The sequence below is a fragment of the Chryseobacterium paridis genome, assembly GCF_016595215.1.
Classification (GTDB): Bacteria; Bacteroidota; Bacteroidia; order Flavobacteriales; family Weeksellaceae; genus Chryseobacterium; species Chryseobacterium paridis.
The window spans coordinates 2,543,056-2,588,358 of the sequence record NZ_JAENHK010000010.1 but is presented as its reverse complement, the minus strand read 5'-3'; the positions used below and the strand labels follow the sequence as shown (position 1 = coordinate 2,588,358).

The 45,303-nt window shown below is 35.0% G+C and carries 36 protein-coding genes (1 of these 36 only partly in view); 16 read left to right on the top strand and 20 right to left on the bottom strand.

Going from position 1 to position 45,303, the window contains the following annotated elements; genetic code table 11:
• Window positions 1-586 precede the first annotated feature (586 nt).
• Together JHL15_RS21115 and JHL15_RS21110 are read left to right on the top strand one after the other, a co-directional pair.
• On the top strand, window positions 587-3,487 hold the full coding sequence (locus JHL15_RS21115; protein WP_200249121.1) for a SusC/RagA family TonB-linked outer membrane protein: 2,901 nt from the start codon (window positions 587-589) through the stop codon (window positions 3,485-3,487).
• Between the two features lie 12 nt (window positions 3,488-3,499).
• Window positions 3,500-5,401 (top strand): SusD/RagB family nutrient-binding outer membrane lipoprotein, encoded by a 1,902-nt coding sequence (locus tag JHL15_RS21110; RefSeq protein ID WP_200249119.1) that lies wholly within the window; start codon window positions 3,500-3,502, stop codon window positions 5,399-5,401.
• Window positions 5,402-5,460: 59 nt separating this feature from the next.
• On the opposite strand, the gene JHL15_RS21105 is transcribed toward JHL15_RS21110, so the two are convergent.
• From JHL15_RS21105 to JHL15_RS21060, 10 genes are all read right to left on the bottom strand, one after another.
• A complete protein-coding gene (locus JHL15_RS21105; protein ID WP_200249116.1) occupies window positions 5,461-5,988 on the bottom strand; it encodes a hypothetical protein in 528 nt (175 codons plus the stop codon).
• Between the two features lie 11 nt (window positions 5,989-5,999).
• On the bottom strand, window positions 6,000-6,524 hold the full coding sequence (locus JHL15_RS21100) for a hypothetical protein (protein WP_200249113.1): 525 nt from the start codon (window positions 6,522-6,524) through the stop codon (window positions 6,000-6,002).
• On the bottom strand, window positions 6,521-9,277 hold the full coding sequence (locus tag JHL15_RS21095) for a COG1470 family protein (protein ID WP_200249110.1): 2,757 nt from the start codon (window positions 9,275-9,277) through the stop codon (window positions 6,521-6,523). Before JHL15_RS21095 ends, JHL15_RS21100 begins: the two co-directional genes overlap by 4 nt.
• Window positions 9,270-10,076 (bottom strand): WxL protein host-binding domain-containing protein, encoded by an 807-nt coding sequence (locus JHL15_RS21090; RefSeq protein ID WP_234047823.1) that lies wholly within the window; start codon window positions 10,074-10,076, stop codon window positions 9,270-9,272. The genes JHL15_RS21095 and JHL15_RS21090 overlap by 8 nt, the downstream gene beginning before the upstream one ends.
• A 94-nt stretch (window positions 10,077-10,170) precedes the next feature.
• Window positions 10,171-10,749: a hypothetical protein gene (locus JHL15_RS21085; protein ID WP_200249107.1), complete on the bottom strand. Its 579-nt coding sequence runs from the start codon at window positions 10,747-10,749 to the stop codon at window positions 10,171-10,173.
• A 284-nt stretch (window positions 10,750-11,033) separates the two neighbouring features.
• Window positions 11,034-13,382, bottom strand: a complete 2,349-nt coding sequence (locus JHL15_RS21080; RefSeq protein WP_200249105.1) for a phosphocholine-specific phospholipase C — start codon at window positions 13,380-13,382, stop codon at window positions 11,034-11,036.
• A 79-nt stretch (window positions 13,383-13,461) separates the two neighbouring features.
• Window positions 13,462-14,940, bottom strand: a complete 1,479-nt coding sequence (locus JHL15_RS21075) for a SusD/RagB family nutrient-binding outer membrane lipoprotein (protein WP_200249103.1) — start codon at window positions 14,938-14,940, stop codon at window positions 13,462-13,464.
• Window positions 14,941-14,961: 21 nt separating this feature from the next.
• The gene (locus tag JHL15_RS21070; protein ID WP_200249100.1) at window positions 14,962-18,138 is read right to left on the bottom strand and encodes a SusC/RagA family TonB-linked outer membrane protein; all 3,177 of its coding nucleotides are present in this window, start codon (window positions 18,136-18,138) and stop codon (window positions 14,962-14,964) included.
• A 187-nt stretch (window positions 18,139-18,325) separates the two neighbouring features.
• On the bottom strand, window positions 18,326-19,867 hold the full coding sequence (locus JHL15_RS21065; protein WP_234047822.1) for a BamA/TamA family outer membrane protein: 1,542 nt from the start codon (window positions 19,865-19,867) through the stop codon (window positions 18,326-18,328).
• Between the two features lie 237 nt (window positions 19,868-20,104).
• Window positions 20,105-20,893, bottom strand: a complete 789-nt coding sequence (locus JHL15_RS21060; protein WP_200249097.1) for an SDR family oxidoreductase — start codon at window positions 20,891-20,893, stop codon at window positions 20,105-20,107.
• A 420-nt stretch (window positions 20,894-21,313) separates the two neighbouring features.
• On the opposite strand from JHL15_RS21060, the gene JHL15_RS21055 reads away from it, so the two are divergent.
• The 3 genes from JHL15_RS21055 to JHL15_RS21045 all read left to right on the top strand — a co-directional run bounded on the left by JHL15_RS21055 (window position 21,314) and on the right by JHL15_RS21045 (window position 27,719).
• A complete protein-coding gene (locus JHL15_RS21055; protein ID WP_200249096.1) occupies window positions 21,314-24,202 on the top strand; it encodes a SusC/RagA family TonB-linked outer membrane protein in 2,889 nt (962 codons plus the stop codon).
• Window positions 24,203-24,227: 25 nt separating this feature from the next.
• The gene (locus JHL15_RS21050; protein WP_200249093.1) at window positions 24,228-25,736 is read left to right on the top strand and encodes a RagB/SusD family nutrient uptake outer membrane protein; all 1,509 of its coding nucleotides are present in this window, start codon (window positions 24,228-24,230) and stop codon (window positions 25,734-25,736) included.
• Between the two features lie 156 nt (window positions 25,737-25,892).
• Window positions 25,893-27,719 carry an alkaline phosphatase gene (locus tag JHL15_RS21045; RefSeq protein ID WP_200249090.1) on the top strand — a complete coding sequence of 609 codons (1,827 nt, stop codon included), beginning with the start codon at window positions 25,893-25,895 and terminating at the stop codon, window positions 27,717-27,719.
• Between the two features lie 109 nt (window positions 27,720-27,828).
• Here the strand turns inward: JHL15_RS21045 and JHL15_RS21040 are convergent, their stop codons facing one another.
• A complete protein-coding gene (locus JHL15_RS21040) occupies window positions 27,829-28,830 on the bottom strand; it encodes a phosphatidylinositol-specific phospholipase C (RefSeq protein ID WP_234047821.1) in 1,002 nt (333 codons plus the stop codon).
• 192 nt (window positions 28,831-29,022) lie between these two features.
• Here JHL15_RS21040 and JHL15_RS21035 point away from each other — a divergent pair, with 192 nt between their 5' ends.
• On the top strand, window positions 29,023-29,610 hold the full coding sequence (locus tag JHL15_RS21035) for a Crp/Fnr family transcriptional regulator (protein ID WP_200249088.1): 588 nt from the start codon (window positions 29,023-29,025) through the stop codon (window positions 29,608-29,610).
• Between the two features lie 95 nt (window positions 29,611-29,705).
• Window positions 29,706-30,446 (top strand): SDR family oxidoreductase, encoded by a 741-nt coding sequence (locus JHL15_RS21030; RefSeq protein WP_200249086.1) that lies wholly within the window; start codon window positions 29,706-29,708, stop codon window positions 30,444-30,446.
• Window positions 30,447-30,575: 129 nt separating this feature from the next.
• On the opposite strand, the gene JHL15_RS21025 is transcribed toward JHL15_RS21030, so the two are convergent.
• The 3 genes from JHL15_RS21025 to JHL15_RS21015 all read right to left on the bottom strand — a co-directional run bounded on the left by JHL15_RS21025 (window position 30,576) and on the right by JHL15_RS21015 (window position 33,717).
• Complete coding sequence (locus tag JHL15_RS21025) at window positions 30,576-31,793, bottom strand: 3-phosphoshikimate 1-carboxyvinyltransferase (RefSeq protein WP_200249084.1); 1,218 nt, start codon at window positions 31,791-31,793, stop codon at window positions 30,576-30,578.
• Between the two features lie 185 nt (window positions 31,794-31,978).
• Complete coding sequence (locus JHL15_RS21020) at window positions 31,979-32,305, bottom strand: nucleotide pyrophosphohydrolase (RefSeq protein ID WP_034678907.1); 327 nt, start codon at window positions 32,303-32,305, stop codon at window positions 31,979-31,981.
• Entirely contained in the window at window positions 32,305-33,717 is a 1,413-nt protein-coding gene (locus JHL15_RS21015; protein WP_200249082.1) for a hypothetical protein, read from the bottom strand. The genes JHL15_RS21020 and JHL15_RS21015 overlap by 1 nt, the downstream gene beginning before the upstream one ends.
• Window positions 33,718-33,903: 186 nt before the next feature.
• Here JHL15_RS21015 and JHL15_RS21010 point away from each other — a divergent pair, with 186 nt between their 5' ends.
• The 8 genes from JHL15_RS21010 (at window position 33,904) to guaB (ending at window position 41,426) form a co-directional block, all read left to right on the top strand.
• A complete protein-coding gene (locus tag JHL15_RS21010) occupies window positions 33,904-34,155 on the top strand; it encodes a type B 50S ribosomal protein L31 (RefSeq protein WP_062702555.1) in 252 nt (83 codons plus the stop codon).
• A 637-nt stretch (window positions 34,156-34,792) separates the two neighbouring features.
• Entirely contained in the window at window positions 34,793-35,953 is a 1,161-nt protein-coding gene (locus tag JHL15_RS21005) for a GlmU family protein (protein WP_200249079.1), read from the top strand.
• A 98-nt stretch (window positions 35,954-36,051) separates the two neighbouring features.
• Window positions 36,052-36,561, top strand: a complete 510-nt coding sequence (locus JHL15_RS21000) for an RNA polymerase sigma factor (protein WP_200249077.1) — start codon at window positions 36,052-36,054, stop codon at window positions 36,559-36,561.
• A complete protein-coding gene (locus JHL15_RS20995) occupies window positions 36,536-37,204 on the top strand; it encodes a hypothetical protein (protein ID WP_200249075.1) in 669 nt (222 codons plus the stop codon). The genes JHL15_RS21000 and JHL15_RS20995 overlap by 26 nt, the downstream gene beginning before the upstream one ends.
• Window positions 37,205-37,266: 62 nt before the next feature.
• Complete coding sequence (locus JHL15_RS20990; RefSeq protein WP_200249073.1) at window positions 37,267-38,550, top strand: DUF4252 domain-containing protein; 1,284 nt, start codon at window positions 37,267-37,269, stop codon at window positions 38,548-38,550.
• Window positions 38,551-38,561: 11 nt separating this feature from the next.
• Window positions 38,562-39,062 (top strand): DUF4252 domain-containing protein, encoded by a 501-nt coding sequence (locus tag JHL15_RS20985; RefSeq protein ID WP_200249071.1) that lies wholly within the window; start codon window positions 38,562-38,564, stop codon window positions 39,060-39,062.
• A gap of 27 nt (window positions 39,063-39,089) precedes the next feature.
• Window positions 39,090-39,797 (top strand): hypothetical protein, encoded by a 708-nt coding sequence (locus JHL15_RS20980; RefSeq protein ID WP_200249069.1) that lies wholly within the window; start codon window positions 39,090-39,092, stop codon window positions 39,795-39,797.
• Between the two features lie 168 nt (window positions 39,798-39,965).
• The gene (gene guaB, locus JHL15_RS20975; RefSeq protein WP_200249066.1) at window positions 39,966-41,426 is read left to right on the top strand and encodes an IMP dehydrogenase; all 1,461 of its coding nucleotides are present in this window, start codon (window positions 39,966-39,968) and stop codon (window positions 41,424-41,426) included.
• An 87-nt stretch (window positions 41,427-41,513) separates the two neighbouring features.
• On the opposite strand, the gene JHL15_RS20970 is transcribed toward guaB, so the two are convergent.
• The 5 genes from JHL15_RS20970 to JHL15_RS20950 all read right to left on the bottom strand — a co-directional run bounded on the left by JHL15_RS20970 (window position 41,514) and on the right by JHL15_RS20950 (window position 43,846).
• Entirely contained in the window at window positions 41,514-41,690 is a 177-nt protein-coding gene (locus tag JHL15_RS20970) for a bacteriocin-like protein (protein ID WP_200249065.1), read from the bottom strand.
• A gap of 307 nt (window positions 41,691-41,997) precedes the next feature.
• Complete coding sequence (locus JHL15_RS20965; protein WP_200249063.1) at window positions 41,998-42,516, bottom strand: DsbA family protein; 519 nt, start codon at window positions 42,514-42,516, stop codon at window positions 41,998-42,000.
• Window positions 42,517-42,521: 5 nt separating this feature from the next.
• Window positions 42,522-42,986 (bottom strand): redoxin domain-containing protein, encoded by a 465-nt coding sequence (locus JHL15_RS20960; RefSeq protein ID WP_200249061.1) that lies wholly within the window; start codon window positions 42,984-42,986, stop codon window positions 42,522-42,524.
• 108 nt (window positions 42,987-43,094) lie between these two features.
• Complete coding sequence (locus JHL15_RS20955; protein ID WP_200249058.1) at window positions 43,095-43,292, bottom strand: KTSC domain-containing protein; 198 nt, start codon at window positions 43,290-43,292, stop codon at window positions 43,095-43,097.
• A 203-nt stretch (window positions 43,293-43,495) separates the two neighbouring features.
• Window positions 43,496-43,846: a hypothetical protein gene (locus JHL15_RS20950; protein ID WP_200249057.1), complete on the bottom strand. Its 351-nt coding sequence runs from the start codon at window positions 43,844-43,846 to the stop codon at window positions 43,496-43,498.
• Window positions 43,847-44,225: 379 nt separating this feature from the next.
• Here JHL15_RS20950 and JHL15_RS20945 point away from each other — a divergent pair, with 379 nt between their 5' ends.
• Window positions 44,226-45,053, top strand: a complete 828-nt coding sequence (locus JHL15_RS20945) for a helix-turn-helix domain-containing protein (protein WP_200249055.1) — start codon at window positions 44,226-44,228, stop codon at window positions 45,051-45,053.
• A 168-nt stretch (window positions 45,054-45,221) separates the two neighbouring features.
• Here JHL15_RS20945 and JHL15_RS20940 read toward each other — a convergent pair whose 3' ends face one another.
• A protein-coding gene (locus JHL15_RS20940; RefSeq protein ID WP_200249054.1) for a hypothetical protein crosses the window boundary here: on the bottom strand, window positions 45,222-45,303 show its 3' end. 740 nt of this gene lie beyond the right edge of the window; 82 of the gene's 822 nt are visible here — the last part of the coding sequence; the start codon falls outside the window, past its right edge — the gene reads right to left on this strand; it ends in the stop codon at window positions 45,222-45,224.

Below are 45,303 nucleotides of genomic sequence, written 5' to 3'. Positions count from 1 at the left end.
TATAAATGATAAATGATGAGTCATAATTGATCATTGATGAAGGATAGATCATAGGTAGCAGGATTTAGGTAATAGGGCTTAGTTATTAGTTATTAGTTATTAGTTATTAGTTATTAGTTATTAGTTATTAGTTATTAGTTATTAGTTGCGTTACTATTATCATCAATAAGGGGTGGGCTTTACCGCCGTCCTTAATAAGATTCCAATCCAAGCTGCTTTAGCCAAAACATAGAACTCTGCCTATACATTTTCAATTTTAAACTTTCAATTTTCAATTGTTTTCATCTGCGTTATCTGCTTAATCCGCGAGAGAGAATAAAACCATCAATAGAGGTAGGCTTTAGCCCGCCTTAAAAGAAATCCCAAATCCAAAACGGCTTTAGCCAAAACCTAAAGCTCTCCCTATAAACTTTCAACTTTCCATTCTCAACTACAATTGATTGCCTATCATTTTGTCTTAATTTCTAAATAGACAAACTATTTATTTTTCACTTTGATTCTCAACGTATATCACTTTATATTGTTGATGTTATTTTGTTAAATAGTATTAAAATGTTATGTTTGTGTTAAATGACATGTATATAATATGAGAAAAACACTATTTAGGATTGGTTTACTCCAGTCGGTATTCTTTTGTTTTGGAGAGTTGTATGCTCAAAATAAAGATTCTATCAAAACTGCAAAAATTGACGAAGTAGTAGTAACTGCTTACGGAGTAAAAAAAGAAAAAAAATCTCTGGGATATTCTTTTCAAGATGTTAAAGGGCAAACACTGGTTGATGCCAGAGAAACGAATGTTACAAATGCCCTAACAGGTAAAGTAGCAGGTCTACAGGTTGTAAAAGGGGGATTTGGACCAGCTTCCTCATCCAGGATAAATATAAGAGGTTTTAACTCTTTTGAAGGTGATAGTCAGCCTCTAATTGTTGTAGATGGTATTCCTATTAATAACTCTGCAGGGGTAAAAGGAAGAAGCCAGGATGGAGCCAAGAACAATGATTTATGGAATCCAGATACGGATATGGGAAATGGCCTAAGTGATATCAATCCGGATGATATTGAAACGATATCCGTTCTTAAGGGAGGTGCTGCATCTGCATTGTATGGTGCCAGGGCCGGAAACGGGGTCATCCTCATTACAACTAAATCTGGAAAAAAGAAAGGAGGTATTGGGATTAACTACTCTACAAGTTTGGGTTTTGAAAAAATATTTTTGAAACCTGATTTACAAAGTAGTTTTGCCAGAGGTAGTAATGGTCTTCCTAATCTTCCAAGTAATCTTGATAATACGACAAGCTGGGGACCATCAATTGATGGATCAGATATGAAGGTTTATGATAATCTTAAAGGATTTTTTAAGACCGGTACAAATACCCAACATACTATTAGTTTTCAAGAAAGTTTAGGTGAAGGGACAAGTTTATATACCTCAGGGAATTATTTGTATGATAATAGCCAGATACCCAATTCAAAGTATGAAAGATGGAATTTTATGGCTAAAATGAATTCCATTTTTGGTACACAGAAAAGATGGACGACTGATGTAAAAGTTCAATACATAAGTGCTAAAGCGAATAATCGTCCTAATGGAGGCCTAGATGGAAATACGTATGGAAGTGTTCTGCTAATGCCCAGAAATATTGATATAAGAGAGTATCGGGAAGGAATGACTCAGAATAATGTTACACAAAGGTGGATAACAAATAATGGTATTAATCCTTACTGGGCTGCTTATAATAAGCTTAATGAAGATAAAAAGGATCGATTTTTAATTAGTGGTTATTTAAAATATCAATTCAATGATTGGTTAAGTGCAGATGTTCGATTGGGAAGTGACTTTTATTCTTTAACAGCAAACTCCAAGACCTGGACGGGATCAAGGTTAAATAATTCCTATAATACCAGTCAGGAAAAGTTTTATGAAAATAACTATATCACTAGTTTAAATGCAAGGAAAAACGATCTCATAGGTAAGTGGGGTGCTTCCCTTTCCATATATGGGCAAATGATGGAAACTAAAACAAATGCTATCTATCTTTCAGCTCCAAATCTTACTTCACCAAATTTCTTTAATATTAATAATTCTGTAGGTAACCCCGAAATTAGAGAGGTTATTTTAAATAAAAAGATCAATTCAGTTTTTGCATCAGCAGAAATTAATTATGATGGATATTGGTTCATTAATGCTACAGCAAGAAACGATTGGTCATCGACACTGACGGTAGAGAACAGATCATACTTTTATCCTTCCATCAGCACCTCCCTGGTTATAACGGATATGCTTGCCAAATTAAATGGTACCAAATCTAATTTTTTATCTTTTGCTAAGGTCAGAGCATCTTACGCTATTACGGGAAATTCATTAGAGCCCTATGAGCTGTACAATACTTTTGAAGTAAAAAAAGATCCGAATGGAAATGTGACCTCAGATCGTAAAAAGATTCTTTATGATCCCAACCTGAGAAATGAAAAACTTAAAACATTCGAGGTGGGATTGGATCTTCGTTTATTCAGCCGTTTTTCATTTGACATTAGCTATTATAATACAAAAGCAACTGATCAGCTGATCAATTTGCCTATGAATCCTCTTTCAGGGTATGAAAAGAAAAAGATTAATGCTGGAGGATTGCAAAATCAGGGAGTTGAAATAGTATTCAATACTGATATTATAAAGAATAGCAACTTCACCTGGAATACCAATGTTAACTTTTCTCAAATGACTAGTAGAATAGACAGAATAGATGGAGAAGTGACTAAATACTCTCTTGGAGGCTTTGATGACGTAAGTGTATTTGCTGATGTTGGGAGGAGATATGGGGCTATATATGGGTCAAAATTTAAACGCGTTGAGGATGTTAATAATCCATATTACGGTAAACTTATAGTAGATGGTAATGGAGCACTTCAAAAAGAAACGGGTTTGTTTTATTTGGGAAATCAATCACCAGACGCTTTGTTCGGTTTTACAAATAGTTTTGTTTATAAAAACTTTGGACTTTCATTCCAGATTGATGGACGGATAGGTGGTGAATTCTTTTCAGGAAGTCAATTAGCATTGCAAAAAGCTGGATTAGCCAAAGACACTGCACCTGGAGGGAAGCGGGATAATTTTGTAGTAGATGGCGTAGTTGCTGGAACCAATGGTAATTATACTCCGAATACCAAAGAGATAACACAACAAAATTATTGGGAAGTTATTACGGCTGGAAACCTTGGAATTACAGAACAAAATATTTACGATGCAACTAATATTAGGTTAAGAAATATTCAGCTTTCTTATAACTTTCCAAAAGCAATGTTTGAAAAATTTGTGATTAAAAGTGCTAAAGTTGCATTTACAGCAAATAATGTTTGGATGATTTACAGTAAAGCAAATGGGATAGACCCTGAATCGGTCTTTGCTATAAGTTCTAATGCAGTTGGTTTCGAAAACTTTGCATTTCCAACGACAAGATCATATTTATTTACCATTACTTTAGGATTTTAAAAATTTACAACAATGAAAAAATATATAATTCCTGCTTTAGCAGCTACGCTTCTTACTTTTTCGGGGTGCAAAGATTTTGAGGAAATTAATACAGATCCTCTTTCCGCAAATATAGATCAGGTTCAACCTGAGTATTTTCTGAACAGTTCAATTCTGGGTGCCCAACAGGATCCCAATATTGCAGAGCGATTGTTTGTCCTTTATTGGAAAACAGCAGCGAGGCAACATTTAACTACAGGTATTGCCGGTGGAACTGATAATGATGAATGGACTGTGGAATATTGGAAGTACATTTCACAATGGCTAAATAGTGCTAATGCTACCATTCAAATTGCCAATGAAAAGAAGGCAAAGGGGCAAGGATTGCCTCATTATGAAAACTTAATTCAAGTTGCTCGTATTTGGAGAGCCTATTTAATGAGTGAATTTTCGGATAATTTTGGTCCCCAACCAATCCAGGCTTTTCAGGCAGTTAACCCTAATTTTAATTCTGAAAAGGAAGTGTATTATTTTATTTTGGACGAATTAAAAGATGCTACTGTAAAAATGGATGTCAATCAGCCTGTTCCGGCAGATAATATTTCAAAGTATGATATGGCTTATAAACTTAAGTGGAGTCAGTGGATAAAATATGCAAACTCTTTACGTATGAGAATTGCAATGAGAATTTCTGAAGTAGATCCTGCTAAAGCAAAGACTGAATTTGAATCAGCGGTTGCATCTAATAATTTTATCAGTGTGAGCACGGATAATTTTTCTATTGCTGAAAAACCAGGCTGGGATGCTTTAACAGGGGTGATGTCTCGTGAATGGAATTCACAGTTATTATCAACCACCCTTAATAATTTATATGTGGGATTAGGAGGCATCAATTCAACAGATCAGCTTAGCCAGGATAAACATAGTGCTATAAAAGATGAAGATTACATTGGAGTAAAGTATGACGAACAATTTACCAAGCTTACTAATGATCCTTCTGCAGGATACTGGTTGGATGGCATTCCCAACAAAATAGATCCAAGGGCTTATAAAACATTTTATATACCGGGCGATTTTACCAATCCTATTTATTCTCTTTATCCTACTTATACTAATGACGCTAAAACAAATTATGGAGAGTTACAGTTTTCAAATAATACTACGGTTACGATAAATGCTGTAAATACATGGAATGCATTTGCCATTGGAAACTGGGCAGAAAAAGGACAAAGAAATGGATTGAGAGGATTGGTTGGCCGGGCGCCTGCTTTAGGAAAACAATATAGGGAAAGTAGTAATTCAAGAATATTTTTTGCAAGCTGGGAATCTTATTTCTTAATTGCTGAAGCAGCATTAAAAGGATGGGCAACCCCAATGAATGATGAAGCTGCATATAATAAAGGAATTCAGGATAGCTTTATGTATAATGGAGTTTCCCAGTTCTATGGCCAGTATATTGCTTCTACTGATTATAACAGAGATGGAACATCTGTAGCATATGGTCACATTACGGAACCCGGATCTAACCATACAATGAAGTACAAAGATCCATCTAATAATAATCTGGTATCGGTTTCCATTAATTATCCAATCAATACGATTTATAAGAATGGAGCATTTAAAAATGACAAATTAACCAAAATTATTACCCAGAAATACCTGGCTAATATGCCTTGGCTTCCTTTGGAATCATGGAATGATCACAGAAGATTAGGTTTACCATTCTTTGAAAATCCAGCCATTGAAACCCCACTGATCAATTTACCAGCTATAACGACAGGAAATTATATGACCAATTCTATTAAAAATTTCCCTCAGAGGTTGAGATACCCAAGCAGTTTCAGAAATTCAGATCCTAATGGCTATCTAAAAGCCGTGCAGCTATTGGGAGCCGAAGATGCTGTGCTTACTCCACTATGGTGGGCAAAACATTAAAATAGAATATCAATTATATAAAGCCTTATTCAATTAGAATGAGGCTTTCTTTTTTAATATCAAATCCCACTTATAGTGAAAACAATCCTACTGCCATAAGAAGCTGCGGGAATTGTAACTGATACACCAGTTAATTGTAATTGTAGTGGAATGTTATTGTAAGATGCAAGCGCTAATACTGCTGCAATCCTAAATATTTCTATATCAGTTTGCGTAATAGTTTGATAAGTAGTCCCACCTGTTATCGTACATAGTAGGCATACTGTGGTTCCATTTCCCGTTCTTTTAATATTTAAAACTAAGGAATTATTCCAGATTGGATCTGGTATATAACGGGCAGAAACCTTAGCATTACCTAATAACAAAGGAACACTTGCTGTTAAAAGAATTTGATTGGTTGCACTTTCATAGCTTCCGGCATAGTTGTTTCCTGCTTCCGTTATAGTCGGAATACTGACAGTCCAGTTGCTGCCTCCTACAGTTAATGATTGTGAATGAGCAGGACATGCAAATAATATCAATAAAAAAAGACATATACTATTGATAGAGTAGTTTCCTTTTTTTAAAAAATCAATATTGTATTTCATTGCATTCATTTTTATTCAGTGATCGTATAAGTGATAACGACTGGAGTATTCGTACGTGTAGATAAGTTAGCATACGTATTTGGAACTAAGCTGATGGTCAGCATATGGCCATTATTAGCTCCATTTCCAGTAAAGGCTCCACCTATTCCGCTAATTATAGTAACGGCTGTGGTTGTTAGTGTAACCTGACCTGCCGAAGTGCCCAAAGTACCTCCTCCAGCGCCTGATGCAGCTGCGGCTTGTAATCTTATATTGACTCCAGGGATGACCTGATTTACTGCTGCTGTAACTTTTCTTGTAGCACCTCCGGATGCTATAGCTGATGTATAATTGATCCATTTGGTGGTATTAACTGCAGGATTTACTATTGCTAACCCAGCTTCCGTAGGCGCCACAAAATTCAATGCAATATTTCCAGTTGGTTCTATGTCTAATAAAGTTACAATGGGTAAAGTTGCAGCAACATTGATCTGCGAGTATATTTTACCGGAAAGAAAAACAAATAGTATACATAATATGGTTGGAAATGATCTCATTTTTGTCTTTTTATTGTATTATATCCTACTTTTATACTTTCCTGTTGGAACTTAACTTCTGTTTGCTGTTTAACAATATCAACAATGAGCGTTTTAGTTTCAGATGGATGTAATGTAAAATGAAATGTATCTACTGATATCTTGTAGCGCTTGTCTAATCCATTTCTATAGATTTTTACATCCCAATCTCCCGGACGCAGATAGGTAAAGTCAAAACTATCACCTATCAATATGACCTTTCTATAAGTTTGCTCATTATTAGTGGCTTCGATAATGATGCTTTCTCTTTTCTTTTTCTCTTTTTTGAATTGAAATTGTGCAAAACTTGCCTGGCCTTCGTCGGCAGTTTCATTAATACGCGTTATTCCTTTAATCGTTGTAGCAGTCGTTAAGTTAAAATTAAATATGTTCTCTTTATTAGTCAGTAAAACGGATGCTGGTAAATTGATATCAGCTATATCATTGATCTCTGTGGTTGACCGGTCAACTTCAAGTATATAATCTCCTGGGATTACGTTTTTAAACATAAAATTTCCATTTTTATCCGTTACCGAAAGATAATTTCCCATGATCAGTCTGATACCTTCTGTCTTTTTCACACCAAGGTTACCAATATTTCCTGATAAAGTGGTGTACTCCGCTATTTTTTTAACCGGAACATTAAGACGCCAGGTATAACGGACAGAAAAGATGAAATCTTTATTACCTAATTCACCTCTCTGGAGCGCATACCGACCGGATAGATCGAATTCATGGCCCGGGAAAATTCTTTGATGAAAAATCACTTCAAAAAGATTCCTGTCATTAAAATATTCTTCGGGAATGTAATTATTCTGATAAAAAATACTCAGATCAGTCTTAGGAGAAAACCTACTGATTACACGGGCTCCATAATATACCTGCTTTTGATTTTCCAGTTGGTAACGAGATGTTATTGCATAATTTCCAAATACATTAAACGAGGTTTTGAATTTTTCAAAAGCTACATTAATGGTATAAAAACTGGAATTGCCCGTAAACCCACTGAGATAATTGTCTGTTTTTCCAAATTGTCCCTGTAAGTTCACCTGAAAAATTCCAAATTGCTGATCAATACTTAATCTGAAGAACCTTTCATAATAATCAAATTGTCTCGGTTCCAATCGATCCTGGTATTTTTGATATCCGTTATAAAGCATAATAGTACCATTTTTAAGGTACTTATAACTGATTCCATATTGAAGGTAATTTCTGTAAGGAGCAGCTAAAAATAGCGTATCTCTTTGGAAGTTTCTGGCATCCCGAACATAATTGGCAAATAGATTAAGTCTTGAAGATATTTTATATTGTACATTTCCATTTAATGTGCTGGTATTACTGAAATATCCTGCAAACGTCGGACTAGATCTCATGTACATTATATTTCCATTGATTCTCGGATAGTTTCCTAAAAGCTGAACCATATATGCATTTCCTTCCGTTTGATCAGTTTTACTATATGCCAATTCGCCGGACACATCCAGGTTTTTGTTTAGTTTAAACTTTCCTGTGGCATAGGGGAGGTGTGCATTTGAGTCTAACTTCAGACCACTGAAACTAATGGTTTCTTCATTAAGGCGGGGTATTTTGTATAAATAACCGGCTGTGATTTCCGATTCTTTATTAAGCTTATAAGTGGAATATACATTGAATTCATCTTTAATATCTCGGAAAAATCTTGGATGATTATAAAACCCACCAATGCTTACTTTTTTAAAATTATAGCGCATTTCGGCACCACGACCATATCGTGCATATTCTGTAAGATAAGATGAAGAATAATTCTTATCACCTAAATGAATAAAGTAGCTATCCCGTCTGTAATTAATGAAATACTCTTCATATTGTGTAAAAGAATTAAATTCAACAGGATTAGCAGTGATGGCATGAAATTCAAGAATTCCTTTATTTTCTTTATCTAAACTTCCTTTCCCATACAATTCACCCTGAAATCCATCATGATATTCACCTCTGTTTTTCATGCCAATGAAAGCTAATGAAGCTGAAACAGGTAGTCGTAGATAAATATCTTCGTCACTAGGTTTAACGGAGATAATTTTGGTAGTACTGTATGCCGTCTGATTTTCCTTTGGGTTGTCCGTCGAGTAAACTGAAAGATTAAGATTTTGGTATTCGTTTTTGCCTAAATCAGGATTAGTATGTTTAGTAATGTTTATAATTTTGGTTTCACCAGGAGGTAAGATCAGTGAAGCATCATGATCTACTACTGCATTTTTACTTTCCAATATTAGTTTTTCGGTAACGTTTCCGCTATTTTTTAATAAAAAGGAAGAAGTAATGGTTTCTCCTGCCTTTACAAATTCTGGAGAATTGATAGCCGTAAGAGAAAGTTTCCTGATTCCCGAAACATGTATTTCTAAAGTTTTAATGAATTGTTCGCCTTCATTTTTTTCTGCTCCATGCAAAGTTACAGTATACTTTCCCTGTGGAGTCTCGGTAGCTATACGCAAAGGAACGATATATAATGAACTTCCAGAAGGTTCTATTGTAAATTCACCTCTTTTTAAAATGGGTGTGATATAGGGATTTGAAGTTTCAATCCAGGTATCATATACTTTTTTCTGTGAAGTAATATTTTCGAGAGAAAAGGAAATAGACGTAGCCGTTCCCGGCAGTAGACTATCTTTTTTGTTGACAAATTCTTTAGATTGTTTTTGTGAAAAAATAAGTACTGGGAATAGTATGAAAAGATATAAAGCCCAATTTTTAGTCATTTTTTACTTCTAGTTCCACATTGAGAGCAAATGCGTTTTCATCTTCATCGGTTGCAATAATGACTGCATTGTATTTATCGGGAGGCATTTTACTGATATCAATAGGAAAGGATTTGGAGGTTGTGGGTAATAGTCCCATTGCCTGGGTTGAAAAGGTTCCTACTTTCTGTCCGCTCTTTTTATTGTATATTTCAATAGACGCAAATGGTTTACAGTAGATTTCACCTTTATTGGCAATGGCAATTTTTAATATTTGCTTGCCTTCTTCCTTATCAATTTTTACACTCTCAAATTTAAGGTCAGGTTTTACTTTCTCGGAATCATAATCAGTGATAACCTGAATAGCATATCGGACAATAGAAGTAATATTTACCCCTTGTTTACTATCTGTTGGCTTTATATCCTCTACGGGTTCTACGATAATTACACTCCAATAGCTACCTGGGTTGATGGCCTGATTGGGAATGGTAATTTCATAGTAAACTTCCGTTTTTTCTTTGGCTTTTAGAGTAATAAAGTTAGTATTGAGCTTGATCCAGTCTGTATTGGTTCTTTCATTAGTATGTGGAGTTGTATAATTGATAGTACCATCAGCGTGATATGCAAAATCCTGTAAAAACAGCTTAACATTTTGAGGCTTATTAGCTGTATTTTCTATCGCAATTTTACCTTTATACACCTGTCCGTTTTCTACTTTATAGTTATGAGTAAGACCATTGAGAACTACAATACTTGCATGTAGAAATACAAATGGTAAGATAAGGAAAGTGAAAAAGGAAATACGCTTTATCATTCTCATTGAGAGTTTTTTTGAATTTGAAATCTGGCAATAGAGAAGTAAGAAGAAATTGACAAAGCTATTTCTTCTTACTTACATATGTATTCTTCAGATGTTAGTTGTCTGAAATAGTGTACGTAACTGTAGCAACTGTAGTAGCAGTTGCCTGAAGGTCTGCGTAAGCAGCAACTCCCCCAGGACCACTTCCTGCAGCTAATGCATAGGTTAGGTTGTGACCATTATTGGCACCATTTCCTGTGTAAGCACTACCAATTCCTGAAATGATCGTCTGATCAGCTGCACTTAACGTTAATTGAGCCGATGGGGTTCCTAATGTTCCCGCACCTGAGCCTGTTGCTGCAGCAGCGGTTACATGGATGTCAATTCCTGGAATAAGGGCATTTAGCTTTACAGAAACATTACGGGTTGGATCTGCTACTGATTTAATAGAAGAATAATTCAACCAAAGTGTAGTATTAGAGGCGGCAGCAATGATAGGCTGACCAGCTTCTGTTGGAGCAGTAAAGCCTAAAGTAATGTTTTTGGTAGCTGCCGGTTCAATATCTACAAGAGCTACTTCCGGAATGGAAATCGTGATGGTGTGATTGTCTGTGTTTGTATCCTGTGCATTTACGGTAGCTGAAATAGCCAATGCAATTAGAGATAGAGACAATGGTAGTTTGAATTTTTTCATGGTTAGTTAGTTCTGGTTAATTTCGAAGTGAAGTTAATAAAATTAAGGTAAAGTAAGAAGCTTTTTATTTTTTTTATGACTTATTAACTCCCTTTCTCAAAAGTGAATTATATTTTGATTTTTTATCACAACGTATAGATATACTATTTTTGTTGCATCAAGAATGATGCCCAAAGTATAAATAATACCCGAAGAAAACGTTAATATTACCAGATGGTTACACGAAAAAGCCCTGCGTTATTTGTGCAAGGCTTTAAAAATGTATTATAAATAATTTCTTTCTGTTATGTCCAGTGCGGATCTGAAATGGAGGTTTTCCCTGTTTCTATTCTTCCGGAAAAATGCCACATGTGATCATTTTCGCTTATTTTTAAATCATACCATCCTTTATACTTTTTCAGATTGATGGATAGCTTTTCTTCACCTTTATTTAAGGTGATCTTTCTTTGATTTTTCTCATATAGATCTTCTAAAATCACAGAAATATTTTCTTTTGTACTTTTTTTGAAAATCAAATGAACTTCATTGTTCAGAGTATCATTTATTAATTGTACTTCAATTTCGGGTTTTTGATTTCCTTTAAACTTTCTGAAAAAACCATTAGGACCAAAAACCTCATAATCATACTTATCAAAAGTTACAGCATGTGACAACTCCTGCTTTGAGTATAGGGCATAGGAAAAGTAATAGTCTTCATTTTCGAGCCTTGTTCTGTCGTAAATTAATAATGGAACTCCTGCTTCTTTAAGATTGACCATTTTAATATGGGTACCTTCAAGATTCACCAGGTAGTTATAAGGTAATGCATTAGAAGGTTTTAGTCCTCTTTCCTGAATTTCTAACAACTGATCATTAAGTTCATTTTCTGAATACCATTTCAAATTCGGAACAGGTTTGTTTTTTGCAGCATTAATGGTTTTTGCATATTCTTTTTGGTTTAAGTAATCCATTTGAGGAGCCTTACTGGTGGAAGAATTAAACGCAGAAGTCAAATCTCCGCAGATAGCACGTCTCCAATCACTGATGTTGCTAGTAGTTGCATCCTTATTGAATTTTTTCTTAATAAATTTTTCCAGAAATTGTAAAACCGAAGTATGATCAGAAACTTCAGAATTGACAAAGCCTCCTTTCGTCCATGGAGAAGCGATAATCATAGGAACTCTGTAACCAAGACCCACAGTTCCTTCTATGCGCTCATAGTCTTTTAACTTGCTGTCAGAAGACATGTATTCCTGATTTTTGTTGACGTATTCTACGCCTTCTTTTCCATTTATATCAACTGGTTGGCTTGGATTTAATGGCGGAGCAAAAGGCAGAACGTGGTCAAAATATCCATCATTTTCATCATAATTGATAATGAAAATGGTTTTTTTCCAGGTTTCAGGATCTTTTGTGAGAATATTTAAAACCTCAGAAATATACCATGCCCCATACCAGGGTGATCCCGGATGGTCTGAAAAATGTTCAGGAGCCACCAGCCAAGACACCAAAGGAAGCTTTTTTTCATCTACATCTTTACGGAACTGAAAGAGTACATCACCTTTTGGTACTACTAGTTTATCTCCGTGTTCATCATTTCCGATTTCTAAATTCCAATAATCAGGATCTTTAGAGTTCGTAGTAAATGCTTTCTCATGGAGATTCTTTTCTCTTTGGGATAATTTTGAATAATTATCTGGATGATACTTTACCAGGTCTTCCTGAAGTTCAACTATCAAGTTTTCTAATCTTTCTTTGTGATTAGGATTCTTTTCAATTTCCTGTTTCAGGTAAGCAATCACATTTGGGATATTTTGATAATATCCCTTTGAAAATTTGACATTATATGCGGAAAACCATTCTATAGGATTGTCTGTGAAATTGCTTAACCACGCTTCTTGCTCTCCAGACATTCCCTTCGGAAGGCTGATTTCATTTTGGTATATTTTCCATGAAACGTTTTGATCTTCTAATATTTCCGGAAAGCTTTTCCATCTTGCCTGATGGCTTTTATCATAATCAATATTTTCATTGTAGACATTGGCTTTTACTTTACCATTTTGTTGTTCTCTCAGAGTTCCGGACCAATGGAAAAGTCTGTTTGGTGTGGTACCTGTCAGAGAAGAGCAAAAGTATTGATCGAATATAGTAAAAGCATCCGCTAGTTGATAATAAAAAGGTAAATCTTCACGATTATAATATCCTAAAGTAAGAGGGATATTTTTATAATCCTTATTTCCCGATGCCTTTGATTGCAGCCACTGGTCATACTTTCCTTTATTAAAAGCCTTTTGTTGATCAGACCAAGAGTGGGGCAATGAACTCATCCAGGTAGATTTCGTATTTCTTAAATCTAACCGGGCAGGAGAAGCATATTTTCCATCATTGCCTTTCTGAAAGAATACAGAATGTCCATCCTGCTTTACGAAAGCTCTTTTATCGAGAAAACCTCTCACTCCCTTCATAGAACCAAAAGCGTGATCAAATGAACGGTTTTCCTGCATCAAAATTACCACATGTTCTGCATCATAAAATGTAGACAACGCTGCTGGTTCAATAGTCAGCGCTTTTAAGATTGAAGGATGCAAAACACTTGAAGTTCCCAAACCTGCCAATAGCAAGCTTGATTTCTGTAAAAATTCTTTTCTGTTCATATCGAATTATAATGAGAAAGAAATCGCAAGATAATAGTATTCCTGCGATTTCTTTTAACTAAATTAAAATGTTAGCGTTTTATTGTAACCACCAAGGTTTGGAGTTGATATTATCATTTCCTCCATATTGAGCAGCCAATGCTGCTTTAAGATTGGCGTTGTTATAGTTGTACTCCGATTGTGGATATCTGAATCTTAAAGGTGCAGAAACTCCGGTTTGTAGTGGATAATTAGGGAATCCTGTTCTCAAATAATCGTGATATGATGTCCATTGTGATTGATGGAACATGGTCATATATTTTTGAGTCATGATTTTATCCAGTTGAGTAGCTAATGGTGCAGAATTATCATATACAACTAAAGAAGTCGTTAAGTAATTATTCACATTAAATCCTGAGAAATAGAGATTTGGATTTTTAACATAAGTCTGATAAAAAGTAAAGCTCGCCTTGATCGCATTATCATAATGTGTTTTTGCAGATCCGGAGATCCATCCTCTTGCAGTAGCTTCAGCAAGAATAAATTCCAATTCTGAATAACTTAATACCGAAGAAGGCTCATTAGTTGGGTCTTTGTAAAAACGGTCATTGATTTTTGAAATGTTTTTTGCAGCAACCAATGCAGCATTGTCAGAATAAGGTGAAACCGGGTTTCCTCCATTGTATCCTGTAAAATCAGTAATAGGTTTTCCTGCTTCTTTTGCAGCAGTAGTTTGAGCAGCAAAAGTAAATAAACGTGGATCCTGTCTGTTTTTGAAAAGATTAATAAAATAATCTGCCATATACAAACTTGAACCATAACCACTGTTATTAAACATGGTGTATCTGCTATCCGCAGCATCTGCGAATTTAAGTTCTCCATTATCAGTAATCGAAGACATTAGTGGCTGGCTTCCGGCAACGGATGCAAATTCTGTGGCAATAGTATAATTTCCTACGGTTGTCTTTTTAGAAAGTGTAATTAAAATTTTAAGACGGAAAGAATTGATCAGTTTTTTCCATTTTGTAGCATCTCCATTATAAACGATGTCGCCCTCTATTTTATCATTGCTATTGATCAGATCATTTGCCTCTTTCAGCTCAGTTAAAATACCGGACATTACTGCTTCCTGACTATCATATTTAGGCTGGGTAATTCCAGATTCCCCTTTTACTGCTTCAGAATAAGGAATGCTTCCTGATTTTAAACTTAAATTGAAAAAGTAATAAGCTCTTAAAAACTTACCGATCGCTATATAATTTTTATTATTGATCCTTTCTGCTTCCTGCATCATTTTTACTGTATTCAAAAGACCTCCACTGTATGTTTCGAAAGAAGAATCATTCCATTTCATATATTGATATACATTTTCTCCATCTATCCCGATCATCATTCGTGATGCATACATATTATCTCCATTTACCTGGAATGCGGATTTTTCTACATAGGTTAAAAGAGATTTTGGATCAATGTTCGCCTTATCATTTGGGTTTTCGTTGATCTTGTCAAGATTGGTTTCACATGAAGTAACTGTGAACGCTCCTATAATAATAAATAATGATTTTATAATATTTTTCATGTTGACTGAAATGCTATTTAATTAAAACTTAAGATTAAATCCTATCCCAAACCATCTGCTTGATGGATCCTGAATGTCATTTCCAGATCCGATTTTTGTTTGATCCTTGTTGTCATTACCAACTCCTATTTTGAAATCAGGGTCAGAATATAAATTTTTAGACTTTTTCCACATGGCAAGATTATATCCTGAGATGTTGACTGTGAAATTCTTTACAAATCCTTTTGGATTAAGCAAATAGGAGAAGTCATATTCTAAAATTACAGATCTCAGTTTTACAAAAGTTCGGTCGAATACGTTGGCAAATTCTTCACTTTCATCCTGAGTTACCCTTGCCTGGTAAGGATAGTTTTGGGCCCAATCCTGAAAACTGATGGGTTTTGTGTGTGGAGTATATGTTCCTGTAGCGGGATTGTAGTTAACACCATCAGGAACAAAGTAATAAGTTCCAGGATTAGCATATTCCTGATCTCTGTAAGCTACAGAATTAGGATGTTTTCCACCCCACCACATTTTCTCCACAACCTGAGATCTCATTACTCCACCAATACTTCCGTCAATACCAATATTTAAAGTGAATTTTTTGTATTTGAATGAGTTGTTAAATCCAAAGGTCCAGTCAGGATTGAAATGTCCTAAATTAGTAGGAGTTGTCGCTCTGGTTGGCATTCCCGTTTGTGCATTTAAAATCACTTTTCCTTCCGGTGATTTTTGCCACGTATAATCGTAATAGCTATCCATCCTTTCTCCTAATTGAATATTTCTGTAGTTAGACATATTATCATAGATAGAAGTCAGTTTTTGTTCATAAGTACTCCAGTTGATCAAAGATTTCCACGTGAAATCTTTTGTTCTAACAGGAACCAATCCTAAAGAGATTTCAAGACCTTTAGTAGTATATTCATTTCCATTTACATACTGAGATTTAAAACCTGAAGACTCTGCACTTGGAAACTGGAGAATATTATTATAGTCCAAAGTTCTGAAATAGGTGGCATCTAATGTCACTCTGTTATTGAACAAACCTGCACTTAATCCTAATTCATAAGACTTGGTCTGCTCTGGCTTTAGAGAGTTCTCATAATTTAAAGTTGTTGGATAATAGTTGGTTGGATTTCCATTAAAAGTTATTCCATCATTATTCATATAATAATTTCTGATAGAGTAAGGTTGGAAGTCGTAAGCAACTTTAGCCCAAGATGCAGATAGTTTCAATAAGTTAATAGATTCGGGCATCTTAACAAGGTTTGATATCACTGCACTTAATGAAGCTGATGGATAGAAATAAGATCTATTGGCTTTTGGCAAAGTTGAAGACCAGTCATTACGTCCTGAAACGTTAATGAAAAAAGCATTGTATAAACCAATATCTATGGTACCATAGGTACTGTAGATTAATTTTTCTTTAAGGTAATCAAAGTATTTTACGGCTCCTACAGAGTTGTCTAAGTTGTATTGTTCAGGAATTTTCAAACCATCAGTTGAAGCATTATCTACATTATTTTTGTAGTAGAATGTAGAGGCTCCGGCGTTAATAGCAATATCAAAATTTTCAGAAAACTTTTTCTTGTAACTCGCTAATACATCAGAGTTAAGATTCCATGTTTTCGTATCATTCAAAAGATATCCACCACTTCTAGGTGCACTATAATTAAAATAAGAATAAGGGCTTAAGATCTCTTGTTTGTTGTGGTTTTCAACAATGGATATTTTACCTTTAATAGAGAAATCTTTCGTTGCCTTATATTCTAGTCCTGTTTGAGCATTGATGATATCTGTTCTGTTTTGGTTTTTATAATAATTCGCCCCAAACCAAGGGTTGTTGTACCATGCATAATTCCAGTTAGCCTGTGTTCTTCCTTCCTGACCGGGAACCCACATATGATTTTTTAAATCTCTTCCGTTTACATCACCTCCCATCCAGATAAGAATCGTGTACATATGTCCACTTGGATTATAATCGTAATTAGGAATATTAGGAGTAAAAGTTTGGTTGAAGTTGAACTTTGTATCAAATATTAATTTATCAGTCAGGTGATTCTCTGAAGAGAAATTAATTCCGTAACGTCTTAGGTATGCTTCAGGAACCCTGTCATCATAATTCATGAAATTCCCGGAAAGCCTATAGGTATCTTTATTGTTTTTATAACTAACAGAAAAGCTATTGTTATTGATAACCGCAGGCTTTAAGAAAGTATTTAAGTTATCATGATATTCCCAATCAATAGGAACTCTTTCATATCTTGATTTGTCATTGTATGGACTTCCTGCAACGGTTCCATACCACGGGATAACCTGCCCCGTTGTTTTATCTCTGATCGGGCTGTTCCATTGAGCTATTTTTAATCCAGGGACAAACTTTGGCCCCCAGATCATGTCACCATCATTTACCCCTCCATCTGCACCATCCCAGAATTCATATTTTCCATGGGAACCATTTCCGTATTGGGTTTGTGTTTTTGGTAAATTGGTGAAACCTGCAGTAATCATTGTGTTTTGAGAAAACTCTACAGTGAACCCCTTCTTTTTTGCACTTTTTGTGGTAATTAAAACAGCACCATATCGTCCTCTTGAACCATATAAGGCAGAAGCAGTCGCTCCTTTTAATACGTTGATATTATCAATATTATTAGGATCTAAATTCTGGAAGATCTCTTTTTCTACAATTACACCATCTATTACAAAGACCAGATTGGAATTACCTCTTAATGTAAATTCCGGTGCCTGTTGCATTCCCGTAGGGTTTGAAATATTTAATCCGGCAACTTGCCCTGAAAATAAATTTCCAATGCTTGGAGTAGTAATAGATTCAAATTGTTTTGTACCCACTTCTTGAGTAGAATATCCGATTTTTTCTTTCTTTTTAGCAATACCTAAAGCAGTAATAACTACTCCTTCGATCTGTTTTTCATTTACTTTTTTTAAAACAATAGAATATTGTCTTCTGGAAGAAACTTCTATACTATAAGAAGAATAATCAGGAGAGAAAAATTCAAGAATGTCTTTAGGATTTGCACTGATGGTAAAATTACCATTTTCGTCGGTTGTGGCAGATTTTCCGGTATTTTTATCGGTGACATTTACACCTGAAACACCATTGCCGTTTTCGGATTTTACATTTCCGGAAATGTTAATTTCCTGTGCAGTTAGATATAGGGGGAGCAAAAAAATTGCAAAAGTAGCTAAAGTCTTCTTCATTTTTTTGAGGACAAATTTAGCTCCACACTGTTACCTATATTTTAATGATATATTAATATAAAAATATCATTTACCAATTTATCTTAAGAAAAGTTAATATAATTATAAAATGTAAAAGACTGTATAACTCACTTTTTTTACTTTATTTTAAATGGTGAATTCCTTCTAAAATAAAGGCAGTGTGGGGCTAAAACCTGCTCAGGATACCCCAGTGAATTTTGATATCGTTGAACTTGAATGGATTTCCGAATTCATTACCATTCGAAATCTGGAAGCTCATCAACCCAATTGGAATAAAGAAATTGAACCCGAGCCCGACGCTGTAGAGCTTGGGCCTTACGTTCAATGATTTATTGTTGAGCTGTCCGTATTGACCAAAGAAATCAAAAAACGCCTGATTTCCTATCAGGTAGCGGTATTCCAGACCAGCGTAGTAGTAATAGTCGGCAGCAAGGGACTTTTCATTGAAACCCCGCATGGAATTCCATCCCCCAAAACGGTACAATTCGTTCGCGGAAAATTCAATTTTCGAATCCATCATCGCGCCTTCTCCTTTTATATTGAGAAAATGATTGCCGGAGATATGATAATTATGCTCCCCAAAGAAATAGAACTGATTTTGATTCGCTTTAATATTATCCTTCGTATAGGTTGTACTGAGGAAATCATATCCTGCGTTTATTCTTGTTTTATAAAGGAAAAGATCAATATCTGTAGGCTCGGTCATTTCAAGCCAGACTCCAATTCCTTTTTTATTATAATCTTTCCCCTGGACATATAAAGTATCAATGATACTGGATGACTCAAAAGTTCCTCTCAGACCTACTTTGTATCTGTTATTGATATGATAGTAAAGGGCGGGAAGTAGTTTTACATTGGCAAATGTAGAATCCTGTCTGAAGATGTTAACTTTCATATTTAAACCTACATTAGATTTAAAAAGATAAGGTATATCAGTCTGTAGATCGAATGTCTGTCCTTTGTCAGGGTTTCGTTGCCAGTATAAATTGATGGTCTCAAAACCATTAAACATATTTTTGAAGTTCACATTCAATGTTCCATTTAAGGTAAACTTATCTGTTTTATCATTCCCAAAACCAATAACCCCATCAAAGGTATTCGTCTTTTTCTTTTCCATGAAAAGGTATATCTGGGTAGAATCTTTGGTAAATAAGGTTTGAGGAGGCCGTTCTAAAGAAATAAAAGGATGGCTTTGAAAATTTTTATTAATAGCGATCAAATTTTTATCATCGTAGGTTTTTCCTTTAAAATCTTTTTCAAGATTTTTTATAAATCGCTTAGGAACCTTTTCATATCCTTTCACGACAAAACCATTGATGGTTCTTTTATCGTTCTTATTGATTTCAAGCTCTACGATTGGATAACCATCTTTTTGTCCTTTGTATTTAGATTTGATCCTGCTAAATGAGTAACCATCATCAATGTATTTTTTATTGATATTCTTTTTTGTTGAATCTAAATTTTTAGTGAAGAATTCTTTTTTGATCTTTAGTTTTCCAACAATAGAATCAGAGAGGTTAACATAAGTTTCATTGAAGTTTTTGCCCTTGTCATAAATGATTTCCGTACTGTCTCCTTTTATTTTTACCTCCTTTAGCTCCGTGAAGAAATAATTACTTTGAGCTAAAGAATCCAGAAACTTCACCGCAGAAGCAGAATCTTTTACTTTTTTTGTCTGCTTGGTTTGTACATCAGTAAGCCAATACATCTTTTTTTGCGCCTGAATAAAAACGCAAAACAACACAAAGAATATTTTTAGAAATAACTTCAATACTTCATTTATTTAAACCATTAAGGATCTTTTAAGATTTTAAGTTGAATTAAGATTGATCATTCTGATTTTTTAAGTTAGAGCTAAAAGCAACACAGTGCTTAATAATCTTAACAACTTACTAAATCTTAATGGTTTAATATTATAATTTAAATTTTTTTTAAATAACTAAAACTAATCCAGTTTATTGTATTTCTTCATTAAATTCTCATAAGTTCCCTGAGGAAGGATCCATTTCAATGGAACTCCGATTTTTTGACCAAATTTTCCAAAATAATAATGAGCTTTCCATTTGTTCTTAGCCAAAAGTGCTTCAATATATTCTGCAACCTCTAACGGTTCCGTTCCATCACCGACATGAGAGTTCATTAATGCATATACCTTGTCAAAGACATTTTTATAAGGTTCGGAAACTTTTGTTCTTACCCTGTTTTCTGCAATATTGGTTTTGATATCCCCTAAGTGAAGAGAACATACGTCGATATTCCAAGGATACACTTCATAACGCATTGCCTCGGTTACTTTGTCTAAAGCAGATTTTGAAGCGGAGTAAAATCCTCGGAACGGGAGTCCCATTTCACTTCCAATGCTTGAAATATTAATGATTTTTCCGAATCTATGCTCACGCATTGTAGGCATTACAGCGCTCATCATTTGAACAGAACCTACCAGATTCAGATTGAATAGTTTCAAAATATCTTCCTTCGAAGAATCCTCTACAGAACCTACCATTCCCATCCCTGCATTGTTGATAAGAACATCAATTTTTGTTTCTGTTTGTAAGACTTCGGTGATCGCATGCTGAACAGCATTGTTATCAGTGACATCGGTGGGTATAGATTTGAAATATTGACTTTCGGTATGTTTTCTACTTAACCCATATACTTTATGGCCCTTCTTTCCAAAATATTCTGCTAAAACAAAACCTATTCCTGATGAAGTTCCGGTGATGATGATGGTCATTTATTTTTATTACTTTTTAGAATTGTTTTTATTTTCCTGCTTTTGATTAATTTTTATGTAGTTTTTTAAAACCACAATGTTTAATTTCTTATCTGCGGTCAGTGGAAATTGATTTTCAGCAAATGTAAAAAAAGAATAATGAACTCTATAACTTATTCTATGTGAAAATATAATCTTAAAGATATATTGTCATGTACCCTTATTTTTTATCATTATTATTAAACTTAAAATAAAGTTAATCTTAATCATGTAGGGAATATGATAAGAATGATTATTTTATTATTATCTATTTGATATTTAAGGTTTTATGCGATGTTTTTGAAAGCCATAATTACTATTTCTTAATGAAAATATAAAAAAATGTTAACGACCCTACCGATCAGGCTGGTCTAATTTTGCATCCGAAATCAAAAACATGCAATGACTGTATTGAAAACCCCTGTCTCGGCGGCCTATTTAACAGGCCGGGGACTATTAATTGGTGCTCTGTGTATATCACCGGTATTGTTGTCTCAGAAAAAAGACAGCTTAAAAGAAAAATCTATAGATGAGGTTGTGGTTGTAGGATACGGAACGCAGAAAAAGAGTAAAGTATCGGGTGCCGTTTCTGAAGCTTCATTAGACAAACTTAGTTCAAGATCGTTGTCCGGAATTGGTGAAGTACTCCAGGGAAAAGTTCCCGGAGTTACTGTGGTAAACGAAGGGGGAGATCCTAATGGTTCTCCGAAAGTGAATATTCGTGGTTTAGGTGGAGTTAATGGAGAGACCCCTCTTTATGTAGTAGATGGCGTAGTTTTCAACGGAACACCTTCTATTAACCCTAATGATATTCAGGATATATCAGTACTTAAAGATGCTTCCGCGGCAATTTATGGAGCAAGATCTTCGGGAGGAGTAATTCTAATTACCACCAAGAGAGGGAAGAAAGGAGCTCTTACTGTAGATTTTGATGTTAAATATGGGATTAACAAAGCCTGGAAATTGAAAGAATCTTTAAATGCAGCTGAGTTTCAGGATGTAATGCGTCAGGCTTTTGAAAATGCAGGTAAACTCAACAATCTGCCTCTGGCTTTTAATGCTGAACAATATCCTGATGGAAGAATTACCAGAACAGATTGGATGAAGGAAATCTTCAGGACAGGAACTATTCAGGAGTATAATCTCAATTTAAGTGGGGGAAGCGAAAAATCCAGATTTTTTGTTGGAATGAACCACAGAAACCTGGAAGGAATATTATTAAATACACAGGCAAAACGATATAATTTCAGAGTCAATTCAGAGCACAAGGTAAAGGATTGGTTAACAATCGGAGAGAATATGTATTACAATTACTCTGATGGAAACACTGCAGATACGAAAAGTGGTTATACAGGAGCTTTAGTGGCAGCGATGTATTATCCACCAAACGTTCCGGTGTATGCTCCTAACGGAGCTTTTTCCGGATTACCTATTGATGTAGCAGGAGGTTACGGAGATATGATCAACCCTGTTGCTTATCTTCAAAGGATCAGTATCAGAAATCCTACACATGAAATTCTCATTAATCCTTATGCTGAGATTACTTTAGCTAAAAATCTTAAATTCAGATCGAATTTCTCTCAGACATTCAAGCTGGGAACGGTTAAGAATTTTACATACAGAGTTCTGGAAGTCGGAAAGATTTTCGATACCAACAATCTTGAGTATCAATCAAACAACTCATCCACAGCTCTTGCGGAGCAGCTTCTTACCTATAAAATAGCTCTGAACAAACATAATTTTGATTTTCTGGGAGGTTTTACTTTTCAAAAAACAATAGATGAAGGGTTTGTAGCTAAAGGTTATGACTTCAGAAGTGAGGCAGAAGTCTTTCAACATCTCCAAAATGCAGCAGATACCAATAAAGATATTTCCAGCTATAAATTTAAGCAAGCATTGGTTTCCTATTTAGGAAGAATCAATTACGATTACGCAGGGAAATACATGATCAGTTTATTAGGAAGAAGAGATGGAACTTCGTTGGTCGCAAAACAAAACCAGTTTGCTAATTATTATGCAGTTTCTGGTGCTTGGTTAATATCACGGGAAACTTTTATGAATGATGTTTCTTGGCTTTCAAATTTAAAATTGCGTGGAAGTTATGGTATTTTAGGAAATCTTGGAGGGATCTCATCTCAAGCGGTCAATCCATTAATGATAAGATATAACAATGTAATATTTGGACAGGATCCTTCCCAGAATATTGCTTATTATGCAACTACCCGCCCTAATTCGAATTTGAAGTGGGGAAAATCAGAGCAGACCAACTTTGGTTTGGATGCTTCATTCCTGCATAATAGTCTTTCCTTACAGTTTGATTACTTTATTAAAAATTCGAGAGATCAGATTTTCAATTCAAGCCTTACCAGTACAACAGGATATGTAGATGAATATATTAATGCCGGATTGTTTCAGGATAAAGGTTTTGAATTAGGGATTAATTATAATAGTAAAAATACAGGAGATTTTACCTATTCAATAGGAGCAACACTTGGTCAACTAAAAAATACGGTTAAACAATTAGCTGGTGTTAATGAGATTTTTATCAATAGTAATGGCGTAAGAGGTGTATTGAAGCCGACCCGAATCAGAGTAGGAGAGTCATTATATTCTTATTACGGATATAAGACAGGTGGAATTTTCCAGTCGCAGGAAGAGATTAACAATTACAAGGATGCTAATGGAAATCTTATACAACCCAATGCTAAACCTGGTGATATCAAATTCCTGAAAAAAGATGGAAATACAGGAACACTAAACAATGATGATTTTGTCAACCTTGGAAACCCATACCCTAAATTTACTTACGGATTATCTTATAATATGACCTGGAAAAACTTTGATCTCAATGTTTTCTTCCAGGGAGTATATGGAAATAAAATATTCAATGGATTGAAGTTCATTTCATTAAATCCAGGAGGTACAGGACAGAACTATAATATGGATAAAGAGATTCTCAATGCTTGGACTCCACAAAATACCAATACGGATATTCCGAGACTTGTACAGGGAGATCCAAGTGGCAACTATTCAAAAGTATCAGATTTCTATGTTGAAAATGGTTCTTATCTAAGATTGAAAAACCTTACCATCGGTTATTCTTTACCAAAAGAATTGTACGGGAAGCTTGATGTAACCAAGCTGAGAATCTATGTAACAACAAACAATTTGTTTACCATCACTAAATATACTGGTTTTGATCCTGAAGTGGGAATGGATACGTATGGTGTGGATACCGGAAGATATCCACAGGCACGCTCATTTATTTTTGGGGTAGAAATAGGATTGTAATTTTTAACAATTAAAAAGTAAAAAGATGAAATTTTTCAAAAGAATATTTTGGGTATCAGGGATCGCGGTAATGCTTTCTTCTTGTACTAGCGAATTAGATGTTCAACCAGAAGGTACTCCTACGGAAGCAAGCTTCTGGAAAACAGAAAATGATCTGATAACAGGAGCTAACGCCATGTATAGACCTTTATCTGATAGTGAATTTTATGGAAGAGGTTTTTTTTGGTTCATCAATGCCAGTGATGACATGGTGACGGGAAGAGCAAAAAGCGAGGCTGATAATGCAAAGAATTTTAGCAGTAATTATATTGCAGCTGGAGATTTGGAAACACAGTGGAATAAAAGATACATGGTGATTGGGGTTGCTAATCGTGTAATCCGTAATATCGATAATATTCAGACGTCGGCAGCTGTTAAAAACAAGTATTTAGGAGAGGCTTTGTTTATGAGCAGCAGAATGTATTTCGAACTGGCTTATAATTATGGAAATGAAAAAGCCGGAGTTCCTATTGTGGATCGGACAAAAGAAGCAGATCCCAATCCTATTCCAAGAGCAGCAAATGTAATGGATAATTACAATTATATTGTTGCTGATCTGAAGAGAGCTGCAGAATTACTTCCAGCACAGGAACAACTTCTTGCGAAAGATTATGGAAGACCTCATAAAGCTGCTGCATGGGCGCTTCTTGCTAAAGTCTATCTCTTTATGAAAGACTGGCAAAATGCTGCATTTTGGGCTAATGAAGTGATGACAAAAGGAAACAGAACGTTGCTGACAAATTATGCAGATGTTTTCAAAGCCGAAAATAATTACAGTTCAGAATATATATGGTCTATCCCAAGTACACCTAAATTTAATTCAGTAGGAAGTATTCTTCCAGGCGTTATGCTTGAGAACAAAGGTTGGGGATTATATAATGGATGGGGATATTTCCAGCCAACCAAAGAATTATATGATGAATATGAAACAGGAGATAATAGAAGAGGTGCAACAATTCTGAAGCTGGGAGATCAGTTTACTTTTAATGGAAACCCAAGAACATACGCTTCTACCAATTCTCTTACAGGATATCAGTTTAATAAATATATGGATGCATTTAAGTATGCATTAAACAGTGGGCATGTGAGTGCGAACGGGGATTATCCGTGTACAGATCTTGCTGTTCCTATAATGCGTTATGCTGAGGTAATTCTGATCAAAGCAGAAGCGAAAATTATGATGGGACAGAATGCTGATATTGAAATCAACATGATCAGAAATCGTGCTGGATTAGCATCAAAGAATGGATGTACGCTTGCTGACCTGAAACATGAAAGACGTTGCGAGTTGGCAGGAGAATGGGCGGACAGACATAGAGATCTTGTACGTTGGGGAGATGCTCAGGCTACTTATGCCCAACCTTTACATGGTATTAGTGGTCAGGTAGTTTGGGCTGCCAGAAATTTCAATCCTTCAGTACATAATGTATGGGCAGTTCCGCAGGTTGAAATTGTTAATAGTCATGGTATTATTAAACAAAATCAAGGATGGTAAAATTGGGGGGAGGGGTTTGAGATTCGGGATGCGAGAGTGGGGTTAAATTGTTAGGACATTTTTCCTTTGTAGAACTGATCAACACTTATCTGAGCCCACGAATTTACAATTTAACGAATCCGCGATTTAGCCCTTTCGCCTTTAAAATAAGATATTATGAAACAGATAAAAATAGGGGTCTTACTGGCCATGGCCATTTTTTCACAAAATCAGGCACAGAATTATTTACAATATAATGTAAGCAATGCACATTCGCATAATGACTATGAACAGGAAATACCTTTCTGGCAAGCCTATTATGCCAATTTTGGATCTATTGAGGCAGATGTTTTCCTTGTCAATGGGAAGCTGTGGGTCGCTCATACAGAAAAAGAATTATCACCGGACAGAACATTGGAAAGTCTCTATCTGGATAATATTTCGAAACAAATTAAACTGAATAAAGGAAATATTTATCAGGATCCCAATAAAAAACTTCAACTGCTTATTGATGTTAAGCAGGATTATAAAACAACCTTAGATGCGTTAGTCAGTACATTAAAAAATTATCCGGAGATTACAAACAATCAGGGAATTAGAATTGTAATTACAGGTGGACGGCCTCTTCCTGGTGATTTTAAAAATTATCCTACTTATCTTTATTTTGATGGTGATTTGGATAAAAAATATACATCCGATGAGTTAAAAAGAGTTGGGTTATTTAGTGCAGATCTACAAGGTCTCGTAAAATGGAATGGAAAAGGAATTCCAAGAGATGAAGAAACTGACAGAATAAAAAAAGCTGTGGCAACTGCACATGCACAACAAAAGCCGGTACGTTTCTATGGAGCTCCTGATTTTCCTAATGCATGGGTGAATTTTATAGATCTCGGAGTGGATTATATCAATACCGATCACATTCCTGATCTCAAAAAGTTTCTGAATACCATTCCAAAAAACTTCTATAAAAATACAAAAGAGTACAGCACATACACTCCTACATATAATACAGATGGAATCGTTAAAAATGTCAAAAATGTAATTCTTCTGATCCCGGATGGAACTTCTTTACCTCAATATTATGCAGCTTTTACAGCAAACAAAGGAAAGCTGAATGTGTTCAATATGAAAGCCACTGGATTGTCCAAGACCAATTCATCCAATGCTTATATTACAGATTCTGCTCCTGGCTCCACGGCATTTGCTACAGGCGTGAAGACGAAAAATACCTTTGTTGGTGTTGATGAGATGGGAAAAGCAATTGCACAAATTCCGGATATTATCGAAGGTCAGGGAATGACTTCAGGATTGATTTCCACAGGAGATGTTACTGATGCTACACCTGCAGATTTTTATGCCCATTCAGATAACAGAAATAGCTCAGAGCCCATTCTGAAAGACTTTATAAGTTCCAAAACTAAAATTCTGATCGGAGGGCCTACCAATGGCTTGACTCCGGAAAATCTCCAGAAAATTAAAGAAGCAAAAATAGATACTTATCAGGATCTGAAATCAGTAAAAAAAATCAATAACCGTACATTGATTATTGATCCATTAGCTTCACAAAGAATAACCAATGGAAGAGGAAACTGGTTAGCTGATGCTTTTGATCTTACCCTCAATGATTTAAAAGAAAATAAAAAAGGGTTCTTTATGATGGTAGAGGCATCTCAAACTGATGGGGGAGGACATAGTAATAATCTTGAACAACTTGTTACCGAACTGTTGGATTTCGACCATGTTGTAGGAAAAGCAATGAAATTTGCGGATGAAAATAAAGAAACATTGGTTATTGTTCTGGGAGATCACGAAACCGGAGGTCTGACACTTCTTGACGGAAGCCTTAAAGATGGATGGGTATTCGGAAACTTTAGCACAAATGACCATACATCCATTCCATCCAGTGTATTTGCATATGGTCCTCATTCTAAAGAATTTACAGGATTGTTTGAAAATACCGAGATATTCAATAAAATTCTTCGTGCTTACGGAATAAAGAAATAGATCTTATCTAAGGTTTAAAAAAATAGATTGTTCTTTTAAAGAAAAGTAGCCCTTATCTGTTAAGGGCTACTTTTTTATGTGATTAAGATTTTATCTTTGAACCAATAACCTAGTTGAAATTAGTTTTAATAATCAGTTCTGATAATTCAGCACTGATGAAATCTATAGGCATTATCCCATAAGACCCTTGTGGACTGCTTTGAAATAAAGTTTTAAGTTTAGGATTGATATTGTTGGATACGGTAGGAATACTTGGAATTCCAAATATTAAAGGTTTATAACCGCTTGTGAAATTAATGAAAAGTTTACCGCTGGTATCGGCTTTTGCTTCATTGTATAATGCTGAAATTTTTGACCATTTATCATCATTATTACCTACCTGATAATAATCCTGAACTTTTAAAGAGGCAGCAGAATTATTGATCTCGAAAGTAGTATTATCTGCCCAGGAAGTTGCATCGATTCCTTTTGATGTTCCGGCAGAAAACCTTCTTAGTAATTTGATTTTACCTCTGATAGATCCCAGATTAGAAATGTTAACCCCTAAGTCCCATCTCGATGGATTCTTCTGGATATAAGAATCAAATGTTTGTTCAAAGGTCCTTGTCGTATTGGATGCATTATATTCTTCCTTTACAGACATAATGATCGTTTCTGTAGGATGGTTGTCTAAAAATGTATAACATGCATTCAGGACATCATCAAAATTCAGATTCTGATAAATAGCACCATGGTGAATGGCAAATGAATTATCAATATGTCTGCAACGAACATCCAGAAAACGGACACCAGCATTAAGTTGCTCACTGATGGTAAGGTTTTGGGTTTTTGCAGTACCACTGTTTGCAGGAACTTCCCTCATCGCTCCCGAATCATGAGTACCAGGAATAGAAATTTTGGAAATAGAAGTATTATCTTGTAATCCGGACATCCAGTTACCGATCCCGATAGTGGCCAGAGAAGCTTTGCTGGCGTTCTTTTCATTAACGCTCATACTCTTATCTTCAGAGTCCATAGCGGTTACACTTTCTGAACATGAAGAAAGCATGGTGGATGTAGTAGTAATGCTAAAAAAGAGAATCGTCAGATATCTCATGTTAGGTTTGAACATAGTTTAAAGTATTTTATTTAAACTTAAAAATACTCATATCTCTTTTATTGGGGAGTTAATTGAATTTTAATATATAATTAAGTTATAGACTTGTGTTTTTTGAAAAAGGAGAGCGTTAATATACAAGGAATGACTTTAAAATTGATTGATGCAGGTGATATTGAAAAATGCATAAATTTGTAGTTTAGTGCTATGGAAGACCTTTCGCCTTTTTTCGAGAATATAAAACGTAAAATCCACCTTTCAACTGAAAATATGGAACGGCTTACTGCCGCATTCCAGGTGGTCAAGATCAAAAGAAAACAAATGATCATTCAGCCTGGCTTTGTCGCCAAATATAGGATTTATGTTTTGAAAGGGGCTTTCCATTCTTATGTGATAGATGATAAAGGCAATGAACACACCATACAGTTTGCGGTTGAAGACTGGTGGCTATCAGATTATAATAGTTATATTCATCAGGTACCCGCCACACAATTTGTAGAAGCCTTAGAAAATAGTATCATTCTTCAAATCGATCATCAGGCGGAGCAGAAACTCAAAGATGCTAATTGGGAATTGGCTACGCTTTTTCGATTGATGGCTGAAAAGTCAACGGCTTACCTTGCACGACGGATCGTATCAAATTTGACTCAAAGTGCTGAAGAGCGATATAATGATTTTGCTGCCACTTATCCAAAGGTAGTGCAACGCCTTCCACAATATGCACTTGCCTCTTATCTTAATATGACACGTGAGTTTTTGTCGAAGATCCGTAACGACAAGGTTCGGAAAAAGTGAACCACTTCACATGTTTTTCATATAATAGTTCATCGTTTTCGGGGTACTATTCTTCTCAACTTTGTGGTCTAAATTTAATGTTTATGTCACAAAAAATGAAGAATAAGGTAGCTGTGGTTACCGGAGGTAGCAGCGGTATTGGTTTAGCCATCGCTAAGCGTTTTGCAGAGGAGGGCGCTCAAGTCGCTATTACGGGTCGCAATCAAAAATCTATTGATCAGGCTGTCGCTGAGATTGGTTCTAACAGTTTAGGTATCCAGGGAGATGTTTCTAAACTGAATGATCTTACCCGAATCTATCAAACGGTAGCGGACCATTTTGGTAAGATAGATACGTTGATCGTCAATGCGGGGGTTTATGTTTTAGCACCATTGGCAGATTTTACTGAGGAACAGTTTGACCAGGTTAGCAATATCAATTTCAAAGGAGCTTTCTTTTCAGTACAAAAAGCCTTGCCTGTATTAAGTGATGGAGCGTCGATAGTATTAGTTTCCTCTACTGTCAATGGAAAGGGAATTCCTAACCATGCAGCTTATTCAGCAACAAAGGCTGCTGTACGTTCATTGGCCAGAAGTTTTTCTGCCGAACTGCTTGATCGTAAAATACGTGTTAATACTTTAAGCCCCGGACCTGTGGATACGCCTGTGTTTGCATCGGTTACCGACAGTGCAGAAGGTGCTTTAGCAATGAAGGAAGCAATGGGAAATTTCACACCAGTTAAACGTGTGGCTATGCCAGAGGAATTGGCATCTGCAGCACTTTATTTGGCTTCGGATGACTCAAGTTTTATGCTGGGTGCCGAATTATTACTGGATGGAGGTTTAAAGGATCTTTAATGAGCCTTGTTTCGTAAGACCGATAGATGAAACCTGATGGATAGCATTATTTACTACCCATTGGGTTTTATATAAAAAATAACAATCTCATTAAGAGATCGTTATTTTTTATTTAGAAAAATTGTTGCATTAGGAAATTAAGATGCTGGAAAGATCTTTCCAGAACATAGGATAAGATTTTTCAACCACATCCTCTTCTTCTATATTAATTTCTTTGATCAGACAGAATGGAGCAAAACTCATTGCCATTCTATGATCCTGATATGTTCTGATAGAAATATTTTCCTCAGGTTCTCCAAAGCTGACAGACTTGATCGTCAAATCCGTAATCTCAGTTTCAGTTCCTATTTTTTTCAGTTCATTATATAAAGCCTGCAGTCTGTCTGTTTCTTTTACCCTTAAAGTTCCGAGTCCAGAAATATCGAATGGGATTTTTAATGCTGCTGCTGTTACACAAAGCGTCTGTGCAATATCAGGACAATCATTCATATCCAATTCAATTTTTTCCGGAAATGAAAAATCAGGATCTGGTTGTAAAGTAATTTTATGCTCATCTTCGAAAAAGGTCGTTGTAATTCCAAAGAACTTTTCATAAATCTTTGCTATAGCAGAATCTCCCTGTGTAGATTGCTTATAGAAGCTTTTCAAATGAATGGTTTCTCTTCCCAATGCACAAATAGAGTAGAAGTAAGATGCAGAGCTCCAGTCACTCTCCACTTCATAATGAATTACAGAAGATGGATTTGTAAAAGGTTCTACTTTAATAATGTTTCCATTAAAAGAGGCTTTGATTCCAAACTTTGTAATAATGTCCAAAGTCATTTCGATGTACGATCTTGATGTAATATCTCCAACAAGATTGATCTCCAGACCATTTTCCAGTTTCCCTGCAATAAGTAGCAAAGACGTAATAAATTGACTTGAAATATTGGCTGGAACATTCACGGTAGATTGTGTGATTTTCTTTCCTTTAATTTGTAAAGGTGGAAAACCCTCATTTTCCATATATTCAATATCAGCTCCAAGATCACGTAAAGCATTAACCAGATTCTTAATCGGTCTTTCTTTCATTCTGCCTGAGCCGGTAAGGATTGTATCTCTACCTTCAAAAATTGAAAAATAGGATGTCAGGAAACGCATCGCTGTTCCTGCATGGTGAATATCTACCACCTCAGAATTCTCCGACAAAGCTTTGGTAAGCATTTCCGTATCCTGAGAGTTCGATAAATTTCCGATTTTTATATTACTAAACAAACTTTCCAAAATCAACAAACGATTCGAAATACTTTTCGAACCGCTGATTTGTATCGTTTTATCTCCTGCTAATTTAGATTTTTCTAACTTCATTATTTCTTAAGGTTATAGGTATCAGGTATTAGGGTTTATGGCAATAAGTTTGACTCTTGAAAACCGTAACATATTGGTTTATTAATTATTAAGAGGTTGCTTGGCTTTGTTCCCACCGACACTAATTGATTGTACTGACAATTTTACGATTTTACTAATTCGCGATTTTGCCTTTTTGCTAATCTCTATTTCAATTTCTCATTATTCTGATGTCGATCTTTGTCGCGATCAGTTTTTATCTTCATTTTTTTATCAAAGGCCTCTTGCAAATTGACCCCGGTCTGATTGGCTAAACATAATGTTACAAATAGTACATCCGCCAGTTCTTCTCCCAGGTCTTTGCTTTTATCACTTTCTTTTTCACTTTGTTCACCATATCTTCTGGCAATAATTCTGGCGACTTCACCCACTTCCTCTGTCAGCATTGCCATATTCGTCAATTCATTAAAGTAACGAACTCCAATGGTTTTTATCCATTCATCAACCTGTTGCTGTAAATTGGTAATTTCCATTATTGATAAGCTCCAAGAGTTGGGTTAGTAGTTCTGGATACATTGGCAATATCCGTAGGAACAGTTGCTGCTACAGCTGTATTCCCTTTGTTTTTCGCGGGTGATGTAGTCTTTACTCTTAAATTAAGATGCGCAGTAAAGCGATTCACAAACAGTGGATCTTCATTTTTTAAACTTTGAACTACATTCGGATTACTGTCGAAATTAAATCCGGCTTCAGATGTATTTGAGTATTTTAATAGGCAATTCTGGAACTGGAAATTAAATAGCTGCCCCGGAGTTTGCTCAAAATTAATGGAGTTATCTCTGTCAGAGTATACTATACTGTTTCTTACATTCAGCTGTAATGCACCTTGCTCTGTTTGTCCACTATCATTTTTCCATTCATTTGTGGCAAAGATTCCGTTTCGGTTAAATTGTGACATCACATTTGGAGCAGAATAATTAGCTATAGTAGAATGAACATAATTATGATTTCCACCTTTGTAGATACCTATTGCTGATTCACCACAGTTATTCATAACCAGATTCTTTGCATTTACAGTTGAATTCACAGCATAAATCCCATATTCCAGGAAAGTATGAATAAAAGAATTACTGATTGTTGCGTTGGTTTGTTTCAGGTCCAACCCTCTCATTCCTCCAAAAAGCCTGGCATAATTCATATTTAAAGTAGATCCGGCATCCATTCGGATAGAATTCCAGTTTTTAGGAATAGTATCATAACGAGGGTCATTTCGATCTCCACGAAGAACTACTTCATTGTTCAATGTTCCATTAATATTCAAGGTAGCACCTGCTGCTACTTTCATTCCACTGTTTTTGTGGAAATACACCTTTGTTCCTGGTTGGATATCCAATGTGACATTGGGATTAATAGTCAGATCACCATAAATGATCTTCGCTTTAGTATTGTTCCACGTTGTATGATTACTAATGACATTCGGGTTAGTTGGAGTTTGAATAAAAAATTCGGCATCCTGAACCACAGAAAATAAAGTTACATGTTGTTGTCCTGCGGGGCTTGTAAAGATAACACGGTCCTCGGCGATGGCTTCAGGCCCTGTCGCTTGTGGAGCAATTTCAACAAAAATATAAAGACTGTCCTTTTTTCTCAAAGGAACATCTTTAAAATCAAAACCTGACTTTCCATCTACATTGATCTTATATAAAGAAGAAGCTCCCATTTCAAGATTAATCCTAGGAATCAAAATATCCTTATCCTCATTATTATATACCTTTACCAGATAAGTTTCTGAGCGCACCTGGTTGTATACTGTATCACAAAACACAGTGTCGCTGGAGAATCTTAATTGCTGGGAAGGAGCATCAAAGCTGATATCATCTTTATTACATGATACCGCCATAAGAAGCATCCAAAAAGAAAAAGCCAGTAATAATTTGAATTTCATTGAAATTAAAGTTTAATATGTAGATTTCAAATTTAACGAAAATACTTTAAATTTCTTATCATTAAAAAAATATTGGATTACCTATTTGGATATTTGAAAAAATATTGTATTTTTGCAGCCTAAAATTAGCAGAGAAATATCCATTACTATTTCGAAAGCAAACTTTAATTTTTTAAAAATTGTATTATGAAAAACGGAATCCACCCAGAAAATTATAGACTTGTTGTTTTCAAAGATATGAGTAACGACGAGATGTTTCTTTGCAAGTCAACTGCAGAGACAAAAGATACTATCGAGTATGAAGGACAAGAGTACCCTTTGATCAAAATGGAAATCTCTTCTACTTCTCACCCTTTCTACACTGGTAAAGTGAAATTGGTAGATACTGCAGGTAGAGTAGACAAGTTCATGAACAAATACAAAAAATTCGCGAAATAATTTTTTGTATCTAAAAGATATTGAAGTCCTCCAATTAATTGGAGGACTTTTTTTTATTATATGGAATGCAGAATTGAGAACTTTTTATTTTTAGGAGCTTTATCCCGCTATCCACTCATACTCCTCGTTTATCCTGAGCTTGTCGAAGGAGGGTAACCGTTTCTATCGGGGCTAGGATGATAGTGGATGGTTGAAAATTGAAAATGGAAAGTTAGGGGTTGCTTGTTGTCAAAAAACACTCACAAGCTAATTTATGACTCGTTACTTATGAATGATCATTCATCAATGTTATGGTAGATTTCCTATTCAAAACCTTGCAATAATATAGACGATTAAATAAATCATCTTTACATTAAAGTATTAATTCAATTTAAAGATAAGCACCCGCATTATCTTTTACGCTCGCACCCCGCACCTCGAATCTCGCATCCCGAACCTCGCACCCCGTATCCCGCATCTCCACCCTCACACCTCGCATCCCCAAAATACCTCTCCCAATTTCTCATATGTTTTCGTATTTTTGCTTTAGCTAGAAATCAGAAGCTGAAATCAGCAAAATAGGTGTAGTATTGGTAATGTCATAACTTCCATCTTCTGACCTCTGGCTTCCAACTTTTTAACCTCAAACTTCTTAAAAATGCAATTAGTATTTTCAGATGCACAATATTGGGAAGATTTTCTTCCTCTTACTTTTACCCGTCCCATCGCAGAAATGCGTTGCGGAATTCTCACCTTCGCCGAAAGATGGCAGAAGCTATTAGACAATTCTGAAGTTTCTTATTTTACTGAGAACTATTTACAACAGAAATTTAAAAATCCTGAAGAAAAAGAAAGTCTCTTCCTGGTTACTAATTTTCTTCCTACAGAACAGGTATTACAACAAATAAAAGATCTTAAACAAGGAGAGGCTCTGGTATATGAAGATGAATTGATCGCAGCTAGGATCAATATGAAAGGCTTTTCATTGAATCAGATTGAAAAAATGACTGATATTAAAGAAGAGCTTGTTTTCTTTAAAAAGCCTAAAGATCTATTTACCTACAATCATAAAGCCATTGACTTTGATTTTGAATTGCTGACCAAAGGTAGAAGTTCTCAGGAGCTTTCTTCAACCAATGGTTTCCTTGGTGATAAAAAAGATTTATTTATTGAAGAAGGGGCTCAGATTGAATTTTCAACATTAAATACCAGAACAGGAAAAATCTACATCGGAAAAAATACCGAGGTGATGGAAGGTTGCCATCTTAGAGGGCCTATCGTTCTTTGTGATGATTCCAAGTTTAACCTGGGAGCAAAGATTTATGGAGCAACCACAATTGGACCTCACTGCAAAATAGGAGGTGAAGTCAACAATATTATCGTCTTTGGGTATACCAGCAAAGGTCACGATGGTTTTGTTGGAAACTCAGTAATCGGAGAGTGGTGTAATTTTGGAGCAGATACCAATTCCTCAAACATGAAAAATAACTACGGGCATGTAAGATTCTGGAACTACAGAACAAAAGCTTTTGAAGATACAGGATTACAGTTTGCAGGATTAATAATGGGAGATCATTCTAAAACGGCAATTAATACCCAGTTAAATACCGGAACCGTAATTGGTGTTGCTTCCAATATTTTTAAAGAAGGATTTCCTCCCAATCTCATCGAAAACTTTTCATGGGGTGGATTTAAAGATGATGAAAGATTTAAATTAGACAAAGCTTACGAAGTTGCAGAGAGAGCAATGGCCAGAAGAAAAGTGTCTTTAACAGACGATGACAAGGGGATTTTAAAATATATTTTTGATACCTATTAACTTGATTATAAAAAGAACTTCAATTTTTTTGAAGTTTTTTTAATTTTAGATGTAATGAAATTAATTTTTTAATTGTCATACTAATAGAAACAAAACTTATGACCCAAGAGACCTTTAAGAATACGGTGTTTATTCTCAAAAACGAGATGTATCGTTTTGCGAAGAGGTTCGTCATGAGCAGTGATGAAGCAGAAGATGTAGTACAGGATCTGATGGTGAAATTCTGGCAGAAAAGAGAAGAGCTCGAGCAATTTGGAAATTTAAAATCCTATGCTTTGAAATCCGTTAAAAATGAATGTCTCAACAGACTGAAGCACCATGATGTAAAGATTGGTTTTGCAGATATGCAGCTTCATCGATCAGAGCTCTATAGTATAGAAGTTAATAATCTCAAGGAACATATTATAGGATTTATTAATCAGCTTCCTGAGAAACAAAAAATGGTGATCCATTTGAAAGATGTAGAAGAGTATGAAGTGTCTGAAATTTCCGAAATACTGGAAATGGAAGAAAATGCGGTAAGAGTAAATCTTATGCGTGCAAGACAAAAAGTAAAAGAACAAATCTCACAACTGATGAATTATGAACAACGATCAATTTCAAGATAAGTACGAAGAAATTTTCCGTGATATAAAAGACGAGAAAATGGATTGGGATTTTGAAGATTTTCTTCAAAAAGCCGAAGGAGTAAATGACGATGAAAAGATCATCCCTCTTGAAAAGAAAAAACCATCTTTCCCAAAATGGTCTTGGATGGCTGCAAGTGTGGTGGTTCTTTTATGTGCCGGATTTATCATGAATTATTTTCAAAATAACTCTGTAGTAAATGATCAGTCTAAACTGGTAGAACACGAGATAAAACAACAAAAAAAGGATTTCATTGAAGAGAATCATGAACCTGAGCAACAAGTAGCAGTTAATAATACCGATACCATTGCAGGAGCGAAAAAAGATTCCATTTTTCAAGGAAATACAATTGCTGAGAAAGATGTTTTAGACGAAATTCTTCCCAAAAGAGGAAGATTGAAAAAAGAAGTAAGACCTAAATTTACGGACAACTCTACTTATAAAAAATATAATGTGGCCAAGAAAGATTCTACAGGATACAATAATAACTATGTAATTGTAAACGGAAAAAGAATCGATAATGTAGAAGAAGCTATTAATGTAACTAAATATTCATTTCAAATATTTGCAAATAACGTTAGTGAAAAGTTAGTACAACCAAAAGTGATGGATGATAACTATTAACTAAAAAAAAGATTATTCCCTGATCAGGCATAGATAATCAGATTAAAATTAAAAATTGACTCATGAAAAAAATATTGATAATATTCGCACTTGCTTTTTCCCATTTCTTTACTGCATACGGGCAAGAAGACAAATTCGATAAACTTTTTGAAAAATATCAGCAGGTAGAAGGTGTAACTTCTATTAAAATTGCAAAGCCCATGTTTGGAATGCTTAGCAGTCTGAATATCGACGACTCTCAGCTGGATCAGATCAAACCATTGCTGTCAAAGATCAATGGATTAAAAATCTTGATTACAGAAAATCCTGAAAATGCCAATTCTCCGGGAGATAGAAAATTACAGAATAGCCTTTCTCAGATTAATAAAGATATTTCTGCTTATCTAGGTCGTCTGAACTATAGCGAAGTGATGAGCGTGAATAGTAAGGATAACAAAATAAAATTTCTTTCCTCTGGAGCTAAAGATGGCGTATTGGATGACGTATTGTTAAGTATTGACAGCGGAGATGGGGGTAATGTTTTAGTAAAGCTTGACGGGAAACTTTCAATGGATGACCTTAATAAGATCATTAAATCCAGTGAAACAAAAACAAGCACAATTACCAATACCACACGAAGCAGTATGACTTCTGAGAACAGTACTTCATACCTTAATGGTGAAGCCAGAAATGTTGGAGAGTTTTCAGGAATTCAAGTCAGTACAGGAGTGAACCTTGTCTACAAACAGGAAAGCCCAACAAGCGTAAAAGTGATAGCAGACGCTGATAAACTTCAATACGTAATTACCAAAGTGGAAAACGGCATTTTAAAAGTATATGTTGACAATAAAGGGGAGAGAAATTTGAGATTTAAAAACTTAAGTGTAAACGTTTCCTCTCCAAGAATGAGCAGCATCAAAGCCTCTTCAGGAGCTAACTTTACAGCGGTGAATCCGGTAAAAGAAAACAGTATGGATGTTGACGCTTCATCAGGTGCTACTATCAAAGGGAAATTTAATGTTTCCAATACTACTGATGTAAGTTCAACCTCAGGGGCGAGTATTAAAGTAAGTGTTAACACGTCTTCTATCGTTGTAAAAGCTTCCAGTGGTTCAGATACCATACTTGAAGGCCAGGCCACTTCCGGAGTCGTTGATATAAGTAGTGGAGCATCATGTAAAGCAGAAAACTTAAAATTAGGTGAGCTGGAAGCAGAATCCACATCAGGAGCAAGTCTTACCGTAAATGTAACGGATAAGCTTAAAGTAAAAGCATCATCCGGAGGTTCAGTGAAGTACAAAGGAAATCCTCAGATTGATTCTAAAATCAGTAAAACATCAGGAGGAAGTCTGAAACCTATGAACTAAATCTAATTACCATGAAAAACTTAAAAACCATTTTCCTTGCCAGTTGTGTAATAGTTCTTCTTCAGTCCTGTATTGTTTCCCATCGTCCTAATATGGCTTTTTTTTCAGACTCCAAGTATGATTTTAAAGGAGCAAAATTTGAAAGCATCAATGTTCCTATGTTTTTGGCAAAACCATTTATAAGAAAGGCATTGAGAGAAGATGGAGATAATGAAGAAGTTGCTGTTCTTGTGAAGAAAATCTCAAAGATAAAAGTGCTGACCGTAGAGAATGGAGACCCGGCGATGTTATCTGATTATGCAGCCTATCTAAACAATAACAACTATGAAGATTGGGCAACTATAAAACATGATGGAGATAACGTAAATGTTCGGGTAAAGCAATCCGGAGAGACTATTAAAAATATGCTCTTAACAGTACAGTCCAATAAAGAATTGGTATTTGTAGATGTAAAGGGGAGTTTTACTCCTGATGATATTTCAAAATTCATTAATTCAGCTTCAGATAAATAATTTATTTTTATAAAATAAATTATTATCATGGAAAAATTAATCAGAGAAGTACGCATGCTTAAGATATATGCTGCTTCACTTACAGTTGCATTTGTTCTTCTTTTTTTACTAGCTTTTAAAAACAATAATGACCATCAGCGGTTTGGGGAAATTGATGTTGAAAGAATCAATATTGTTGAAAAAGATGGAACCCTGAAAATGGTTATTAGCAATAAACAACGGCAACACCCCGGCCTGCTTAATAATAAGCCACTTAAAGCAAGAGAAAGAGAAGCTGGTTTAATCTTCTTTAATTCATTGGGAGATGAATGCGGAGGTTTGATCTATGACTCTGATGAAAAGGGCTCAGGAATGGTCTACTCTGTAGATCAAAGAAAAACAGATCAGATCATGCAGCTGCAATATAGTGAAGGTACGGGAGTAGATAAGAAACGAGCGTATGGTTTAAAATTGTGGGACAGACCAGATGATTTCACACTGGAAAAAGTTTTGAAATTCGATGATTCTTTGCAAAAGCTGAATGATCCTGCTGCTACAAAGAGAGCTTTTGCAAAACTAAAAGAAGAAGGTAAACTTGGTAACGAACGTTTTTTTGCAGGGAAAACAGCCAATGGAGATGTGGGACTTTTTATACGGGATGATAAAGGGCGCATACGCCTTAAGATCTACGTAGATAAAAATAACCAGACCCACATAGAAAGTGTAGATGAAAAGGGACAATCTACAGCTAAATAAAAAAAATATATCATATTCAGTTCATATACTCATTTTATTTTGTGCAAAACCGCTTTTAATTAAGAGCGGTTTTTTGATTTAACTTATTGATTATTAATTTTTATTTAAACTATCAAAAAGGATTTTCATATCTCGGCAAAATAGCCTAATTTTGCAAAGAAAGTAAAGATGTCTATTCATAACAAAATTGTAGAGACAGCCATCACTTTCGATGACGTTCTTCTAGTACCTTCTTATTCAGAAGTTTTACCTAACCAGGTATCATTAAAATCAAGACTTACCGATAAAATTACCTTGAATGTTCCGATAGTATCTGCTGCGATGGACACAGTTACTGAAGGGGATCTGGCTATTGCATTAGCAAGAGTGGGTGGCCTGGGTTTCATTCATAAAAATATGACAATTGCAGAACAGGCAGCACAGGTAAACCGTGTAAAGCGTTCTGAAAACGGAATGATCTCTGATCCTGTTACTCTTTCAAAAGATCACACTTTAGCTCAGGCTAAAGAAATGATGTCTAAATATAAAATTTCCGGTTTGCCAGTAGTAGATCCGAATAATGTTTTAATAGGAATCATTACCAACAGAGATGTAAAATATCAGGAAAACCTTGATATGAAAGTTGAAGAGATCATGACCAAAGATAATCTGATCACTTCCGATAAAAATACGAACCTTGAAAAGGCAAAAGAAATCCTTCTTAAAAATCGTGTTGAAAAACTTCCAATCGTAGATAAAGACAATAAATTAGTTGGATTGATTACGATTAAAGATATAGACAATCAGTTAGAGTATCCGAATTCTAATAAAGATCAGAAAGGCCGTCTTATTGTAGGTGCTGGTGTTGGAGTTGGTGAAGATACGATGGATAGAATTGCAGCATTAGTACAAGCTGGTGTTGATATTGTAGCTATCGATTCTGCTCATGGACATTCTAAAGGAGTTCTGGATAAAATTTCAGAAATCAGAAAAGCATATCCGGATTTGGATATCGTTGGTGGAAATATTGTAACTGCTGAAGCAGCTGAAGATCTGATTAAAGCAGGAGCAAATGTTCTTAAAGTTGGTGTTGGGCCAGGTTCAATCTGTACAACAAGAGTAGTTGCCGGAGTTGGAGTTCCTCAGTTATCTGCTATCTATAACGTTTACGAATTTGCTAAATCTAAAAATGTTGCAGTAATTGCGGATGGTGGAATTAAACTTTCCGGAGATATTGTAAAAGCTATTGCAAGTGGAGCAGGAGCAGTGATGCTTGGTTCTCTTTTAGCAGGAACTGATGAAGCACCAGGAGAAGAAATTATCTTCCAGGGAAGAAAATTCAAATCATATCAGGGAATGGGAAGTCTTTCCGCAATGAAGAGAGGAGGTAAAGAAAGATATTTCCAGAGTGAAGCTAAAAAATTCGTTCCGGAAGGAATTGAAGGAAGAGTTCCACATAAAGGAAAGCTAGAAGATGTTATTTTCCAATTGACAGGTGGACTAAGAGCTGGAATGGGATACTGTGGAGCAAAAGATATTGAAGCTTTACAAAAAGAGACCAAAATGGTAATGATCACAGGAAGCGGATTGAAAGAATCGCACCCTCATGATGTGATCATCACACAGGAAGCTCCGAATTATTCTTTGTAATAATAAATTAAAAGATAGAAAAAGGCTACCTCAATATTGAGGTAGCCTTTTTTATCTTTTATACAATAATGTTGATAGTATGGTCAATTATTGAGCAACACACGATCCTGGTGGGAGATCTGATATTCTTCTGCAACCTCCAGGCCCACAGCAAAAAACATCTGAAGTACCACAACCAAAGTTTGGCAATTCAGCATTACACATTTTAAATCCTCCTTTAATACTTTTCAAGCTTTCTCTTGAAATTTTGTTTAAATTTTTCATAATGATTAATTGTTTTGAATTTGTACAACTACTCAAATTTATCTTTTTTTTCTAAAACTTGTTTATCTTTTTTTTTAAAAGTACAAATTATTTAATGATATGAATAAAAGAATAAATTTTAGTAGTTTTTAATCTAATTTAATAATGTCCGTTGCCAGATCAGTGTTTTCCGAAATACAGGATGTAGTCCTGCGAACATAATTCAGAAGAAAAATGTATCGAGATCTAATCAGGCAAAGTTTTCTCAATACGATTTCGTCCAAAACCTATTCAAAAGGACATCGTGACTTCCAAAATAAGTATTCAACTAAGAAAGCAGGTCAATGAATGAATCATATGTTCCATCATAGTCTTCCCATTTCTGTCCATTCACGAAAAACGATGGAGTTCCATTCACACCACTGCGTACACCTCCTTCAAAATCAGCTTCAATTTTACCTTGAAGTTCTGCCGTATTAATTTCGTTTTCTATTTTATTGACATCTAGTTTCAGAACTTTTACACATTCATTGAGCAAAGCTTCATTCAATATATTCTGATTATCATAGATGAGGTCATGCATTTCCCAGAACTTTCCTTGCTTTCCTGCGGCTTCAGCAACTGTTGCTGCTGCCATTGCATACTCATGAGCATCCGTTAACGGAAAATTCCTGAACACAAAAGCTACATCATCACTATTTTCCTGAACGAATTTTCTTACCAAAGGAAAAGCATGTCCACAATAAGGACATTGATAATCGCCGTATTCAACTAAAACTATTCTCGCGGTATCTGGATTTCCCTGAACATGATCGTTAGGACCAATAGGGATTCTTAAAGTAGACATAAGTATTATTTTTGTTTTAAATTTTCTAATGCATCGATGATCCCGTCAGCTCCGGGATTAATTCCATCGGGAGATAAATAGCTCCATTGAATAATTCCTTCAGAATCAATCACGAATAAAGCCCGTTTTGAAGTCCCGTTTTCTTCATTGTATACTCCATAGGCTTTTGAAACTTGACCTTTAGGATTAAAATCAGCCAATAAGGGGAAATGCAGTTTCCGATTCTCCATAAAAGCGTCATGACACCAGGCGCTGTCCACAGAAATACCTAACATATCTGCATTGTATTTATGAAAAATAGAAAGCATTTCATTATATAAACTCACCTGATCGCCACAAACCGGACTCCAGTCTGCGGGATAAAAAACCAAAATCAGGTTCTTTCCTAAAAAATCAGATCGTTTTAATTTCTGGTCTGGAGTGGCATGAAGTTCAAAGTCAGGGGCTGGGGTTCCTTGTTCTAGTATCATATTGTTGAGATTGGTTAAAAGGATTTGAATGAAAAACTAAAATTAGGAATAAGAAATCAATTCATAGCGCCTGCTGACTTAAATTATTGTTAAAATAGTTGATGGATGCTATTTAATTTTGATGTATTTAAATTTCTTCTTGATCACCTTGTTAAGAAATGTTCCTTTAGACTGAAATGCTTTAAACTGATCAACAATATGCTGTGATACCTTTAGGTAGTCATAAACAGCTCCTGACTGATATACGATTCGTAATATTTCAGTCTCCGGAAAGTATTCATAACTATGTACAACTGAGGAAGGCATGGTAGGATAGATACAAAAAATATTCCTATTTAAGAATATAGAAAACTGTTGGATTATGATTTTTAGGATATATAGAAATATTGGAATGGTGCTTTAAAATAGAGATCCGAGATAATATATTATCTCGGATCTGTCTATAACTTGTCAATCTAATTTATTCGGACACGAGCGTGACGCTCGCACCAGCAGAAAAATTAGTTTTTCTATTCTAAACCAAATTTATCTTTATAATTTAAACTCTCAAGTTTATTAGAATTCTTTATAGTCAATTCCAAAGAATTTTTTGGTTTTATAATCGAATCACCAACTGAAACTTTATCCCACCAATCCCGATAAACTATAATACTGTCTTTTCCTCCATAAACCAAAAATGGAATATTATGATTGTGTTTATTAATATATTTTTTACTAATAATTGATTTTATTTCTCTATCTCTCATTTCCTCTAAAAGGCTTCCATTATTACCATTTTTAGAGGAGAAAATGAAATTATATAAAATTGCTACGGCAATAATAATTAGAATTATTAGTAGATTTCTATTCCTTGTTGTCATATTCTAATTATTTTTTATGGTTAAAAAACTTAGTATTTGTTCTCGAAAATGAAGTTCCAAAAGCAGTTTTTGATAAGTCATAAGAAACACCTAAAGTTGAATATCCCTCGTCGGCGCGAGCGTCACGCTCGGTGCCGATTTATACCTTGCAAATTTAAATCTATTTCCAAAACCTCCAGACCTTCATTATGGTATTTTCTTACACTACTATATTTTTCATTTTTACAGTTCAATTACAAAGCTACTTTCAAATCTATTTAATCATTTATAGATGGTTGATTAACTTAATTCAGATACAAGCGTCACGCTCACACCAGCGTGGGGAATATTTATAATTGTTACATTTTATATCTTTTTAAGACCAATTGATAAATGAAATATGAATCCGTTCACATTTTTACCAATCCATAAGGCATTAAGGACAGTTGTACAGTCAATAGTAATTATTGATGTTAATTTATTTGAATCAGACTTAAAAACTGAGTACTGTTATCCATGGACGGCCACAACTAGTATTTTCTTTACATTAAATGATAATCCTCTTTTGCTAAAACAAAATGATCATTACCTTTCTTTTCCTTTCTGCTATGTTGTAGGGCCTAGATTGATTAATGATGTTATAAATTTTGGGAATAAAAGACGTACAGTTGGAGTTACTTTTAAGGCGGGTGGTTTTCAGCGTTTGACAGGAATACCGGTCAATTTATTAACGAAAGAAAATATTGACATGCATCAGATTTTTGGAAAAGAGACTAAAGAAGTTGAGGATAAGCTTAAAGAAGCAAAAAGTAATAGTGAAATATTAGAAATTATAGAGAATTTTCTTCTTAAACGAACGTGGTTTATGAAAGAATTTTCTTTATTTGATTGGTCTATTGAGAGATGTGTCCAAGATAAGGGAAATATACAGGTAAATAGACTAGCCTCCATATCTGGATTAAGTACGAGACAATTTGAAAGAAGGTGTAAAGAAAGTTTGGGAATTTCTCCAAAACTTTTTTCAAAGTTAACGCGTTTTGGATATGCGTATGGGCTTAAAGAGCATAAACCAGAGTTAAGCTGGATCAATATTGCCTATGAATCTGGATATTATGACCAAATGCATCTTATTCACGATTTTAAACTATTTTCTGGATATAACCCTAGTGTAATTAATCAGATTAAATTATATGACACTAAAGTAATGTCAATATTACAAGGAGAGTGACAATAAATTAAACTCTTACAACAGAGTCGGCAATTCGAAATAATATATAGAATATGCCGCAATTCTAAAAAGAGAATTTATTTTGATATATATATGCAATAGAATATCTCTAGAGATAATTCTTTCCGGAGATATTCTATTATTTATTGATACTTTTTAAAACCTCTTCTAAACGGGGTTGTTGAAAGCAACATATCCAGATGTACTTGTTGCAAAAACAATAGCAAGACCGGGAATTGTAGCTGAAGTA

Excerpts from the sequence above, each read along its gene's own strand:
- JHL15_RS21005 (WP_200249079.1), top strand. The coding sequence starts at position 34,793 with ATGCAATTAGTATTTTCAGATGCACAATATTGGGAAGATTTTCTTCCT.
- JHL15_RS20970 (WP_200249065.1), bottom strand. The coding sequence starts at position 41,690 with ATGAAAAATTTAAACAAAATTTCAAGAGAAAGCTTGAAAAGTATTAAA.
- JHL15_RS20955 (WP_200249058.1), bottom strand. The coding sequence starts at position 43,292 with ATGCCTTCCTCAGTTGTACATAGTTATGAATACTTTCCGGAGACTGAA.
- guaB (WP_200249066.1), top strand. The coding sequence starts at position 39,966 with ATGTCTATTCATAACAAAATTGTAGAGACAGCCATCACTTTCGATGAC.
- JHL15_RS20990 (WP_200249073.1), top strand. The coding sequence starts at position 37,267 with ATGAAAAAAATATTGATAATATTCGCACTTGCTTTTTCCCATTTCTTT.
- JHL15_RS20960 (WP_200249061.1), bottom strand. The coding sequence starts at position 42,986 with ATGATACTAGAACAAGGAACCCCAGCCCCTGACTTTGAACTTCATGCC.
- JHL15_RS21115 (WP_200249121.1), top strand. The coding sequence starts at position 587 with ATGAGAAAAACACTATTTAGGATTGGTTTACTCCAGTCGGTATTCTTT.
- JHL15_RS20965 (WP_200249063.1), bottom strand. The coding sequence starts at position 42,516 with ATGTCTACTTTAAGAATCCCTATTGGTCCTAACGATCATGTTCAGGGA.
- JHL15_RS21090 (WP_234047823.1), bottom strand. The coding sequence starts at position 10,076 with ATGAGAATGATAAAGCGTATTTCCTTTTTCACTTTCCTTATCTTACCA.
- JHL15_RS20995 (WP_200249075.1), top strand. The coding sequence starts at position 36,536 with ATGAACAACGATCAATTTCAAGATAAGTACGAAGAAATTTTCCGTGAT.
- JHL15_RS21000 (WP_200249077.1), top strand. The coding sequence starts at position 36,052 with ATGACCCAAGAGACCTTTAAGAATACGGTGTTTATTCTCAAAAACGAG.
- JHL15_RS20950 (WP_200249057.1), bottom strand. The coding sequence starts at position 43,846 with ATGACAACAAGGAATAGAAATCTACTAATAATTCTAATTATTATTGCC.
- JHL15_RS21015 (WP_200249082.1), bottom strand. The coding sequence starts at position 33,717 with ATGAAATTCAAATTATTACTGGCTTTTTCTTTTTGGATGCTTCTTATG.
- JHL15_RS21055 (WP_200249096.1), top strand. The coding sequence starts at position 21,314 with ATGACTGTATTGAAAACCCCTGTCTCGGCGGCCTATTTAACAGGCCGG.
- JHL15_RS21105 (WP_200249116.1), bottom strand. The coding sequence starts at position 5,988 with ATGAAATACAATATTGATTTTTTAAAAAAAGGAAACTACTCTATCAAT.
- JHL15_RS21045 (WP_200249090.1), top strand. The coding sequence starts at position 25,893 with ATGAAACAGATAAAAATAGGGGTCTTACTGGCCATGGCCATTTTTTCA.
- JHL15_RS21035 (WP_200249088.1), top strand. The coding sequence starts at position 29,023 with ATGGAAGACCTTTCGCCTTTTTTCGAGAATATAAAACGTAAAATCCAC.
- JHL15_RS21060 (WP_200249097.1), bottom strand. The coding sequence starts at position 20,893 with ATGACCATCATCATCACCGGAACTTCATCAGGAATAGGTTTTGTTTTA.
- JHL15_RS21110 (WP_200249119.1), top strand. The coding sequence starts at position 3,500 with ATGAAAAAATATATAATTCCTGCTTTAGCAGCTACGCTTCTTACTTTT.
- JHL15_RS21050 (WP_200249093.1), top strand. The coding sequence starts at position 24,228 with ATGAAATTTTTCAAAAGAATATTTTGGGTATCAGGGATCGCGGTAATG.
- JHL15_RS21010 (WP_062702555.1), top strand. The coding sequence starts at position 33,904 with ATGAAAAACGGAATCCACCCAGAAAATTATAGACTTGTTGTTTTCAAA.
- JHL15_RS21040 (WP_234047821.1), bottom strand. The coding sequence starts at position 28,830 with ATGTTCAAACCTAACATGAGATATCTGACGATTCTCTTTTTTAGCATT.
- JHL15_RS20980 (WP_200249069.1), top strand. The coding sequence starts at position 39,090 with ATGGAAAAATTAATCAGAGAAGTACGCATGCTTAAGATATATGCTGCT.
- JHL15_RS21085 (WP_200249107.1), bottom strand. The coding sequence starts at position 10,749 with ATGAAAAAATTCAAACTACCATTGTCTCTATCTCTAATTGCATTGGCT.
- JHL15_RS21100 (WP_200249113.1), bottom strand. The coding sequence starts at position 6,524 with ATGAGATCATTTCCAACCATATTATGTATACTATTTGTTTTTCTTTCC.
- JHL15_RS21030 (WP_200249086.1), top strand. The coding sequence starts at position 29,706 with ATGAAGAATAAGGTAGCTGTGGTTACCGGAGGTAGCAGCGGTATTGGT.
- JHL15_RS21065 (WP_234047822.1), bottom strand. The coding sequence starts at position 19,867 with ATGTATTGGCTTACTGATGTACAAACCAAGCAGACAAAAAAAGTAAAA.
- JHL15_RS20985 (WP_200249071.1), top strand. The coding sequence starts at position 38,562 with ATGAAAAACTTAAAAACCATTTTCCTTGCCAGTTGTGTAATAGTTCTT.
- JHL15_RS21025 (WP_200249084.1), bottom strand. The coding sequence starts at position 31,793 with ATGAAGTTAGAAAAATCTAAATTAGCAGGAGATAAAACGATACAAATC.
- JHL15_RS21080 (WP_200249105.1), bottom strand. The coding sequence starts at position 13,382 with ATGAACAGAAAAGAATTTTTACAGAAATCAAGCTTGCTATTGGCAGGT.
- JHL15_RS21095 (WP_200249110.1), bottom strand. The coding sequence starts at position 9,277 with ATGACTAAAAATTGGGCTTTATATCTTTTCATACTATTCCCAGTACTT.
- JHL15_RS21075 (WP_200249103.1), bottom strand. The coding sequence starts at position 14,940 with ATGAAAAATATTATAAAATCATTATTTATTATTATAGGAGCGTTCACA.
- JHL15_RS20945 (WP_200249055.1), top strand. The coding sequence starts at position 44,226 with ATGAATCCGTTCACATTTTTACCAATCCATAAGGCATTAAGGACAGTT.
- JHL15_RS21070 (WP_200249100.1), bottom strand. The coding sequence starts at position 18,138 with ATGAAGAAGACTTTAGCTACTTTTGCAATTTTTTTGCTCCCCCTATAT.
- JHL15_RS21020 (WP_034678907.1), bottom strand. The coding sequence starts at position 32,305 with ATGGAAATTACCAATTTACAGCAACAGGTTGATGAATGGATAAAAACC.